The sequence below is a fragment of the Pseudothioclava arenosa genome (genome assembly GCF_002358085.1).
Classification (GTDB): domain Bacteria; phylum Pseudomonadota; class Alphaproteobacteria; order Rhodobacterales; family Rhodobacteraceae; genus Pseudothioclava; species Pseudothioclava arenosa.
In genome coordinates this window covers 110,738-166,349 of the sequence record NZ_NTJD01000002.1, presented here as the reverse complement: position 1 = coordinate 166,349, position 55,612 = coordinate 110,738, and the positions used below count along the sequence as shown (strand labels likewise).

Genomic DNA, 55,612 nt, shown 5'->3' with positions numbered 1-55,612 from the left:
GATCTCCGGCCGCGATGGCCGCTCGTCGGCAGGCGATCTGAAGCTGCTCTGAGCCTCGCTCATTCCGGGGCCCTGCCCCGGCTGCGGCCCGCCGGTGGCGGGCCGTTTGCGTTAGAGCCAGACCGCCTGTGCGTCCGGCTTCCAGCCCAGCGTGCGGGTCTCGCCCTCTTCGATCACGGGGCGCTTCATCAGCGTCGGATGTGCGGTGAGCAGAGCGGCAATGGGGGCCGCGCGGTCATCTTCGGACAGCCCGCGCCAGGTCGTCGAGGAACGGTTGATCAGCGCATCGCCGAACGCCGCCTCGAAGCGCGCGATCTCATCCGGCGTCAGGGGCTCGGCCCGGACATCGCGCAGCACGGGCGCGCGCCCCGCAGCGTCCAACGCCTTAAGCGCCTTTTTCACGGTGTCGCAGGTCTTGATGCCATAAACGATCATCGCCTACTCCGTCAGATGCCCGCCGTCGAGCCGCACGACGCGGTCCATCTTGGCGGCAAGCTCAAGGTTATGCGTCGCGATCAGCGCCGAGAGCCCGGTCTCACGCACCAGCCCCATCAGCGTGGCAAAGACCGTCTCGGATGTGCCCGGATCAAGGTTGCCGGTGGGCTCGTCCGCCAGCAAAAGCTTGGGCGCATTGGCCAGCGCCCGACAGAAAGCCACGCGCTGCTGCTCCCCGCCCGACAGCGCCGAGGGGCGGTGATCGTGGCGCGCCGAGAGCCCGACCTGATCCAGAAGCGCCCGCGCCCTCGTTTCCGCCGCCGCGCGCCCCGTGCCATTTGCCAGTTGCGGCAGCACGATGTTTTCGAGCGCGGTGAATTCCGGCAGCAGGTGGTGGAACTGATAGACAAAGCCCAGCTCGGCCCGCCGCGCCTCGGTCCGGCGGCGATCCGAGGCGCCACTAAGGTCAACCCCGTTCACCACGACACGGCCGGAATCGGGCGTATCCAGAAGCCCCGCGATATGCAGAAGCGTCGATTTCCCGGCTCCCGAGGGCGCCACCAGCGCCACGACCTGCCCGCGCGGAATTGACAAATTCACGCCTTTCAGAACAGAAATCGCGTTGGGCTTGCCCCAATTGTAGGACTTTTCCAACTTCTCCAAGAGCAAAACGTCACTCATAACGCAGCGCCTCCACCGGGTTGAGCCGCGCCGCCCGCCGGGCCGGGAAAATGGTGACCACGAAGGACAGCCCCAGCGACAGGATCACCGCCTTGGCCACATCCGCGCCCTGCAGCTTGGCGGGCAGCTCATAGATGCCGCGGATCGAAGGATCCCAAACGCCACCTCCGTTGAGCCAGTTCACGAAGCTCATCACCTGGTCGATATAGATCGCAAACAGGCAGCCCAGCGTCACCCCCGCGATCGTGCCGATCACCCCGGTGAACGCGCCGCACAGGAAGAACACACGCATCACCGAGCCTTCGGTCAGGCCCATCGTGCGCAGGATGCCAATGTCGCGCCCCTTGTTCTTGACCAGCATGATCAGCCCCGAGGTGATGTTCATCGCCGCGATCAGCACGAGGATCGAGAGGATCACGAACATCACGTTATCCTCAATGTCGAGCGCGCGCAGGAAGGAGGACGAGCTATCCTGCCAGCTCCACAACAGCGTGCCGTCGCCGCCCGCGCGCATCAGCGGCACGGCCAGCGGTTCGAGATGCTCAGGGTCCTCGACCATCACCTCGATCTCATCGGCGCCCGCCTCGCGGTTGAAATAGCTCTGCGCCTCGGCGAAGGGCATATAGATGCGGGTGCGGTCGATATCCCAGCGCCCGGCGGTAAAGATATAGGTGACCGTGTAGGCCGAAACCCGCGGGCTGGTGCCGAAGGCGGTCTTGGCACCCTCGGGGGAGATGAGCTTCAGCTTGTCGCCCAGCCCCACGCCCAGCTCGCGCGCAAGCCCCGAGCCGATGGCGATGCCCTCGCCGAACTGCTCAATGCTGCCCAACGCCGTCTCGGGGTTGGCGACGCGCGGGATCGTCTGCAGATCGGCCGCCGAAATCCCATACACCTCGGCCACGTTCGAGCGCCCGTCCTTGGTCGCCATCACCTGCCCCCGGATCAGGGGCGCGGCGCGGGTCACACCGGGGATTGCGGCGACCCGCTCGGCGCGGACCTGATAGTCGCGCATCAGGCTCGAATAGACGCCCGACCCCTCGACCACTTCCATCGGCGCCGAATAGACGGTGACATGGGCGTTGGAGCCGAGGATCGTATCGACGAATTCGGCGCGGAACCCGGCGCGCACGGCAAGCGTCGCGATCAGCGCGGCGACGCCCAGCGTAATGCCGATCAGCGAGATCCAGGTCATCACGCTGACGCCCCCTTCGGCGCGACGCGCGCGCAGGTAACGCCAGGCGATCAGGAACTCGAAAGGGGAAAACGGGGCGGTGCGGCTGGCCATTCGGGATCGTCCAAAATTTCGGCGAACGCTGGACGTTGCCGCCCGAAAGGTCAAGCCCGCAGGGCTTCACCTTCGCGTTGGATCACTCTTCGAGCAGGTGTTCGTAACGCGCATCCGTGAGCGTCCTGAGGAACGCCACAAGCGCGTCGATACGCTTGTCATCCAGCGCCGGTCCGGTTTCGAGCTCTTCGATCGAGATATTCTCGGCAACCTCGGGCGCGGCAAAGGGCGCGCCGGTTTCGGGGTTGATCTGACGCTCAGGGCGGGTCGAGTTGAACTTGTTGTAGAACAGGATCACCGTGCGCAGGTCCTTGAACACGCCATTATGCATGTAAGGGCCGGTAACGGCGACATTGCGCAGCGTCGGCACCTTGAACTTGCCCGCCTGCGCGGGGTCGTCAATCGCCGGATGATCGAGCAGGCCACGGTCGATATGGCCGGGCTTCGTTCCGTTTACGGCGCGCGCCACCGGGTTCGCCGGGGTTCCGACGTTATGATACTCGTAGTTCGAAAATGTCTCTTCTTCCGCCGTGGGACTGGCCTGCAACTGGTGGCAAATGTTGCAATTTGTAAATTGCGGCGAGAAGAACAGGAGCCGCCCCAGCTCCTCCTGATCGCTCAGCTGCGCCTCGCCGCGCAGGAAGCGGTCGTATTTGGAATCGAAGGGCGCAAAGACCTTGGTGCGCTCAAACGCGGCGATGGCGCGGGTGATCGCGTCATAGCTGGCCTGTGGATCGGCCATCGGATCGTCGATGCTGGCAAAGTGGCGAAGCGCGGCGCGATGCGAGGCCGAAGCGTTCAGCCGCTCAACCACCGCCTCGACCGAAGGCATGCCCATCTCGACCGGGTTCAGGGGCGGACCGCCCGCCTGCTCGGCCAGATCAGCGGCGCGACCATCATGAAACTGACCACCATGCCATTTGCCCTTGGCGTTGCGCCCGAAGGCCGGGGCGAAACGCGCATAGGCCGCCGTGGGCGTGTTGCGATCGCCCAGCGACTCGCCATCATCGCCAAGCGACACGGCCTGCCCGGCCTCGGTCTCGCGCGGGTCGGTGAAAGCGTGGTTTGGATCGTGGCAGGTGGCGCAGCTTTGCGTGCGATTGCGCGACAGGTTCGCATCCATGAACAGGAGCGCACCCCAGTCTTCGAGCCGGCCCGGAGGCGGCGCGTCGGCGGCTGTCCGGCCCGGCGCATCGCCATGAATTTGCTTGTGCATTTCGGCATGAACCGAGCCCGGCTCATGCGGCAATCCAGCGAAATCGGGGGCGTCATGCGGCGCCACGAAAGCCAAAGCGGCCACGCCCAGCGCATAAATGCCCAGACCGGTCAGGAAGGGTTTTGCCGGCATCGCAGGCTCCTCTCAAAGCATCAGCGTGGCGATAACCCGCCACGCCGAGGTGCTTCCTTGACTTGCCTCAATTTCCCGAGTGTTTCAATCGGGAAATTATCTCAGCGATGCGGCGCGTAGATCTCGACAATCCGGGCCACGGCGGCCTCGGGCGACATTTCTTCGCTTTCACCGGTGCGGCGGCTGGTCAGCTCGACCACGCCATTGCCCAGCCCGCGCGGGCCGACGGTGATGCGCCAGGGCAGGCCGATCAGGTCCATGGTGGCGAATTTCGCGCCCGCGCGCTCTTCGCGGTCGTCGTAAAGCGGATCGAGCCCGGCTGCGGTCAGCGCCTTGTAGAGCCCGTCACCGGCCGCATCGGTGCCCGCGTCGCCCTGCTTGAGGTTGACGATGCCGCAATGGAAGGGCGTCACGCCCTCGGGCCAGATGATACCCTTGTCGTCGTGGCTGGCCTCGATGATCGCGCCCAGAAGCCGCGAGACGCCAATGCCGTGCGAGCCCATCTCGACCGGCACGCGCTTGCCATCCGGCGTGGTGACGGTGGCGCCCATGGCCTCGGAATATTTGGTACCGAAATAGAAGATCTGGCCCACTTCGATGCCGCGGCCGACGCAGCGGCGCTCTTCGGGGATCTGGTTGAAGACCGCCTCGTCATGGGTTTCGTCGGTGCGCGCGTAAAGCGTGGTGAATTCCTCGCAGATCGCGGCCACCTCGTCGCGGTTATCGAAATCGACAGCGCGGTCGCCCAGCTTCAGCGCAGGCACCTGCGCGTCATAGAACACCTCGGACTCGCCGGTATCGGCCAGCACCAGGAATTCATGCGTGTTGTCGCCCCCGATCGGGCCCGAGGCCGCGCGCATCGGGATCGCCGTCAGGCCCATGCGCTCATAGGTGCGCAGATAGCTGACCATGTGGCGGTTATAGGCATGCAGCGCGTCTTCGCGGGTCAGATCGAAGTTGTAGCCGTCCTTCATCAGGAATTCGCGGCCGCGCATCACGCCGAAGCGCGGGCGGATCTCGTCGCGGAATTTCCACTGGATGTGGTAGAGCGTCAGCGGCAGCGACTTGTAGCTTTCGACATGGGCGCGGAAGATGTCGGTGATCATCTCCTCGTTGGTGGGCCCATAGAGCATGTCGCGGTCGTGGCGATCCTTGATGCGCAGCATCTCCTGGCCGTAATCGTCGTAGCGGCCGGATTCGCGCCACAGGTCCGCCGGTTGCAACGTCGGCATCAAGAGCGGGATGTGACCGGCGCGGATCTGCTCCTCATGCACGATCTGCTCGATGCGCTTGAGCACCTTGTAGCCCATCGGCAGCCACGAATAGATGCCCGCCGCCTGCTGCTTGATCATGCCCGCGCGCAGCATCAGGCGATGCGAGACGATCTGCGCCTCGGCGGGGTTTTCCTTGAGGACGGGGAGGAAGTAGCGGGAAAGGCGCATGGGGCTGGTCCGAAGGCTGATGTCAGAGGTCGCACCTTCGCTAGCCCAAACCCATGCGCGAGGCAAGCGGGCTTGGCCCGCGCGGGCGCCGGGTGCGTCCGTTTCCGCCCTGCCCCTTGAAACCGCGCGGTTTTCCCCCGATCTTGGGCCAAAGCGGTGACAGGAGTAGCGAATGGCTTTGCCGGTGCGGCAACAGGTGACCTATTGGGGCGTTGCAACCGGCATGACGGGGCTTGCGCTCTGGGGTCTGGGCGACGTGATCCTGCCCTTCATCGTGGGCGGCGCCGTCGCCTATTTCCTCGACCCGCTCGCCGACCGGCTCGAACGCATGGGGCTGAGCCGGATCGCTGCCACCATCACCATTGCCGCGATCGGCACCTTCGCCTTTGTCGTGCTGTCGCTGGCGGTGCTGCCGATGCTGGTGCGCCAGCTCACGCAGCTGGTGGCCACCGCGCCCGAGATCTTCGCGCGGCTGCGCGATTTCCTGACCACGACCTTCCCCTCGATCATGGAGCCCGGCTCGGTCGTCAACGAGACCCTTACCACCGTCGGTGAAACCATCCGCGCGCGCGGCGGAGAGCTGGCGCAGACCGTGCTGAGTTCCGCGATGAGCGTGGTGAACGCCGTGATCTTCGTCGTCGTGGTGCCGGTGGTGACGTTTTACATGCTCCTCGACTGGGACAGGATGGTCGCCAAGGTCGATGGCTGGCTGCCGCGCGATCATGCGGGCACGGTGCGTGCGATCGCGCGCGATATCGACAAGGTGCTGTCGGGCTTTGTGCGCGGGCAGGTCTCGGTCTGCCTGATCCTCGGCGCCTTCTATTCCGTCGCGCTGATGCTGGCGGGGCTGAAATTCGGCCTGATCGCGGGGGCGATCGCGGGCGCGCTGACCTTCATTCCCTATGTCGGCGCGATCATCGGCGGGGCGCTGGCGATCGGACTGGCGCTGTTCCAGTTCTGGGGCGACTGGCTCTCGATCGGGATCGTCGCGGCGATCTTTGCCGCCGGGCAATTCCTTGAGGGCAACATCATCACGCCCAAGCTGGTGGGCACATCGGTCGGGCTGCATCCGCTGTGGCTGCTGTTCGCGCTCTCGGCTTTTGGCACGCTGTTTGGCTTCCTCGGCATGCTGGTCGCGGTGCCGGTGGCGGCGATGATCGGCGTGCTTGCACGTTTCTTCCTCGATCAATATCTGAACGGCAGGCTCTACAAGGGCCTCGAGGGGCTCGAAGACCCCGGAACGACCGAGCAGACGCAAGACCAAGAGGCCTGAGATGAGCCGCCAACTGGCATTCGACCTGCCGCTGAAACAGGCGCAGGGGCGCGAGGATTTCTTTGTCGCGCCCGCGAATGCGTTGGCGCTGGCGACGCTGGATGCGCCGCAGGGCTGGCCGGGGCGGCGGATGCTGCTGATCGGGCCCGAGGGCGCGGGCAAGTCGCATCTGGCGCAGATCTGGGCCGATGCCGAGGGCGCGCTCTTGCTGGCAGCGACCGATCTGGCCGAAGCCGATATTCCGACGCTGGCCACGCGCGCGGTGGTGCTTGAGGATGCCGAGGCGCTTGCGGGCAACCCCGACGCGGAAGAGGCGCTGTTTCACCTCTATAACCTTGCGCAGGCCGAGGGGGGGACGCTCCTGCTGACCGCGCGGATGCCGCCGCGCGATTGGGGCATCGTGCTGCCCGATCTGGCCTCGCGGATGCAGGCGCTGGCGAGCGTCAAGATCTCCCCGCCCGATGACGCGCTGCTGGCGGCGGTTCTGGTCAAGCTGTTCAACGACCGGCAGCTGACCGTCGCGCCGCAGCTGATCGACTGGCTGGTCACGCGGATGGATCGCTCGCTGGCGACGGCGCGGCGGCTGGTCGCGGCGCTCGATGCGCGCGCTTTGGCCGAGGGGCGCAAGATTTCCCGCCAACTCGCCGGTGAGGTTCTGGACAGTCTGGACTGAGCGGCGCAGAATATCGTCACAGCGCCATTACAATTCCAAACCATAAGCGCCCCATGACTCAGGCAGATTTCCTCAAGACCCCGTTCCCCACCCCCGTCGAGATGCCCCGCGAGGTCACCGCCGGGACGCATCGCTTTTTCAACCGCGAACTGAGCTGGCTCGCCTTCAACTGGCGTGTGCTGGAAGAGGCGACGAACCCGCGTGTGCCGCTGCTGGAACGGGTGCGTTTTGTCTCGATCTCGGCGACCAACCTCGACGAGTTTTATACCGTGCGCGTCGCGGGCCTGCGCGAGCTGGTGCGCGAGGGCAATGCCACGCATTCGCATGACGGGCTGAGCCCCTCCGAACAGCTCGTGCTGATCAATGCCGATGCGCGCCGGCTGATGGCCGCGCAGCAATCGGCCTGGAACAAGCTCAAGCGCGAGATGGAGGCCGAGGGCATTCAGCTCGTGCCGCGCTCCAAGCTGACCAAGCGCGACCGCAGCTTCCTCGAAGAGCATTTCCTCAACAAGGTGTTCCCGGTGCTCTCGCCGCTGGCGATCGACCCAGCGCACCCTTTCCCGTTCATCCCGAACACCGGCTTCTGCCTCGCGCTGGAACTGGAGCGCGACGGCGACAAGCGCCGGTTGCAGGCGCTCTTGCCGATCCCGCAACAGATCGACCGCTTCGTGCGTCTGCCCGGCGGCGCGCGCTTCCTGCCGATGGAAGACCTGCTGCTGCTGCATCTGAGCATGCTGTTCCCGGGCTATCGCGACGCGGGCCATTGCGCCTTCCGCGTGCTGCGCGACAGCGACCTTGAGGTTGAGGATGAGGCCGAAGACCTCGTGCGCGAATTCGAGACCGCGCTGAAGCGCCGCCGTCGCGGGCAGGTCATCCGCATGAAGATCACGCAAGGCGCGCCCGAGTCGCTGAAGTCGCTGATCATGGACGAGCTGCACGTAACCGAAGACGAGGTGGTCGAGGTGCGCGGGCTCCTTGGCATCGCCGACATCAAGGAGCTGGTGCTGAACGAGCGCGCGGAACTGCTTTGGCCGAGCTTCACGCCCCGCGTGCCCGAGCGCGTGCAGGACCACGAAGGCGACATGTTCGCGGCGATCCGCCAGAAGGACATGCTGCTGCATCACCCCTACGAGACCTTCGACATGGTGATCCGCTTCCTCAATCAGGCGGCGGCCGATCCGAACGTGCTGGCGATCAAGCAGACGCTTTACCGGACCTCGAAGGACAGCCCGATCGTCGATGCGCTCTGCGAGGCGGCGGAAAGCGGCAAGTCGGTGACCGCCTTGGTCGAACTCAAGGCGCGCTTCGACGAGGCCGCCAACATCCGCCAGTCGCGCCGGCTGGAACGCGCGGGCGCGCATGTCGTCTATGGCTTCATGCAATACAAGACCCATGCCAAGATCTCGACCGTGGTCCGGCGCGAGGGCGACCAGCTCGTGACCTATACCCACTACGGCACAGGCAACTACCACCCGATCACCGCCAAGATCTATACCGACCTCAGCTTCTTCACCTGCGATGCGGCACTGGGGCGCGATGCGACCAAGGTGTTCAACTACCTCTCGGGCTATGTGCAGCCGGAAGGGCTTGAAAACCTTTCGATTTCGCCGATCTCGCTCAAGCCGCGGCTCCTCGAGCTGATCGAGAAGGAATCGCAATATGCCCGCGCCGGGCGGCCGGCCGAGATCTGGGCCAAGATGAACTCGCTGATCGACGCCGAGGTGATCGACGCGCTTTACGCCGCAAGCCAGGCGGGCGTGAAAATCACGCTGATCATTCGCGGTATCTGCGGCGTGCGCCCGGGCATCAAGGGCTTGTCGGAAAACATCCGGGTGAAATCCATCGTCGGGCGCTTCCTCGAACATTCGCGGATCGTGTGTTTCGGCAATGGCCACGGGCTGCCCTCGAAAAAGGCGCGGGTGTTCTTTTCCTCGGCCGACTGGATGGGGCGCAACCTGAACCGGCGCGTGGAAACGCTGGTCGAGGCGATGAACGACACGGTGAAGGCACAGATCGTCAACCAGATCATGGCCGCCAACCTCGCCGACGAGGCGCAAAGCTGGATCCTGCAGCCCGACGGGCGCTATCTGCGCGACCTGCCGCAGGATCGGGGCGACCTGTTCTCGTGCCACCGGTTCTTCATGGAATACCCGTCGCTGTCGGGTCGCGGATCGGCAGGCGCGAAGGACGTTCCCAAGCTTGCCCATAGCTTCGACTGACAGTAGCCTGACGCGGGGCCAGGCGCCCCCGGACCAAGACGCGGACCAGCACAGGGCCCCAGATGACGAACAAGTTCAGATCGAACCGCCCCGTGTCGTTTGGCGAGGAATGGGACCCATTCGGGGTACCCTTGTTCGACGATCCCTCGGCGCGCGCGCTCAGCCGCGTCGGCGTAGTAGATATCGGCTCGAACTCGGTGCGGATGGTGGTGTTCGACGGCGCGGCGCGCTCCCCGGCCTATTTCTACAATGAAAAGGTGATGGCGGGGCTGGGTCAGGGCCTGGCCGAAACCGGGCGTCTCAACCCCGAGGGCCGGGTGCGCGCGCTTTCCGCGCTGAAACGCTTCGCACTTCTGGCCAAGGGCATGGATATCGGCCCGCTGACCTGCGTCGCCACCGCCGCGATGCGCGATGCCGAGGACGGCCCCGAGCTGAAGCGCCAGATCGAGCGCGAGACCGGGCTGACGATCCATGTGATAGACGGGCTCGAAGAGGCCCGATTCTCGGCGCAAGGGGTGCTTTTGGGCTGGCCCGATGCGCAGGGGCTGATCTGCGACATCGGCGGCAACTCGATGGAACTGGCCGAAGTGACGGGTGGCAAGGTCGGGCGGCGCGTGACCTCGCAGCTTGGGCCCTTCCGGCTGATGCAAGTACCGAAAAAGGACCTCGGCGCGCATATCAAGGCCACCGTCAAGGAGCTGGCGCGCCAGGTCGGCACCGAGCATGAGCGGATCTATCTGGTCGGCGGCTCGTGGCGGGCGATCGCGCGGCTCGACATGGAGCGGCGTGCCTATCCGCTGCATGTGCTGCACGAATATCGCATGACGCCGGACGCCATCGCCGAGACGATCGACTGGATCGGCCAGAACGATCTGGACGAGCTGCGCGGGCGCACCGGCACCTCGGCGGCGCGGATGTCACTCGTGCCCTGGGCCATGCAGGTTCTGGGCGAGTTGGTGCGCGTGTTCCAACCCAAGGAAATCGACGTTTCGGCCTATGGCATCCGCGAGGGGCTACTTTACGAACAGATGCCCGAGCGGCTGCGCCGGCGCGATCCGCTGATCGAGGCCTGCCGCCACTCGGAAAGCACACAATCGCGGATGCCCGGTTTCGGCAAACGCCTGCACTCTTTCATCGCGCCGATCTTCGCCGAGGCCGCGCCCGAGAAATACCGCCTGATCCGCGCCGCCTGCCTGCTGCATGACACGACGTGGCGCACCCATCCCGACTGGCGCGCTGAAGCCTGTTTCGACAATGTGACCCGCGCCAACATGGCCGCGCTCAGCCACCCCGAGCGCGTCTATCTGGGCGTCGCGCTCTTGCATCGCTACAAGAATTCGCGCGCCAACAGCCCCTTCGCCCATCTCTTCGACCTGATCTCGCCCGAGGACATGAACGAGGCCGAGGTGCTGGGCAAGGCGATGCGGTTCGGCTCGATGTTCGCGCTGCATTCGCCGCAGGAGGCCGCCGAGATCGACTATATGCCGCGCAAGCAGCTTCTGACGCTCAAGCTGACCACGAAGGGCGAAGACCTGTTCGGCGAGGTGGCCGAGGCGCGCTTCGCCTCGCTCGCGGCGGCGCTTGGCGCGAAACCGCGGGTGAAACGGCCCTGAGGCGCTAAAGCTCGGTCACGCCATCGCCATCCGGCAAGGGCGCGGGCGGCGGCGCATCGGGGCGGCGGCGGATGATGATATCGCCATTCGGCAGCCGCTCGGGCGCCTCGTAATTGCGGAAATCGTCGAACAAGGTCAGCAGCTTGTCGAGCGCGGGGCCAAGGTCTTTCGCGGCATCGCCAAGGCCGCGCTGGATCTCGTCCATCTTCGGCTCGATCTCGTCGAGAAAGCCGCGCAGAACCATCTGCGCGCCCCGCTCCAGAAGCCCCATCCCCTCGGCCATATCGCCCTCGGGCGCAGGCTCGGCGGGGGCCTCGGGCGGCTCGAGGGTTTCGGGCGCGGGCTCATCGGCCCGCAGCGCCTGCGCAAGCGGAACAGCCGCAAACGCGGCGACAAGAACGATCGGGGCAATCACGAAAAACGGTTTCATGCGCGGACTATAGCAGCCCCCGCCCGCCCCTCAGAGCGAAATATCCACGCTCACGGGGAAGTGGTCGGAAGCCTGCAACAGCGCCTCGCGCAGCTCCGGCGTGCGGTAGCAGACCGGGTCGTCGAACGGATGCCAGATCCGCCAGTTCGGCCCCGTCACGCACAGGTCGGGCGAAAGCATGATGTAATCGAGCATGGCAGAGAAATACTGATGCTCCTCGGGCGAATAGAAGCGCGCCGAAGACGGGCAGGCGGCGGTGGCATGGCCGCGCACCGTGCGCGCATGCGGGTCGCGCAGGCGGCGATCGCGCGGACCGCCCTCGCCCGAGACGATCTCCAGCCCCGAGCGCCCGAACAGCTTTTCATATTCATCAAGACCAGGGCCATCGTTGAAATCTCCCAAGACAATCAGGCTTTCGCCCGCGTCCAGATGTTGATCGACGCGGCGGCGCAGCCAGATGCATTGCGCCAGCTGCTTGCGGCGGTTTTCGATCGCGATGCGGGTCGCGGCCTCGGGGCTGGTCGCGCCATGCGGGGCCTTCGACTTGATATGCACCCCGATCAGCCGCAGGCTTTTGCCCTCGGGCGTCTCGATCCGCACTTCGAGCGGCGGTTTCGAGAATTTCACCACATCCATCGTCGCGTCGATATCGAGGTCGATCCGCAGCGAATCGTCGAAGCGCGGTGCCTCGGGCGTGCCCTCGTCGGGCTCGTGGCGCGCGCTGACCACATCGGGGTCATAGAGCAGCGCAATCTCCTGCTGGGTCTCGTTTTCAAAGCCGATCAGCGCCTTGCGCTGACGCAGCCCATACCGTTCAGCAAAGCTTTCGAGCATCGGCACGGTCTGGCGGCGGCGGTTGTTGTCGGGCGCCTCAATCACCATGATCACATCGGCATTCAGCGCCGTCAGCACGATCGCGATAGCGCCCAGCTGCTCGGCCCGCGTCACCTGATAGCGCGCCGACCATTCGTCATCCTCGAGGATCCGGCCATTCCGGTCGAAGAGATTGGTAAACCATTCGATATTGTAGGTCGCGATCCGCATCATGCGGCCCTTTCCTGCAACTCCTCCCAGGCGCGGTTGAGCGCACGCACGCGGTCTTCGGCCAGTTTCACCGCCTCGGGCGGCAGGCCGCGCGCGATGGCGCGGTCGGGATGCGCGTCACGCACCAGCATCCGCCAGCGCTTGCGCGCCTCGGTCAGCGAAGCGCCCGGCTCCAGCTCCAGCACCGTCCAGGGGTCGGGGTCGGCCTCGGGCACGAAACTCGCCCGGATCGCCCGGAAACAGCACTCCTCCAGCCCGAAAATCGTGGCCACCTCGTGCAGGAAGGCATCCTCGCCCGCGTGATATTCGCCATCCGCCATGGCGATCACGAACAGCCCCTCCAACAGGTCTTTCAGCACATCGGCGCCAGGACCGAACATCGCGGCGATCTTGCGGGCATAGGCATCGAACCCCGCCACATCCTGACGCGCCATATTGAAGACCCGCGCGGCATTGGCCTCTTCGCCGGGCGGGATCTGAAACACGCTGCGAAAGGCGGTGACCTCGTCGCGGGTAACCCGCCCGTCGGCCTTGGCCATCTTGGCGCCAAGCGCGATCACCGCGATGGTGAAGGCGACCGAGCGCTCGGGCGGCGTGCGCAGCTGGTCAAAGACCGCCGACAGCCCCTCGCCGCGGCCAAGGGCCGAAAGCGCCTGCGCGATGCGCGACCAAAGGGAAACCGGCTTGTCCATGGGGCCAGTCTAACGCCTCACAAGATCTTTTGCATCAGCACGAGGTCGATCCAGCGGTCGAATTTGCGACCGGCCTCGCGCACGCGGCCCGCCTCGGCGAAACCCACCGCCGCATGAAAGGCGATCCCGGCGGCATTCTCGGCCGAGATCCCGCCCACCATCAGATGCGTGCCGCCCGCGCGCGCGTGCTCTTCGAGCGCGCTCATCAAGCCCCGCCCGACCCCGCGCCCGCGTGCCTCGGGCGCAAGGATGATCGTGTGCTCCATCGCATGCAGGTATCCATTGCCGCCCCGAAACTGGCCGTAAGTGACAAAACCCAGCACCGAGCCCGCCTCTTCAGCCACGAAAAACTCCTGCCCCGCCACCCGGCGCGCGGCGATCATCGCCTCAAGGCTCTCGGGCGTCTTTTCCTCGCTGGAAAAGGTGACAGTCGTGTCGCGGATCACCGGATTCCAGAACGCAAGGATCGCGGGATAGTCGAGGGGAGTCGCGGGGCGGATCATGGCAAGCTCCTGAAATCGCGCCGCGATCCTGCGCGCGGAATGAAAAAAGGGCAAGGTCTCCCCTGCCCCTTTCATCAAGCTTTGAATACTCGGGCGGGGGCAGAGCCCCCTCCCCGTTCAGGCGCGTGCCGCGCGCACGATGTCGAGGATCTCGCGCGCCGCCGCCGGGATGTTGGTGCCTGGCCCGAAGATCGCCTTGACGCCGGCGGCCTTCAGGAAATCGTAGTCCTGCTGCGGGATCACACCGCCGCAGATCACGATGATATCCTCGGCGCCCTTTTCCTTCAGCGCCTCGATCAGCTTCGGCGCGAGCGTCTTGTGACCGGCCGCCTGCGAGGAAATCCCCACCACGTGCACGTCATTGTCGATCGCGTCCTGCGCGGCTTCCTCGGGGGTCTGGAACAGCGGGCCCACATCGACGTCAAAGCCGATGTCGGCAAAGGCCGTCGCGATCACCTTGGCGCCGCGATCGTGCCCATCCTGACCCATCTTGACCACGAGCATGCGCGGACGACGGCCCTCAGCCTCGGCGAAGGCCTCGACGTCTTTCTGGATCTGCTCGAAGCCCGCATCGCCTTCGTAAGCGGCGCCATAGACGCCCGCGAGGGTCTTCACCTCGGCGCGGTGACGGCCGAACACTTCTTCCATCGCCATCGAAATCTCCCCGACAGAGGCCCGGGCGCGCGCGGCTTCCACCGCCGCCTCGAGCAGGTTGCCACCCTCTTTCGCGCGGCGCGTCAGTTCCGCCAGAGCGGCCTGGCATTTCGCCTCGTCGCGGGTCGCGCGCATCTTGTCGAGACGTGCGATCTGCGCCTCGCGCACCTTGACGTTGTCGATATCGAGAATGTCGATCGGGTCTTCTTTCGCGAGGCGATACTTGTTCACGCCGACGATGACCTCTTCGCCACGGTCGATCATGGCCTGGCGACGCGCGGCCGATTCCTCGATGCGCAGCTTCGGCATGCCCGAGGCCACGGCCTTGGTCATCCCCCCCATTTCTTCGACTTCCTCGATCAGCTTCCAGGCCTCTTCGGCCAGTTTCGCCGTCAGGCTTTCGACGTAGTAGCTGCCCGCGAGCGGATCGACGACATGGGTGATGCCGGTTTCTTCCTGCAGGATCAGCTGGGTGTTGCGCGCGATCCGGGCCGAGAAATCGGTGGGCAGCGCGATCGCCTCGTCGAGCGCGTTGGTGTGCAGCGACTGGGTGCCGCCCAGCGCCGCCGCCATCGCCTCATAGGCGGTGCGCACGACGTTGTTGTAGGGGTCTTGTTCCTGCAGCGACACGCCCGAGGTCTGGCAGTGGGTGCGCAGCATCAGCGAGCCGGGTTTCTTCGGCTCGAATTCCTTCATGATGCGGGTCCAGAGCAGGCGCGCGGCGCGCAGCTTGGCGACTTCCATGAAGAAGTTCATGCCGATCGCGAAGAAGAACGAAAGACGCCCGGCGAATTTGTCCACATCCATGCCCGCCGCGATCGCGGTGCGCACATATTCGCGCCCGTCGGCCAGCGTGTAGGCCAGCTCTTGCACGAGGTTCGCGCCGGCTTCCTGCATGTGGTAGCCCGAGATCGAGATCGAGTTGAACTTCGGCATCTCGTTCGAGGTGTATTCGATGATATCCGCGATGATCCGGATCGAGGGCTCCGGCGGATAGATATAGGTGTTGCGGACCATGAATTCCTTCAGAATGTCGTTCTGAATGGTCCCCGAGAGCACCGAGCGGTCATGGCCCTGCTCTTCGCCGGTGACGATGAAGTTCGCGAGAACCGGGATCACCGCGCCGTTCATCGTCATCGAGACCGAGACCTTGTCGAGCGGGATGCCGTCGAACAGGATCTTCATGTCCTCGACGCTGTCGATGGCCACGCCGGCCTTGCCGACATCGCCCACCACACGCGGGTGATCCGAGTCATAGCCGCGGTGCGTCGCGAGGTCGAAGGCGACCGAGACGCCCTGCTGGCCGGCGGCCAGCGCCTTGCGGTAGAAGGCGTTCGATTCCTCGGCGGTCGAGAAACCGGCATATTGGCGGATCGTCCAGGGGCGACCGGCATACATGGTCGCGCGCGGGCCGCGGGTGAAGGGCTCAATGCCCGGGAGCGAGCCGAGGTGATCAAGACCCTCGATGTCGTCCTCGGTATAGAGCGGTTTCACCTCGATCCCCTCGAGCGTGTCCCAGTTCAGGCTGTCAACCGGCTTGCCCTTGAGTTCCTTCTCGGCAAGGGCGCGCCATTCCTCTTTCTTGTTGGTCATGGACCGATCCTTCCTTCGACTGACCCATCCGGGCCCCGCCCGCGATGGCATCTGTTTCGAAACCGACTGCCGGCCCCACGGGTGCGGGGCCGGCGGCTGGAGTTACTCGAACTCCATGATGATGTCGTCCACCTTCAGCGAGGCGCCCGCGGCGGCGTTGATCTTCTTGACCACGCCTTTCTTCTCGGCGCGCAGGATGTTTTCCATCTTCATCGCCTCGACGGTGGCCAGCGCCTGGCCTTCCTGGACTTCCTGGCCTTCCTCGACCGAGATCTTCACCACCAGGCCCGGCATCGGGCAGAGCAGGAATTTTGATGTATCCGGCGGCAGCTTGATCGGCATCAGCAGCGCAAGCTCATGGGCGCGCGGGGTGCGTACGTTGACCTTGAGATCGGCGCCACGGACGCGCAGGCGGAAGCCCATCGGGATCTTGCCGACCTTGAGCACCAGCGGCTCGCCCGAAACATCGAGCGTGGCCAGCGATTGACCCGGCGTCCAGTCGCTCTCGACGCGCAGCTCGGTGCCATCCTCGAAACGGACCGTCGAGCCCGACTTGTCGGCCGAGACCTGCACGCGGAACTCTTCGTCCTGCAGGCTGACGACCCAGTCCTCACCGACGTGACGCTCGTGGTTGCCCAGAGTGCCCGAGATGCGGGTGCGGCGAATCTCGGCGACGCGGTTCATCGCGGCGGCAGCGGCGGCCACGCGCTTGAGCGTGTATTCGCCCAGCGTCACGCCTTCGAAGCCCTCGGGGTATTCCTCGGCGATGAAGGCCGTGGTCATGTCGCCCGAGCAGAACTTCGGATGGTCCATCACTGCCGAGCAGAACGGCAGGTTGTGGCCGATGCCTTCGACTTCGAACGTATCCAGCGCGAGGCGCATCTCTTCGATGGCATGCGCGCGATCCTCGCCCCAGGTGCAGAGCTTGGCGATCATCGGGTCGTAATACATCGAGATCTCGCCGCCCTCATAGACGCCGGTATCGTTACGCACGATGCCGCCACCCTTGGTCTGGCCTTCCACCGGCGGGCGGTATTTGGTCAGGCGGCCGATCGAAGGCAGGAAGTTGCGATAGGGATCTTCGGCGTAAAGACGCGATTCCATCGCCCAGCCGTTGATCTTGAGGTCGCTCTGCGCGAAGGGCAGCTTTTCACCGGCCGCGACGCGGATCATCTGCTCGACGAGGTCGACGCCGGTGATCAGTTCGGTGACGGGGTGTTCCACCTGCAGGCGGGTGTTCATCTCGAGGAAGTAGAAGTTCTTCTGCCCGTCGACGATGAATTCCACCGTGCCCGCCGAGCTGTAGCCCACGGCTTTCGCCAGCGCCACGGCCTGTTCGCCCATCGCCTTGCGGGTTTCCGGGTCGAGGAAGGGCGACGGCGCCTCTTCGATGACCTTCTGGTTGCGGCGCTGGATCGAGCATTCCCGCTCGTGCAGGTAGACGGCATTGCCGTGCTTGTCGGCCAGCACCTGGATCTCGATGTGGCGCGGCTGGGTCACGAATTTCTCGATGAAGATACGGTCGTCGCCAAACGAGTTCGCCGCCTCGTTCTTGGACGACTGGAAGCCTTCGCGCGCCTCCTCATCGTTCCATGCGATACGCATACCCTTGCCGCCGCCGCCGGCGGAGGCCTTGATCATCACCGGGTAGCCGATCTCGTTCGAGATTTTCACCGCCTCGTCGGCGTCCTCGATCAGGCCCATATAGCCCGGGACGGTCGAGACTTTGGCTTCCTGCGCGATCTTCTTCGAGGTGATCTTGTCACCCATCGCCTCGATCGAGGGCGACGGCGGGCCGATGAAGACGACGCCTTCTTTTTCCAGCGCCTCGGCGAATTTCATGTTCTCCGACAGGAACCCGTAGCCCGGGTGCACCGCTTCGGCGCCGGTCTGACGGATCGCGTCCATGATCTTGTCGATCACGATATAGGACTGGTTGGCCGGCGGCGGGCCGATATGCACCGCCTCGTCGGCCATCTGCACATGCAGCGCCTGCGCGTCGGCATCCGAATAGACGGCCACCGTCTTGATGCCCATCTTGCGCGCCGTCTTGATCACGCGGCAGGCGATTTCGCCGCGGTTAGCGATCAGGATTTTCTTGAACATGTCAGTCCCTTCCCCTCCGTCGCGGCAGCCATTCGTGCTCCGCGTCCTTGATCCGTGAGTTCGTTGTGATCGGTGAAAATGAAAACACCACCGGGGCAAGACGCCCCGATGGTGCTGGTCAAACTATTCCCGCCGCGACGCGCGTCGCGGATCAGGTCATGGCTGGACGGACGCTTACTGGCAGACGCCAGCGTCGTCGCAATAGGTGCCCGCGAGCGCGCCGACAGCGGCCCCGGCAACGATGTTTGCATCGAGCGCATCGGCCACGAGCGCACCGCCCGCCGCACCGGCAAGCGCACGCTCGCCGTCGGTTTCCAGGCAGCCCGAGAGGGCCGTCGCGGCGACAAGGGCGAGAATGAGGTAGGGTTTACGCATGAGTTACTGCCTCCGGTAAGGGTTGTTGTTGCGGAGAATCCTACTCCAACCCCTGCGGAAGCCAAGCGAATTCGCGCCGATTTGATCACGGTCGCGGGAGCATTGGCGAAGCCTTGCCGATGCGCGCGGCGATCCGCCCAGACCCCGGCCTCGGAGGCCGAAGGCGATCCGGCCCGAAGGCCGGATCGAGACGTCAGGGAAGGGATGGAGCGCGATACACCCCGCAGGCCCCTGCGGTTCAAGCGGTGCGTCGCAATCTCATCATGCGCGGGCAAACCCTTCGAAGCAAAGCCAAACTCGGCGTTCTGGCGAGCATCGGCAGGAACATGCCGATGCGTCAACTTGCGAGCAAGGATCATTCCCAATCCTCCTCGTCTTCGTCGCCCCAATCGTCTTCGTCTTCCCAGAGATATTCCTCGGGCTTGGCGAAAACATCGGGGAACGACGCCTGCGCGCGTTTCACGTCGATTTTCAGCATCGCCTCGTAGGAGCAGGGGTCAAAAGGCTTTTTCGGATCGGCCGGAACCACTTCGCGGCCAAAGAGGAAGCTCAGCCGCGCGGCATCGAGATTGCCCCGCTCGAACGGCTCTTCGCCGAAATAGTTCCAAAGCGCGGCCAAGAACCCCGCATCAGCCCGCCGGTCAGCAGGCGAGCGATCGGCATAGCGCTCGCGCTTGAAAATCTTGGTCGGGCCCTTCTTGTTGGCCCGGCGGATGGTGAAATGATAATCGGAACTCGGCAGACGGCCGGGAAATCCACGATGTTTCAGCATGTTGCGCCCTCCTGTCCCGCACGGACCGAAGGGCGCGCAGTGTTAGCGACCGGTCGTCTGGCCGCGGTCGGGTTCACGCCCATCGGTGCTGGTCGGCACGCAGATCGGGGCGCCAGCGGCGTTGGTGCCGGCATAAGACGTGCCGGGCGCGCAGGACTCGTCGCAAAGCGGCAGCGAGCTCGGGTATTGGGCCGTGATCGCTTGCCCCGGCGCACGGCAGGTGCCGACGACGACATCGCCATATTTTCCGGTGTAAACGGGCTCGGGCATAATGGGCTCAGGCTTCGGGGCGCAAGCGGCCACGAGCGCGAGAGCAGCGGCGGAAGCGACGAGGGTAAAACGCATGAGCAATATCTCCAATGATCCATGAGTCGGACCGGAAAACGGTAGCACATCACGCCAGAAAAACCTACGCGCGAGACGTCGCAGAAGCGGAGCGGGCGCGCGGGCGCCCACCCCGAAATTGCCCGAAGCTGGCGGCCCGGGCGACGCGCGCCCCGGCCGGAGAACGGATTACTTGTATTTGCCGGTGTAGACCGGTTCGACCGACACGGGCTCGGCGACCGGCTCGGGCTTCGGGGCGCAAGCGGCCGCGAAAGCGACGAGAGCGAGGGCGATGAGAGCTTTCTTCGACATTCTGTTCTCCTGTCCGGGCTGAACTCGGCCCCGACGGGCATCAGACGCTCAGCATTGATTACGGGCACAAATATTTGCCCGCGCAGCAGAATATCGCGGAATCGCGGCAGAGCGAAGAGGAAGTTTTTGCACATGCGAAGGCCCGTCGGCGCAAACGCGCCGACAGCTTCGTCCCTGCGATCCTGATCTTGCGCGCGGCGCATCAGAACAACTCCCAAGTGCAAGCCCCATCCTCGACGGAGAAGGCCTCGAAATACTGGACCGCCTCGGGGGCGGCCTCGCCGAAGGGCACGATCCGGTCAGAGAGGCTGATCACAACCTGCTCCACCTGCGGCCCCAGATTGGCCAGACGCGGCGCGACGAATGAGCCGCACAGCGCCTCGATGTCCAACAGCGCCACATCCACCGACAGCGCGCCCTGACCACCGATCTGCGGCGCGAGAAAGCGGAACCGATAGGTCAGACCCTCAGATCCGGGCGCCGTGTGCTGCACATCAATCCACCACAGCTTCTGGCCGGAGGGCACCTCGATAGCATCGCCGAAAGTGCCCTCGGGCCCGTCGCCCCGCTCACCCAGATCAGCGAAAAACGCCGAGTAGTCAGGCATTTGCGGGACTTCGCGCAACTCTTGCGCCCCACCCGGCCAGGCAAGCCCCGAGAGGGCCAGCAAAGCGCTGGCCAGCCCGATCCCCGCTTGGCCCGGCGCGACGCGCATTCCGCACTCCTCAGAGCGGAATGTTGTCGTGCTTCTTCCACGGGTTCGACAGCTTCTTCGAGCGCAGCGAGGCGAAGGCGCGCGCCACACGGCGACGCGTCGAACGCGGCTGGATCACTTCGTCGATGAAGCCTTTTTCCGCGGCCACGAAGGGGTTCGCAAAGCGATCTTCGTAGTTCTTGGTGCGCGCCGCGATCTTGTCGGCATCGCCCAGTTCCGAGCGATACAGGATCTCGACCGCGCCCTTGGCGCCCATCACCGCGATCTCGGCCGAGGGCCAGGCGTAGTTGAAGTCGCCGCGCAGGTGCTTCGACGCCATAACGTCATAGGCGCCGCCATAAGCCTTGCGGGTAATCACCGTGACCTTCGGCACGGTCGCCTCGCCATAGGCGAACAGCAGTTTCGCGCCGTGCTTGATGACGCCGCCATATTCCTGCGAGGTACCGGGCAGGAAGCCAGGCACGTCGACCAGCGTCAGGATCGGGATTTCGAACGCATCGCAGAAGCGCACGAAACGCGCCGCCTTGCGCGAGCTGTCGATGTCGAGGCAGCCCGCCAGCACCATCGGCTGGTTCGCCACCACGCCGACCGTCTGGCCTTCGATGCGCAGGAAGCCGGTGATGATGTTGCCCGCGTAATCCTTCTGGATCTCGAAGAAATCGCCCTCATCGGCGATCTTCGCGATCAGTTCCTTCATGTCATAGGGCATGTTGGGGTTCGCCGGCACCAGCGTGTCGAGGCTGTCCTCGATGCGGTTCACGTCGTCGAAGAAGGGGCGCACCGGCGCTTTTTCGCGGTTCGACAGCGGCAGGAAGTCGATCAGGCGGCGGGTTTCGAAAATCGCCTCCACATCGTTCTCATAGGCGCCATCCGCGACCGAGGATTTCTTGGTGTGAGTCGAGGCACCGCCCAGTTCTTCGGCGGTGACGACCTCGTTGGTGACGGTCTTCACAACGTCGGGGCCGGTCACGAACATGTAGGAGGTGTCTTTGACCATGAAGATGAAGTCGGTCATCGCCGGCGAATAGACCGCGCCACCCGCGCAGGGGCCCATGATAAGGCTGATCTGCGGCACCACGCCCGAGGCCATGATGTTGCGCTGGAACACCTCGGCGTAACCGGCAAGCGAGGCCACGCCTTCCTGAATGCGCGCGCCGCCCGAGTCGTTCATGCCGATCACCGGGGCACCGTTCTGCATCGCCATGTCCATGATCTTGCAGATCTTTTCGGCGTGAGTTTCCGACAGCGAGCCGCCGAACACGGTGAAGTCCTGCGAGAATACATAGACCATGCGGCCGTTCACGGTGCCCCAGCCGGTGATCACGCCATCGCCCGGGATATGCTCTTCTTCCATGCCGAAATCGGTGCAGCGGTGCGATTTGAACATGTCGAATTCTTCGAACGAGCCCTCGTCGAGCAGCAGCTCGATACGCTCGCGCGCGGTCAGCTTGCCCTTCTTGTGCTGCGACTCGATACGGCGCTCACCGCCGCCAAGACGCGCTTTCGCGCGACGGGTTTCCAGCTCTTGCAGGATATCTCTCATGGGCTCCCCTCCGAAGGTTTGGGGCACCCTATCGAAACCGACGGATATTACAAAGCGGATTCGGGTAAATTTGCAAAAACTTGACAGGCCCATTTCTGCAAATTGCGAAGCCGCAAACACACACCCCAAGACCGCGGATCTTCACGGGTCGGTGGCGAAGGTTTTCAAAGGGAAATCTGCGTTCCCGTTGCGCGGATAAACGCCCCTCTGCGCCCCCGCTGCAATTCCGGATTTGACGCAAGGCTTTTGCAAAGCTAACAATCGCTTTGCAAATGCGGCCGTCCCGCCGCCTTGCAAGGTGAGGAGAGGGGCAGATGGCGACCCAAAAACTCTATGCCGGGGTGAAGCTGCGCGAGACGCGGGCGCGACTCGGGCTGACGCAGAAGGCATTCGCCGAGCGACTCGGCGTCTCGCTGCCCTACCTGAACCAGATGGAGAACAACCATCGGCCGGTTTCGGCGGCGGTGGTTCTGGCGCTGGCGGGCGAATTTGGGCTGGACGTGACCGAGCTGTCGGCGGGCGATGCGGAACGGCTCGTTTCGGACATGCGCGAGGCATTGGCCGACCCGATCTTTGCCGATGCCGCCCCGCCCTTGGCCGATCTGCGGCTCGCCGCCTCGAACGCCCCGGCGCTGGCGCGGGCCTTCCTTGAAATGCACCGCGCCTATCGGCAGGCCCATGAACGACTCGCCTCGCTGGACGAGGCGATCGGGCGCGAAGGCACGCAAACAGTGGTTTCGCCTTGGGAAGAGGTGCGTGACTTCTTTCACTATTGCGACAATTACATTGATGCCGTCGATCGCGCGGCCGAACACTTTATCTGCCCGAATGGTAAGGTTCTTGATGCGATCCAGCGGGCCACAGAAGCGCTGCGGCTACGCGGGATAGAAGTTCAATTTTCGAACATCTCCGAGCTGCGCCGCCGCGAAGGCAATACGCTGGTGATTGCCGCCCATGTCGGACGCCCGACGCAGGCCTTCCAGCTCCTGCATCAGGTCGCGCTGATCACTCAGGACGACCTGCTGGAGGCGACGCTCGACCTCGCGCGGTTCCAGTCCGAGACCGCCCGCGCCATCGCCAAGATCGGGTTGGCGAATTATTTTGCGGGGGCCGCACTCCTGCCCTACCGGGCCTTCCTCGAGGCCGCGCAGGAGACCCGTCACGACCTTGAACGCCTCGCCGACATCTTCGGCGCCTCGATCGAGCAGGTCGCACACCGGCTTTCGACGCTGCAACGCCCCGGCGCCAAGGGCATCCCGTTTTTCTTCGTGCGCGTCGACCAGGCCGGCACGATCACCAAGCGCCACTCGGCCACGCGACTGCAATTTGCCCGCTTCGGCGGCGCCTGCCCACTCTGGAACGTTCACCAAGCCTTTGAAACGCCTACAAAATTCCTGCGGCAGCTGGCCGAGACCCCGGACGGAATGCGCTATCTCTGCCTCGCGCGCGACGTCTCGAAACCGGGCGGCAGCTTTACCGCCCCGGTGCGCCGGTACGCGATCTGTCTTGGCTGCGAGATCAGCCATGCGCGCGGGTTGGTCTATGCGGACGACATGGAACTGAACAACCCCAAGGCCTATCAGCCGATCGGGATTTCCTGCCGGATCTGTGAGCGCAAGGATTGCCACCAGCGTTCCGTTCCGCCGCTGGAGCGGCGCCTGTCGGTCAATGCCAACCGGCGCGGGCTGCTGCCCTACGACATCGAGTAGACATGACAAAGCCCCGGAGTCGCCTCCGGGGCCTGTTCAAGCGGCACGCCGTCAGACGGTGGGTCAGACGGTGGCCAGCATCTGTGCGATCTCATCCTTGATCGCCGCGCGCTCCTTGCGGAGCTGCGTTTCCGCGAACTGCTCCATCGGCTCGACCAGAGTCTCGGCGCGGTGAACCTTGTCGTTAACCACGTCATATTGCTCAAGCAGCTTGGCAAAATGCGCGTTCGACAGCTTCAGTTCATGCAGCTTTTCGAGCTGGCTGGGGAACTCTTCCTGCAGCGTGTGCGGGGTGTTGGACATTCGGTATCTCTCCCTCTTCCTGTTTCACCTGAATCTTAGCTCAGCCTGCTAAACAGCGCCTTGACGCGTGTCAAATCGGATTGCCGTCAGTTCGCCGCGCGCCGCCAGCCCGCCGCGCGCGCCTCCGATTCCGAGCAAAACCAACGCTCGCCCTTACTCTCGGAAATCCGGGTCTGTTCGTAGAATTTTTGTCCGGGAAGATGATAGATGCGCCCGCGCTCCGAGATATTCCCTTTGATGACGCAGCCGCCGCTCCGCGACACGGGCTGCGCGCTCGCCTGCGATTCGCGCTTGCGGAAGGTTTCGGCGCGCTCCGCCTCTCCGGACCACAGGCCCCTGCCCGCGGCCTCGGCGCGGGCCTCTTGGCGCACATAATCAAGCGAATACTTGCGATAGGCCCAGGCCGCGCCTTGCTCGACCATCGCGCCACCGACGTCTCGCCCTTCTGCGCGACACACCGCCACCATGCGCCCGTAACGATCCGTATCACGCCGCTCGCAGATCACCTGCCCCTTGGCCAGTTGGGCAAGCGTCTTGGTGGCGTAATCGCCGCAGTCCCACTTGCGCCCCCGCGCATCGCGGCAACGCTGATTGCTTTCGGGCGCGTCAATGCCAAACAGGCGCACCCGCGTGCCGGCAAGATCCAGCGTATCGCCATCGACGATCCGGGCCACACCGCGCAATTGCTCGGCCTCGGCCGACCGGGCGCCCGGCAGACCGACAACCAGAGCGATAGCAACAAAAAGCGAACAAATTCTTAACATACCCCCGATATCGGGGCGGAGCACGCCTGATGCAAGGGCATTCGCGGCGCAGGCTTAACGTTGCGCCGCCTGCCAGTCGGGTGCGATCCACGCGGGCCTGTCTTCGGGCGGCAGGCGACGACCCAGAATATGGTCGGCCACCTTCTCGCCCACCATGATCGAGGGCGCGTTCAGGTTGCCATTGGTGATGCGCGGGAACACCGAGCTGTCGGCCACGCGCAGGCCCTCGACGCCGATCACCCGACCCTCGGGGTCGACCACCGCGCCCGGATCATCCGCCGCGCCCATCCGCGCCGTACCGCAGGGGTGATAGGCGCTTTCGGCATGATCGCGGATGAAGGCGTCGATCTCGGCGTCGCTCTGCACCCCCGCGCCGGGCTGGATTTCATGCTTCACATGCGCGGCCATCGGGACCTGCGCGAAAATCTCGCGCGTGAGCCGCACGGCCTTGCGGAACTCCTCCCAGTCGTCGGGATGCGACATGTAGTTGAAGCGGATCTCGGGCACGGCAGCCGGATCGGCCGAGCGCAAACTGACCCGCCCGCGCGATTTCGAGCGCATCGGCCCGGTATGCACCTGAAACCCGTGCCCCTCGGCGGCGGCCTTGCCATCGTAGCGCACCGCGATCGGCAAAAAGTGATACTGGATGTCGGGGTAATCCACGCCCTTGTCCGAGCGGATGAAGCCGCAGGCCTCGAACTGATTGGACGCCCCCAGCCCGGTCTTGGTAAACAGCCATTGCGCCCCGATCAGTGCCTTGCCCCAGAGGTTCCAGTATTTGAACAGGGTAATCGGCTGCTGCGCGGCGAATTGCATATAGATTTCAAGGTGATCTTGCAGGTTCGCGCCGACGCCCGGCCGGTCGGCCAGCACCTCGATACCGTGGCTGTGAAGATGCGCGCCCGGCCCCACCCCCGACAGCATCAAAAGCTTGGGCGTGTTGATCGCCGAGGCCGCCAGCACCACCTCGGCGCGCGCGCGGATCACCTCGATCTGCCCACCGCGCGCGATTTCCACGCCGACCGCCCGCTTGCCCTCAAACACCACGCGCCGCGCGAGCCCGCGCACGATCCGCAGCCGCCCGCCCTTCAATGCAGGGCGCAGATAGGCATTCGCCGTCGACCAGCGCCGCCCCTTCCAGATCGTCGCCTCCATCGGGCCGAAACCCTCCTGGCGCGCGCCATTGTAATCGGCGGTCTGGCCGTAGCCCGCCGCCGCGCCCGCCTCGATGAAGGCCTTGAACAGCGGATTGCGGCGCGGCCCGCGGGTGATATGCATCGGCCCCGAGGTGCCGCGATAGGCCGCGTCCCCGCCATCCGCGCCGCCATGCCAGCTTTCCATCCGCTTGAAATAGGGCAGCACATCGGCATAGCCCCAACCCGCCGCGCCCGTCTCGGCCCAATGGTCGAAATCCTTTGCATGGCCGCGCACGAAAACCATGCCATTGATGCTTGACGAGCCGCCGATCACCTTGCCGCGCGGCGTCACCAGCCGGCGCCCGCCCAGATGCGGCTCGGGCTCGGAGGCAAAGCCCCAGTCGTAAATCCCCATGTTCATCGGATAGCTCAGCGCCGCCGGCATCTGGATGAACGGGCCCATATCGGTGCCGCCATGCTCGATCATCAGCACCTGATGGCCCGCCTCGGCCAGCCGATAGCCCAGCGCCGAGCCGCCCGAGCCCGCCCCCACGATCACGAAATCCGCTTCCATCTTCGTCTCTTTCATCGAGCCGCAAATACTCTCGGGGGGCCGAGGCACCGCCTCGGCGGGGGCGGAAGCCCCCTCCCCACGGCCCTCAATAGGGGCAGTCGACCGGCCCCATCCCCACGTAAACAGCCTTCAGTTGGGTGTAATGCTCGATCGCCGCGCGCGAGTTTTCGCGCCCCAGCCCCGAGGTCTTGACCGCGCCAAAGGGCATCTCGACCGGCGTCAGGTTATAGGCGTTGATCCAGCAGGTACCCGCCTGAAGCTGCGCAATCACCCGGTGCCCGCGCGCGAGATCGGCGGTGAACACCCCCGCCGCCAGCCCGAATTGCGTGGCATTCGCCCGCGCGATCACCTCGTCCTCGGTCTCGAAATCCAGCACCGCCATGACCGGCCCGAACACCTCTTCGCGCGCCAAGGTCATCTCGTCGGTGACATCGGCAAAGACCGTGGGCTGCACGAAAAGCGCGCCTTCGTTGCCCGCCGCCCCGCCGCAGATCAGCCGCGCGCCCTCGGCCTTGGCCGTCTCGATATAGCCCAGCACCTTGGCATGCTGCGCCGCATTCACCAGCGGGCCGAATTGGGTCGCGGGGTCTTCCGGGTCGCCCGCCACGATCGCGCCCGTGCGCTCGGCCAGACGGGTCAGGAACCGCTCTTTCAGGCTCTTTTGCACGAAGACCCGCGTGCCGTTCGAGCAGATCTGCCCCGAGGAATAGAAATTCCCCAGCATCGCCGCGCCCACCGCGTCTTCAAGGCTCGCGTCGTCAAAGACGATCATCGGCGACTTGCCGCCCAGCTCCATCGTGACATGCTTCATCCCCGCCGCCGCCGCCGGATAGACCCGCGCGCCCGTCGGCACCGAGCCGGTCAGCGACACCTTGGCCACGCGCGGATCGGTGGCCAGCGCCGCCCCCACCGCACCAAGCCCCTGCACCACGTTGAAGACGCCCGCGGGCATGCCAGCTTCGATGAAAATCTGCGCCAGTTGCAGCGCGCCCAGCGGCGTGACCTCGGAGGGTTTGAACACCATCGCGTTGCCCGTCGACAGCGCGGGGGCCGCCTTCCAGCAGGCGATCTGGCTGGGGTAATTCCAGGCACCAATGCCGACGCAAACGCCCAGCGGCTCGCGGATCGTATAGGCGAAATCACCGCCCAGCGGGATCGTCTCGCCGGTCAGCGTCGGCGCCAGCCCCGCGAAATATTCCAGCGCATCCGCGCCCGAGGGCCAGTCGGCCACTTCGGTTTCCTGAACGGGCTTGCCGGTATCGAGGGTTTCCAGCGCCGCCAGTTCCGCCGCGCGCTCACGGATGAGCGCCACCGCGCGGTGCAGGACGCGCGCGCGCTCGACCGGCTTTCGCGCGGCCCAATCGGCCTGCGCGGCCTGCGCACCCCCAATCGCCGCCTCAACCACCGCGGGCGTCGCCGCATGGAGCCGCGCGATCACCTCGCCGGTGTAGGGATAGGTGACCTCGATCACCTCGCCCGCCTCATCTTCCATCCAGTCGCCATTGACGAAATGGCTTGCCTTCGGCTGTGCCCTCATGGCTGCCCCTCCAATTCGCGTTCCAGATATTCCAGCACGATGCGCTTGGCGTAGCCCGCGTCGGGCGCGCCCTCGGCCAGCGCGGCGCGGATATAGACCCCGTCGATCATCGCGCCCAAGCCACGCGCCACCTGATCGGCGCGCGCGCCCACCAGCGGGCGCAATTCATGCATCAGGTTCGACTTCAGCCGCCGCTGATAGATTCGCAGCAGGCGCCGCGCCTCGGGCAGGCGCTGCGCGAGCACGTAGAAATTCAGCCAAGCCGAGATCGCCTCGCGGCGGAACGAGCCCGGCGCGAATGACCCCAGCAGGATCGCGCGCAGCCTCGCTTCGGGGCCTTGGGCGGCGGCCAGCGCGCCGCGCACCTCCGCGCCATAGATCGACAGGATCGACCGCATCGCGGCCAGAAAGATCTGTTCCTTAGAGCCGAAATAGTGATGCGCCAGCGCCGAAGACATGCCCGCGCGGCGCGCGATCTGGGCGACCGTCACCTCAAGCGAGCCCGCCTCGCCCACCGTCTCAATCGTCGCTTTCACCAGAGCCGCGCGTCTTATAGGCTCTGCGCCAAGCTTCGGCATGATCTTGGCCCCGTTTTGTAAAAAAGCCTTGCCTTTCCGAGCTACAAGGAAGTTTATTGACTCGTCAATCAATAAAAACCTGAACAACGTAACGACTGGGAGAAAACCATGGCAATCCGTTCCATCCTGCTTGTTGGCACCGCCTCGCTCGCCCTTGCCTCGGGCGCGCTGGCCGAGGGCTGCGACAAGGTCACCTTCTCGGATGTCGGCTGGACCGACATCACCGCCACCACCGCCGTCACCTCGACCGTGCTGGAGGCGCTGGGCTATGACACCGACATCAAGGTGCTCTCGGTTCCGGTGACCTATCAGGCGCTGGCGGGCGGCGATATCGACATTTTCCTCGGCAACTGGATGCCGACGATGGAGGCCGACATTGCCCCCTACCGCGACGCCGGCACCGTCGAAACCGTCCGCGTGAACCTCGTGGGCGCCAAATACACGCTGGCCACCAACAAGGCCGGCGCCGATCTGGGGATCAAGGATTTCGCCGACATCGCGGCGCAGAAGGACGCGCTTGATGGCAAGATCTATGGCATCGAGCCGGGCAATGACGGCAACCGCCTGATCATGGACATGATCGGCGCGAATGCCTTCGGTCTGGACGGCTTCGAGGTCGTGGAAAGCTCGGAGCAAGGGATGCTCGCGCAGGTCGAGCGCGCCGATAAGGCGGGCAAGCCGGTGATCTTCCTCGGCTGGGAACCGCACCCGATGAACGCCAATTTCGCGATGACCTATCTGGCGGGCGGCGACGATTACTTTGGCCCGAACTTCGGCGGCGCCGAGGTCGCAACCAACGTGCGCGCGGGCTATGTGGCCGAATGCCCGAATGTCGGCAAGCTTCTGGAAAACCTCGAATTCTCGCTCGCGATGGAAAACGAGATCATGGGCGCGATCCTGAATGACGGCGAAGATCCGATGGATGCGGCCAAGGCCTGGCTGGCCGCCCACCCCGCGGCCGCGACGCCCTGGCTCGACGGTGTGACCACGAAGGACGGTGGTGATGCGGCGGCGGCTCTGACCGCGGCGCTGAACTGATCTGAACCACTGGCCGCGCGCGGGCGCGCCCGCGCGTGGTCCACGATAGGGAGCGTGACGTGGACTGGCTCACCGAGCACAAGATCCCGGTCGGCAAGACCGCGAAAAAGATCTTCGACTGGTTCAAGGAAAATGCCGGGGGCTTCTTTGATGCGCTCTCGTCGGCGATGCAGGGATTGATCGACGCGATCCTGTGGCTGTTGCAAACGCCGCATCCGCTGGTGATCGTCGGGCTGTTCACCGCGCTCACCTTCGGGCTGCAACGCAACTGGAAGACCGCCGCGATGGTGCTGGCCGGATTCCTGTTCATCCTCAATCAGGGCTATTGGGAGGAAACGACCGAAAGCCTGACGCTGGTGCTGTCGTCCTGCGTCGTGTGCATGGTGATCGGGGTGCCGATCGGCATCGCCGCCGCGCACCGGCCGCGCCTTTACACCGCGATGCAGCCGATCCTGGACCTGATGCAGACGCTGCCGACCTTTGTCTACCTGATCCCGGCGATCGTGTTTTTCGGCATCGGCATGGTGCCGGGGCTGATCGCGACGGTGATCTTCGTGCTGCCCGCCCCGATCCGCCTGACGCATCTGGGGGTAAGCTCGACGCCGCAAGCTCTGCTGGAAGCCGCGAAATCCTTTGGCGCGACGGGGCGGCAGGTGCTGTGGAAGGTCGAGCTGCCCTATGCCACGCCGCAGATCATGGCGGGGCTCAATCAGACGATCATGCTGTCCCTGTCGATGGTGGTGATCGCGGCGCTGGTGGGCGCCGACGGGCTGGGCGTGCCGGTGGTGCGGGCGCTCAACTCCGTCAACACCGCGCTCGGCTTTGAATCGGGCTTCGTGATCGTGGTCGTCGCGATCATCCTTGACCGCATGTTGCGCCGGGGGGGCGAGAAATGAGCCATCTCACCGATCCGAAAGCGACCGCGGGCATCGCGGTGCGTTTCGACAATGTCTCGATCGTCTTCGGAGGCGACCCCGAGACCGCCCTGCCCCTGATGGACGAAGGCCGCTCGCGCGCCGAGATCCAGGAACAGACCGGCCAGGTGCTGGGCGTGCATGATTGCGCGCTGGAGGTGGCCGAGGGCGAAATCCTCGTGCTGATGGGCCTGTCGGGTTCGGGCAAATCCACGCTCTTGCGCGCGGTGAACGGGCTCAACCCCGTCTGCCGCGGCGCGGTCGAGGTCTGCGATGGCAACACGCTGGTCGATGTGACCCATGCCGATGCCGCGACCCTGCGCCGGATCCGGCTGCACCGGGTGGCGATGGTGTTCCAGCAATTCGGGCTCCTGCCCTGGCGCTCGGTGCGCGAAAACGTGGGCCTCGGGCTGGAACTGGCGGGCCTGCCCAAGCCCGAGCGCCGCGCCCGCGTCGATCAGCAGCTTGAGTTGGTGGGGCTCTCTGACTGGGCGGAACGCAAGGTGGGTGAGCTGTCCGGCGGCATGCAGCAGCGCGTGGGGCTTGCGCGCGCCTTTGCCACCGAGGCGCCGATCCTGTTGATGGACGAGCCGTTTTCCGCGCTCGACCCGCTCATTCGCGCGCATCTGCAAGACGAGTTGCTGGAGCTGCAAAAGACGCTCAAGCGCACGATCATCTTCGTCAGCCACGACCTTGATGAAGCCTTCAAGCTCGGCAACCGGATCGCGCTGATGGAGGGCGGGCGGATCGTGCAGCTGGGCACGGCGCGCGACATCATCGCCAATCCGGTCAACGATTACGTGGCCGATTTCGTCGCGCACATGAACCCGCTGGGCGTGCTGACCGCGGCCGATCTGGCCGAGCCGGGCGCGGCTGAAGGCGCGGCCCTGCCGCTCGAAACCCCGGTGAAGGACGTGATGGAGCTGTTGCGGCGCCAACCGGCCGTGGCGCTCTCGGACGGGCGGCGGATCACCCGCGAGGGCGTGATCGGGCGGCTCATCGACCCGCGCGGCGGTGCGGGCTGAGCCTCCGGCGGGAGTATTTGGGGCTCGATGAAAGGCTCAGGCGCGGGCCGCGCGCGCGGCGCGGCGTTTGATCTGGGCTTCGCGCCAGGACAGGTAGGTAACGGCCGCGATGATCAGCGCGCCGCCCAGCATCACGAACGGGTCCACCGCCTCGTCAAAGATCACCCAGCCGGCGCTTGACGCCCAGACCAGTTGCAGAAACACCACCGGTTGCGTGACCGAGACCGGCGCGCATTGGAACGCCCGCGTCATGCAGTAATGCGCGAAAGTGGCGAAGGCCGCGGTGGCGCCAAGCCAGAGCACCTCGGTCAGGCCGATCGGCTGCCAGACGGCGATCGCGAAAGGCGCGAGGCAGAGCGTCACGATCAGCGTCATATTGGCGACGATCGCCGTGGCCGAGGCAAAGCCTGTGAGCCGCTTGGCCACCAGATAGGCCGCGCCGAAAAACAGCGCCGCGCCAAGCTGTGCGACATGACCGGGCAGGATTTCGCGAACACCCGGGCGCAGGATGATCAGCGCGCCCAGCAGCGCCGCCACGACCGCAAGGCCCCGGCGCCAGGCGAACCCCTCGCCCAAGAGCAGCGCGCCGCCCAGAGACACCACGATCGGGTTGAGGTAACCGATCGCGGTGACATCGGCGATCGGCGTGCGCGCCATGGCGAAGAACCACAGCAGAACCGCGATCGCCTGCAAGGCGCCACGCAGCCCGAACAGCGCCCAGACCCGGCCCGAATAGCGGGTGCGGGTGAAGCTCCAGAGCGCGGGGGCGACAAACACCACACCCCAGGCAAAACGAATGAACGAGGTCTGCGCGGCGGGCACATCGGCGCCGAGGTAATGCACGATCACGTTCACCGCCGCGAAGCAGACGGTGGTGCCGAGCATCCAGAGGATACCGAGAAGGGGTTTATCCTGCGCAGGCGGGGTCATGCATCCTTTAGGCGCGATCGCGCAGGCGGGCGCAAGGGCGCGATTGTGTCGGGCACAGGCGGGTCAGCCGCCCAGCGCCAGCCGCGCCGCAATCGCCCACATCAGCGCCGCGATAAGCGCGTCGAGCAGGCGCCAGGCGAGAGGGCGCGCGAAAACGGGTTGCAGGATGCGCGCGCCGAAGCCCAGCGCGAAGAAGAACACGAAAGACGCCAGCATCGCGCCACCGCCAAAGGCCCAGGGCGCCGGGAACTGCGCCGAGAGCGCCCCGACCAGAACGACGGTATCGAGCCAGACATGCGGATTGAGCCAGGTGAACCCCGCCAGCGTCAGAAGCGTCGGCCCCGGCCGTGTGGGCACCGCACCTGCGGCCTGCAGTCGCTCGCCGCCTTTCCAGGCGGCCAGTGCCGCGCGCAACCCATACCAGCCCAGAAACGCGACGCCACCCCAGCGCAAGATCTCCATCACGCCCGGATTGGCCGCCATCGCGCCTGCCCCCGCCACGCCCAGCGCGATCAGCGCCGCATCCGAAGCCGCGCAAAACAGAACCACCGCCAGAACATGGGCACGCAGCAACCCCTGTTTGAGCACAAACGCATTCTGCGCGCCGATCACCACGATCAGCGACAGCCCGGTGGTAAAGCCGGTCAGGGCGGCAGAAAACATGGCGCCTCCAAAGCAATGGGCGCCCCGAGGGGCGCCCGATCCGGCCTGCTCGCGCTCAGAGCTGCGCGGCCACGTCCTCGGGGACGTCGAAGTTATGCGTCACGGTCTGCACGTCGTCATCTTCTTCGAGCATGTCGATCAGCTTCATCAGCTTTTGCGCGGTCTCAAGGTCAACCTCGGTGCGGGCATGAGGTTTCCAGACGAGCTTCGATTCCGTCGACTCGCCCAGTTCCTTTTCCAGCGCATCCGATACCTCGGCCAGATCTTCCATCGCGCAATAGATGAAGTGGCCTTCATCATCGCTTTCGACATCCTCGGCGCCCGCTTCGAGCGCGGCCATCATCACCGTGTCGGCATCGGACGCCTCGGCGGCATAGCTGATCTCGCCCAGACGGTCGAAGCCGTGGCTCACGGACCCCGTCTGGCCCAGATTGCCGCCGCATTTGGTGAAATAGCTGCGCACGTTCGAGGCGGTGCGGTTGAGGTTGTCGGTCAGCGCCTCGACGATCACCGCGATGCCGTTCGGGCCGTAACCCTCATAGCGGATCTCGGTATAGTCGTCGCCCTCGCCGGCCTGCGATTTCTTGATCGCGCGGTCGATCACGTCCTTCGGCATCGACTGCGATTTCGCGGCCTTCACCGCAAGACGCAGACGCGGGTTTTTCTCGGGGTCCGGGTCGCCCATCTTGGCCGCGACCGTGATCTCTTTCGAGAGTTTCGAGAACAGCTTCGAGCGCGCCGCATCCTGCCGCCCCTTGCGGTGCTGGATGTTGGCCCATTTGGAATGGCCTGCCATGGTATCTCCGTCGGATCTTCCTTGAATTGCGGCCTCTATAAGCCAGCGGCGGGGGGCGGGGCAAGCGCCCGCGCGCGCCGCAAGGGCGCAATCGGCAGGGGATCGGGGGTTAGAGCGCCCAGATCAGCGGAATCACCAGCGAGGCGGTGATCGCGAGGATCAGGTTGAGCGGCACGCCCACGCGCAGGAAATCGCTGAACCGGTAGCCGCCCGGACCATAGACGAGCGTGTTGGTCTGATAGCCGATCGGAGTGGCAAAGGCGGCCGAGGCGGCAAACATCACCGCCACCACCAGCGGGCGCGGATCGAGCCCCAGCGTGCGCCCCAGCTCGATCGCGATCGGCGTCATGATCACCGCGATCGCGTTGTTCGAGACCATCTCGGTCATCACCGAGCCCATCAGATAAACCGCCAACACCACGACAAAGCCGGGCATCCCCTCAAGCACCGGCGCCATGTGCCCGACCAGAAGCGCCACCGCGCCCGACCGATCCAGCCCGACGCCGACAACCAGCATTGCGAAGATCAGCGCGAGCAACCGCCCCTCGACGAAGGAAAACGCCTCGTCGGGGTCGACCGCGCGGCTGAGCAGGATGATCGCCACCGCCAGCACCGCCAAGAGCAGGATCGGCGCCACGTTGAACGCCGCCAGCATTACCACGATCGCCAGCGCGCTGACCACGATCGGCGCATGACGGCGGCGGAACGGGCGCACCGTGGGCCGCGTGACATCGACAAGATCCATGTCGGCGGCAAGGCGCGCGATATCCTCGGCCGCGCCTTCCAGCAGGAGCGTGTCGCCCACGACCACCACGAGGTCATCGAGCTGGCGGCCGATGTTCTGGTTACGCCGATGCGCGGCCAGGACATAGACGCCATAGCGGCGGCGCAGGCGCAGCTCGCCCAGGCTCCGCCCGATCATCCGGCAGCCCGGCGAGATCAGCACCTCGACCGTCTCGGTCTGCACCGAGCTGAGTTTGTCCACCATCCGCAGATCGGGGTTCTGCTGCATACCGAGCAGTTCGCCCATCTCGGTGCGCAGCACCACCCGGTCGCCCGCTTGCAAGATCGCCCCGGCCAGGTCGCGCCGGAGCGAGGCATCGCCACGCAGCACGTCGACCACGCGCACGCCTTCGCGGCGGAACAGATCAACCTCAAGGACCGGCTGGCCGATCAGGCTGGAATGGTCGGGCAAAGCGACCTCGGTAAAGAATTTCTGCTTGCGCTTGTCACCCAGCAGCGCCCCCATCGAGGATCGCTCGGGCAGGAGCTTGCGCCCGACCAGCGCCATGTAGCCGAGGCCGACACAGATCTGCACGAGGCCGAAGCCGGTGATCTCGAACATCGAGAAGGGCTCAAGCCCCTTGCCGCGTGCGACACCATCGACCAGCAGGTTCGTCGAGGTGCCGATCAGCGTCAGCGTACCCCCGAGGATCGCCGCATAAGACAGCGGAATCAACAGTTTGGAAGGCGAGATGTTGAGTTTGCGCGCCACCGTCATCATCACCGGGATCATCATCACGACGACGGGCGTGTTGTTCAGGAAGGCCGAGGCAAAGGCGATCAGCGCGAAGATGCCGACAAGCACCACCACCGGGCGGTGGTCGATATGTGCTTCGGCGTGGCGCGTGACCCAATCGAGCGCGCCGGTGCGCACCATGCCGCCCATGATCAGGAACATCATCACGATCGTCCAGGGCGCGGGGTTGGCCAGCACCTCGACTGCTTCGCCATAAGGCACGATCCCGAACAGCAGCACCAGTGCCGCACCGCCGATCGCGATCACTTCGGTCGAATAAACCTCGCGCGCGAAGAGCACCAGCATGACCAGCACGATGCCGATCATCACGATGGCCTCGCCCGTCTGACTCAACCCAAGTTCAATCACTTAGTGATCCCTTCGACCGCCCAATGCGCCGATACTATCGGCCGCCCCGCCTCGCGCAAGAGCGCAGATCGCTCAGACCGGCCCCGAGGGCTGCAACCGTCCGCCGACGCGCACCGGCAAGGCCCGCGTCGCGCGCCCGGTGCGGTCGTCGGTCTCGATGTAAAACCCCGACAGCGTCGCCTCGCCATTGGCGGGCGTAAAGCGATCACGCGCCATGCCGGTGATGAAGCGGCGCATCGGCTCGCCCTTTTCCATCCCGATGATCGAGTTGTAATCGCCGCACATGCCGGCATCGGTCAGATAGGCGGTGCCGCCTTCAAGGATCTGCGCGTCGCCCGTCGGCACATGGGTATGCGTGCCCACGACCATGCTCGCGCGGCCGTCGCACCAATGGCCCATCGCGTTCTTTTCCGAGGTCGCCTCGCAATGCATATCCAGCACCACCGCCTGCGCCAGCCCGCCCAGCGGATGCGCGCGCAGCACCTGATCGACCGCCGAGAACGGGTCGTCGAAGGGACGCTTCATGAACACCTGGCCCAGAACCTGCGCCACCAGCACCTTGCGCCCGCGCCGGTCTTCAAACAGCCGCGCACCCTTGCCCGGGGCGTCTTTCGCGAAATTGAGCGGCCGGATCACGCGCGGCTCGGTCTCGATGAAGCGCAGCATGTCCTTCTGGTCGAAGGCATGATCGCCCAGCGTCACCACATCGGCCCCCGCGTCGAGCAGGAGCTTTGCATGCTCGCCGGTCAGGCCCATGCCATTCGAGGCATTCTCGCCATTGACCACCACGAAATCGAGCTTCCACGCCTCGCGCAGCCCGGGCAGACGCTCTGCCACCGCCGCGCGCCCCGCGCGCCCCATCACATCGCCAAGAAACAGGATCTTCATGGCGCTGACTTAGCCCCCTCCCCGCCGCGGGTGCAAGCCCAAAGCGGGAAAAGGGGGCGCTGCCCCCCTCGGCGCGGCCGAGGGCAGAGCCCCCTTGGCTCAGGGCTGTAGGATGCCGATTTCGGTGACGATCAGGTCGAGCTTCTGATCGGTGGGTTCGGTCGGCACATGTGGCAGTTCCTGAGCCGAAAAGGCGAAACCGATCGCGGTGACCGGGCCTTGCGCGCGCAGGGCCTCGAGCGTGCGGTCATAGAAGCCGCCGCCATAGCCCAGCCGGTAGCCGCGCCGGTCAAACGCCAGCATCGGCACGATGATCACTTCGGGGCGCATTTCCAGCGCCGAGACCGGGACCTGGATGCCAAACTCGCCCTGCACCATCGCGGCGCCGGGCTGCCAGTGGCGAAACACCAGCGGCTCGCCGGAATGGCGCACAACGGGCAGGCAGAGCGGGCCGTCATGGGTTTCGACCGCCGGGCGCGGATCAAGCTCGGTGCGGATCGGCATGTAGAAGGCAAGCCGCTGCCCGGCGTGATGGGCGAGCATCGTCGCCAGCCAGTCATTCGCGCGCGCGCTGGCCGCCGGATCGGCATGGGCCGCCTCGCGGGCTTTCAGGGCGGTCAGTCGGGCCTCTTGTTTCTTCATAGCAGGATCATCCCGGCAAGTCCGAGGAAGGCAAAGAAGCCAACCACGTCGGTCACGGTGGTCACGAAGGTGCCCGACGCCAGCGCCGGGTCCGCTCCGAGTTTCTCAAGCCCCAGCGGGATCACGATCCCGGCCAGGGCAGCCATGATCAAGTTGATGACCATCGCGATGGCAATGACAAGTCCGAGATTTGCCGCACCGAACCAGATCCAGGCGACGATGCCCATCGCCAGGGCAAAGGCCATCCCGTTCACCGCCCCCACCAGGAGTTCACGCCGGACGACCCGCCAGACGTTGCTTTCGGTCAGGTCGCGCGTGGCCAGCGCGCGCACCGCGACGGTCAGCGTCTGCGTGCCCGCGTTGCCGCCCATCGAGGCCACGATCGGCATCAGCACGGCAAGCGCCACAAGCCGTTCGATCGTGCCCTCGAACATCGCGATCACGCCCGAGGCGAGGATCGCGGTCAGCAGGTTGACGAAAAGCCATGGCAAGCGCTGGCGCACGGTTTCCAGCACGGTGTCGGTGATCGCGGATTCATCGCCCACACCGGCGAGGCGCAGGATGTCTTCTTCGTGCTCGTCATCGAGCACCGACATTGCGTCGTCGATGGTGATCACGCCGACCAGCCGGTCGTGATCATCGACGACCGGCGCCGAGATCAGGTGATACTGGTTGAAGGCATAGGCAACGTCGGCCTCTTCCTGCCAGGCCGAAATGGTGCGGAAGCTGTCTTCGGCTATCTCGGAGAGCGCGGTGGCGCGCGTGGCCGACAACAGCCGCCCGAGCGTGACATAGCCGATCGGGTGATGGCCGGGGTCGACAAGGATCACGTGGTAGAACTGATCGGGCAGCCACTCGGCGCGGCGCAGGAAATCAATGGTTTCGCCCACCGACCAATGCTCGGGCGCGGTGACGACCTCGCGCTGCATCAGACGGCCGGCCGAATATTCGGGATAGGTCAGCGATTGCTCGACCGCGGCCCGGTCGCTTTCGTCGAGCGCGTCGAGGATCGCCTCTTGCTGCGGCTCTTCGAGGTCTTCGATCAGGTCGACGACGTCATCCGAATCCAGTTCGCGCACGGCGTCGGCCAGAACGTCGGCGGGCAGTTCCGAGATGACCTTTTCGCGAATCCCCTCGTCGATCTCCGAGAGCACCTCGCCGTCGATCTCATCGCCCCAGAGCCGCAGAATCGCGCGCCGCTCGTGGCCCGAAACCTGTTCGAGCATGTCGGCGATATCGGCGGCATGGAGCGGCTCGAGCAGCGTTTTCACGCGCTCGGCTTCGTCCTGTTCGGCAGCCTCGAGAATCTCGTCGACGAGATCGGCGTCGAGGCGATAATCGTCCTCCTCGCGCTCGAACTCTTCTGCCCGCTCTTCCGCCATACGCCCCTGTCCCTGCTGCCGCCCCCGCTGCGCGCGGACCTTAACCCGGCCCGTTGCGGAAAAACAGGGGCGCGGGGGAAAAATGCCGCAAAAAGAGCCGCCTTGGGATGGCGTCGCGGCACCGGGCGGGAATTCGATTTACCTTGCCGCGCCCGCCCCCTAGCATGACCGGCAGGAGATCTGACCATGCACGACCTGCTTCTGGGCCAAGTCCTTTATTTCACAGGAGATCCGCTGATCGAAGGGCCAGCGGCGGCGCGCCATATCCGGCGCGGCGCGGTGGCGCTGGCCGACGGGCGCATCACTGCCGTCGGCGAGGCCGAGGCGCTGCGCGCGGCCCATCCGCAGGCGCGCGTGCATGACTATGGCGCGGGGCTGATTTCGGCGGGATTCATCGACGCGCATGTCCATTATCCGCAGACCGCGATCATCGCGAGCTGGGGCAAGCGGCTGATCGACTGGCTCAACCATTACACCTTCCCCGAAGAGATGCGCTTTGCCGATCCGGCCCATGCCAATGAGATCGCCGCGCGCTATTTCGACCTTGCGATCGCGCATGGCACGACCTCGATGTGCAGCTATTGCACGATCCATCCCGAGAGCGTGGACGCGTTTTTCACCGAGGCGCAGGCGCGCGGAATGCGGGCGCTGGCGGGCAAGACCTGCATGGATCGCGACACCGCCCCCGAGGGGCTGCGCGACACCGCTCAGGCCGCCTATGACCAGTCGAAGGCGCTGATCGGGCGCTGGCACGGGGTCGATCGGCTGGGCTATGTGCTGACGCCGCGCTTTGCGCCGACCTCGACGCCCGCGCAGCTTTCGGCGCTGGGGGCGCTCTGGGCCGAGCAGCCCGACTGCCTGATGCAGACCCATCTGAGCGAGCAGGTCGATGAGATCGCATGGGTGAAGTCGCTTTATCCGCAGGCGCGCGACTACCTCGACATCTACGAAACCCACGGGCTGATGGGCGAACGCGCGGTGTTTGGCCATGCGATCCATCTGGAGCCGCGCGAGCGGGCGCGGATTCTGGAGACCGGCGCCGCGCTGGCGCATTGCCCGACCTCGAACACCTTCATCGGCTCGGGGCTGTTCGACATGGCCGGGCTGGTGGCGGCGGGTGCTGTGGTGGGGCTCGCGACCGACACCGGCGGAGGGTCGAGCTTTTCGATGCTGCGCACGATGGCCGCCGCCTATGAGATCGCGCAGCTCAACCACCATCCGCTGCATCCGGCGGCGCTGTGGTGGCTGGCGACGGGCGCCTCGGCGCGCGCCCTGCGGATCGAGGACAAGGTCGGCAATCTCGCGCCGGGGATGGAGGCGGATCTGGTGGTGATCGACCTCGCCTCGACGCCCGCGATCGCCCAGCGCGCCGCCCGCGCCGAGGATATCTGGGAGGCGATTTTCCCGACGATCATGATGGGCGACGACCGCGCCGTGACCAGCGTCTGGATCGGCGGGCGCAAGGCGCGCTGATCAGCCCGCCAGTTGGCGCGCGAGCCGCGTTTGCGCCTCGATCAGGCGCGGCAGATCGAGCGTGGTGATCTGCCCGTCGCGCACGATCTGGCGGCCCTCGACGAAGAGATGTTTGACCTTCGGCGGGCCACAGAGCAGAAGCGCCGCGACCGGGTCCCAGGCCCCTGCCGCCTCAAGCCCAGAGACATCCCAGATCGCGATATCGGCGCGTTTTCCGGGCTCGAGCGTGCCGCAATCGGGCCGCCCCAGAACCTGCGCGCCCCCGAGCGTGGCAATCTCCAGCGCCTCGCGCACGGCCATCGCATCGGCGCCGTTCTGCACCCGTTGCAACAGCATCGCCATCCGCGACTCGGCAATCAGCGAGCCCGCGTCATTGCTGGCCGATCCATCGACCCCCAAGGCCACCCGAACGCCTGCATCTCGCATCTGACGGACCGGGGCGATCCCCGAGCCAAGGCGACAATTCGAACACGGGCAATGGGCAACGCCAGTCAGAGACCGGGCAAAAAGTTCAATTTCCGAACAATCGAGCTTGACGCAATGGGCATGCCAGACATCCGCGCCGGTCCAGCCGAGATCTTCGGCATATTGACCCGGGCGGCAGCCGAACTGCGCCAGCGAATAGGCGATATCCTCGTCATTCTCGGCCAGATGGGTGTGCAGCATCACGCCCTTGTCGCGCGCCAGCAATGCCGCGTCGCGCATCAGCTCTCGGCTGACCGAAAAGGGCGAGCAAGGCGCCACGCCAACCCGGCACATCGAACCTTCGTTCGGATCGTGGAAGGCGTCGATCACCCGGATGCAATCGTCGAGAATGGCGGCCTCGCGCTCGACGAGGCTGTCGGGCGGCAACCCACCCGCGCTTTCGCCGATGCTCATCGCGCCGCGCGTGGGGTGAAACCGCAGGCCCAGCTCGGCCGCGGCCTCGATCGTATCCTCAAGCCGCACGCCGTTCGGGTAGAGATACAGGTGATCCGAGCTGAGCGTGCAGCCGGTCAGCGCCAGCTCCGCCAGCCCGATCTGCGCCGAGACGCGCATCTCTTCGGGCCCCATCCGCGACCAGATCGGGTAAAGCGTCTTCAGCCAGCCGAACAGGAGCGCATCCTGCCCGCCCGGCACCGCGCGCGTAAGCGTCTGATAAAGATGGTGATGGGTGTTCACGAGACCCGGCGTCACCACGCAGCCTCTAGCCTCGACCGTTTCGCCGGTGGTTTCCAGCCCCTCGCCCAAAGCCACGATCACGCCATCTCGGATCAGCAGGTCGGCGCCGCGCAGCTCGCGCCGAGCGCCATCCATCGTGACCAGAACCTCGGCGCGACGGATCAGCGTTTCGCTCATGTTGTGCCCTCAGCCGTTCAGAAGCGCAATTGCCTCGGCGTGAATGTCCCGGTTCGCGGCGGCAATCACCTGCCCGCCGCGATGGGCCGGACCGCCTTGCCAGTCGGTCACGAGGCCACCCGCCGCCTCGATCACCGCGATCGGGGCCGCGACATCATAGGCCTGCAGCCCGGCCTCGACGACGAGGTCGATCTGACCGGCGGCAACCAGCGCGTAGGCATAGCAGTCCATGCCGTAGCGCGTCAGCCGTGCCACCTGCGAGAGCCGCGCGAAGGCCGCGCCCTCGGCGGAGGTGCCCACCTCGGGGAAGGTCGAGAATAGCGTGGCCTCCGACAATTTGCGTGCGGGGCGCGTGGCGAGGGGGCGCTCGCCCAGCGGGCCAAGCGACCCGGCCGCGCCAAAGCCGCCCCAGAACCGCTCGCCGATATAGGGTTGGTCGATCACACCCAGAAGCGGCGCGCCCGGGCCGTCGGCCTCTTCACGCGCGAGCGCAATCAGCACGCCCCAGGTCGGCGTGCCCGACATATAGCCGCGCGTGCCGTCGATCGGGTCAAGCACCCAGGTCAGCCCGCTGCTGCCGCGCTTGATGCCGAATTCCTCGCCATGGATGCCGTCCTCGGGGCGTTCGGCCTCGATCAGGGCGCGCATCGCGGCCTCGGCGGCGCGATCGGCCGCCGTTACCGGGTCGAAGCCCTCGGCCCGCTTGTTATCGGCGGAAATTCCACCCGCCGGCCGAAACGCCGCGAGGGTTTCCTTGCGCGCCAGATCGGCCAGCGCATGGGCCAGAGCCAGGAATTGCGCGGCCTGCGCCGGGGTCTCGGACATCGGTGCCTCCGAAATGAACAAGGGGAGCGGTAGCCCGCCCCCCTGCATCGGGTCAAGCCCGAGAGCCGCATCGAAGCCTCAGGCGGCGTCCGACAGAACCTTGGCAAGCTCGAACAGACGGCGGCGCTGCGCCTCGGGAATCGCGTAATACGAGCGCAGGAGCGCCAGCGCTTCCTTGTCCGAGAGAATGTCCCCCGCAACCTCACGTTGCGTTTTGGCCTCACCCGCGAGACCTTCGAAGAAGAAGGCCACCGGCACACCCAGCGCATCGGCAATGTCCCACAGACGGGAAGCGGAAACCCGGTTCATCCCGGTTTCGTATTTCTGGATCTGCTGGAATTTGATCCCGACCTTGTCAGCAAGTTGTTGCTGCGTCACGCCAATCATCCAGCGACGGTGACGGATCCGCTTGCCGACATGGACATCCACAGGGTGCTTCATGAACTCATCCTCGTTAAATCTTTCAGTCAAACTAGCAGGCTTATCCGGGATCCGAGCGCGCGATCCGCACAGACCTGTCCAAAAAGACAGGCCGGATCGGGCTCTGCGGCGGCCTCTTCACGAAGCCGTGAGATGCAAGCATGAGGAGGCCTAACCTTTTAGATAGTTCGCCTTCTGCGTGTTTTGCATTTTGCAATGCATTTTGCATCTGTCGTTGGGGCAACTTGTCGATCTCGCAACGGGCTTTCCGGACATGATTCGCCCTATGGGTGAATACGCCCGGCGCTCCACCACCCCCTTCCCCTCCGCCGTCGCAGTTCTTATCCTGCGCGCGCCGCATCGCGGCACCCACGATCCAGCAGCCCGAAAGGACGCCCGATGCGCGCTTTCCAGATCGCCGAATCCGGCACCGCCCCCCGACTGACCGATCTGCCCGCGCCGCCCGCGCCGGGCACCGGCGAGCTGAGCGTCGAGATCGCGGCCTGCGGGCTGAATTTCGCGGATCTTCTGATGATCGAGGGCAAATATCAGGACACGCCTCCTGCCCCCTTCGTGATGGGGATGGAGCTGGCCGGCACGGTAATCGCCGCCGGCCCCGGCACGACAATCGCGCCGGGCACCCGCGTTGCGGTGTTTGCCGGTCAGGGCGGGCTGGCCGAGGCGGGGAATTTCGCGGAAAGCCGCTGCACGCCGATGCCGGACGCGATGAGCTTTGCCGAGGCCGCCGCGTTCCAGATCGCCTATGGCACCTCGCATGTGGCGCTTGAGACGCGCGGGCGGCTTGCGCCGGGCGAGACGCTGGTGGTGCTGGGGGCCGCAGGCGGCGTCGGGCTGACCGCGGTCGAGATCGGCAAGCGGATGGGCGCGCGGGTGATTGCGGTGGCGCGCGGGGCCGACAAGCTGCGGATCGCGGAAGCGGCGGGCGCCGATGTCCTGATCGACGCGGAAACGCCGGACCTGAAAGCCGCGATCAAGGCCGAGGGCGGCGCGGATGTGATCTATGATGCGATCGGCGGCGCGGCGGCCGAAGCGGCCTTTGCGGCGTTGAAACGTGGCGGGCGGTTTTTGGTGATCGGCTTTGCCTCGGGCAGCCAGCCCCGGCTGAAACTGAACCACGCGCTGGTCAAGAACCTCGAAATCCACGGGCTGTACTGGGGCGGCTATCTCGATCTCGATCCGGCCGTGCTGACCGGCTCGATGCAGAGCCTCTTCGACTGGTTCACAGAGGGCGGCCTGAAGCCCCATATCTCGGGCGAATTCCCGCTTGAGGAGACGCCCGAAGCGCTCGACATGCTGCGCACGCGGCGCTCGACCGGCAAGGTCGTGGTGCTGACGCGCTGATAACCTCGTGAAGCAGGCGGAAAATCGGTCTCAGACGCTTGAAATGCGCCCCCCGCCTGCCAATATCCTTTCCCAAGGGGCGGATCAGGGACCGCCTTCAGACCAATGGAGTGAACAATGGCAGAATTTGACACGCTTCACCGCACCCAGGCCGGTGCCCGGAGCGCGGCAATCGACGAGGGCCTGCGCGCCTATATGAACAAGGTCTATGGCCTGATGTCGGTGGCGATGCTGATCACCGGCGCCGTGGCTTGGGTTCTGGCCAATATGGCCATGACCACCGACGCCGCACAGGCCGTCGCCCAGATCGGGACCGACAAATACCTGACCCAGTTCGGCGCGCTGATCTATACCTCGCCGCTGAAATGGGTGCTGATGTTCGCCCCGCTTCTGGTCGTGTTCGCCTTCGGCGCAATGATCAACCGCCTCAGCCTGCAAGCCGCGCAGGGCGTCTTCTGGCTCTATTCGGCGCTGGTCGGGGCCTCGATCTCGTCGATCTTCCTGGTGTTCACCGGCACCTCGATCGCGCAGACCTTCCTGGTGACCGCGATCGCCTTCGCCGCGCTCTCGCTTTACGGCTACACCACCAAGCGCGACCTGACGGGGATGGGTTCGTTCCTGATCATGGGCCTCGTCGGCCTGATCGTGGCCTCTCTGGTCAACATCTTCCTCGCCTCCTCGGCGCTGCAATTCGCGATCTCGGTGATCGGCGTGCTGATCTTCGCGGGCCTCACCGCCTATGACACGCAGAAGATCAAGCTGGTCTACCTGCAGCTGGCGAATTCGGACCAGGAGTTCCTTGGTAAGGCGGCGATCATGGGGGCGCTGAACCTCTATCTCGACTTCCTGAACATGTTCATGTTCCTGCTGCACTTCCTCGGCAATCGCGAGTGATCGGCTGAGATAGCAAAACAAAAAGCCCCGCCATCGTGCGGGGCTTTTTCATGCGGGGACGCGGGGTGCCTAGCGCAGCTTGCAGGCGACATCGAGCATCCGGTTCGAGAACCCCCACTCATTGTCATACCAACCAAAGACCCGCACGAGGCCGCCGCGCGCCACCCGCGTTTCGGGCAAAGCCATGATGACGCTTTCGGGGCGCTGGCGCAGGTCGGTCGAGACAAGGGGCCGCTCGGTCACGCCGACCACCCCACCCGCCGCCGCAAGCGCCGCATTGATCGTGGCCTCGTCCGCCGGGCGTTCCAGCATCACCGCCAGATCCACCGCCGAGACGCTGGCCGTCGGCACCCGCACCGCCTGCGCGATGATCCGGCCTTCCAGCTCGGGCAGTACCCGGTCCAGCAACCGCCCCGCCGAGGTCGTCGTCGGCACCATCGACAGCGCCGCCGCGCGCGAGCGGGCGAAATCGGCCGCGGGCGCGTCCACCGTGGGCTGGCTGCCCGTGTAACAATGGATCGTCGTCATCGTCCCCGAGACGATCCCGAATTCCGCATCGAGCAGCTTGGCCAGCGGCGCCAGCGCATTGGTCGTGCAGCTCGCGTTCGAAATGATCCGCTGATCGCCCAGCCGCGCGTCATTGGCGCCCAGCACCAGCGTGAATTCGGCGGCCTTCGACGGCCCGGAAATCAGCACACGCGCAGCACCCGCGCGCAGGCCCCGCCCCGCCGCTTCGGCGGTCTCGGCATGGCCCGTGCACTCCATCACCAGATCGACGCCCGTCAGATCCAGCGTCGAGATATCGGGCGTGCGATGGAGCGGCAGGCGCAGCCCGTCGATGACCAGCGCGCCGTCTTCCTGCTCGACCGAGCCCTTCCAGGGCCCGAACACGCTGTCATATTCAAAGAGATAGGCGCACATCTCGGGCGCGGCGATGTCGTTCAACCCGACGATCTCAAGGCCCGGCCAACGCGGCCCGCCAGGCGCCCGCTCGGCCAGCGCCGCACGCAGCACCGAGCGACCGATCCGCCCCAAACCGTTGATGAACACGCGCATTGCCGCCTCCTGCCCGAAATCCGGGGCCGTCCTTGCGCCCTTCTACGCGCCCGGACGCGCCGGGAAAAGCGCGCGATTGTCACCGTTACGAGAGGGGCGTGGCGATCCCGCGAGGACTCGAACCCCGAACCTGCTGATTAGAAGTCAGCTGCTCTATCCAGTTGAGCTACGGGACCGCACGGGGTTCTTTTGCGGCAAGGCGCGCGCGCGTGCAAGGCCTCCGCAATGGCGCGGGCGCTATTGCGGCGCCAATTCGATCGTCATGAAGGCCGACATCGGGTCTGGGCGGTAGCCCTCGAACGGGTCGCAATAGCTGAACCCCGCCGTTTCATAGAGCCTGCGCGCGGCAAGGAACGAGGCCTGCGCCCCGGTTTCCAAGCTGAGCCGTTCAAGCCCCAGCGCGCGGGCCTCAGAGATCAGATGATCGAGCATCACCCGCGCGAGGCCTCGCCCGCGCACCTCAAGGAGCACATGCATCGACTTGATCTCGGCATGCGGGCCCGACAGTTGCTTGAGCGCGCCCATGCCGATCGCGCGACCCTCTTCGCGCATCACATAGAACCGGATGCCGGGCGCCGCCAGCGCCGAAGCCGGCAGCATGTGGATCGACTCGGGCGGCGTATCGGCATGCATGTCGGCCGTGTGCCGCTGATGCAGCAGCGCCAAGTTTTCTTGTACGGGATGTTCAAGCGTGATCGTAATCATGCCCGCAGGCTACGCCCGCGCCCGGAAATTGAAAAGGGGGCCCGAAGGCCCCCACGTGTCGCGCCCTTGCGGTGCGAGCTCAGTGCGTCCAGTTCGCGCGGCGGCCCGAGGCGAAGTTTTCGCCATAGCCCATCGGGCGGATGTTGGCGGCGCGCTTGTGGCCCTCGGTCACGACGTAATCGAGGCCGTTTTCCTTGGCATAGGCCTCGGCAGCCTCGCGGCTTTCGAACTTGAGGCGCACCTGCGACTGCGTGTCGTCCGAGCTGGTCCAGCCCATCAGCGGGTCAATCTCGCGCGCGTCGGCCTGGACGAAATCCAGATACCAGAGCTTGGTCTTGGCCTGACCGGATTGCATCGCGTTGCGGGCCGGTTGGTAGATGCGCGCGCGCATGGGCTTCCCTCCTGAATTTCTCGCCTTTTTCTACTGGATCAGCCCAAAAGCGCAAGCCCGGATTGGCCAATTTGCCGCAGCCGGGGCCGCAAGAGCACAGCGGACCGCAGGCGACCCGCAGCGCTGGCTGCCGGCTGACTTGGGGGAGCGAGGGGTGGGGTGGGTGCGTCAGCCGGCAGCCCTATGCTGCTTGCCCGAACAGAATGCGAACAAATCCGCCAAGCCACAACCAAAACACGTCAGATCACACTGATTTAATTGATAAAATTGAGACGATAGATTCACCCGCGATTAACCTCTGCCGCAACCCCTTGAAAGAGAACGAAAAGAGATCAAGTATAGCGGCAACGAAAGGTGCGCCCGATGCCCCACAACACCACGAACCTGCCGATGCAGCGCCCCGCGGTGCTGACCCGCCCCAAGCTTGAGGGCGGGAAGCGATTCGTGATGAAGACCGAATTTTCCGCCGCCGGCGACCAGCCTGCCGCCATCGCAGAGCTTTCGGCGGGCGTGCGCGAAGGCGAACGCAACCAGGTGCTCCTGGGGGCGACCGGCACCGGCAAGACCTTCACCATGGCCAAGGTCATCGAGGAAACCCAGCGCCCGGCGATCATCCTTGCGCCCAACAAGACGCTGGCCGCGCAATTGTACGGCGAATTCAAGGGGTTCTTCCCGGATAACTCGGTCGAGTATTTCGTCAGCTACTACGATTACTACCAGCCCGAGGCCTATGTGCCGCGCACCGACACCTATATCGAGAAGGAATCGCAGATCAACGAGCAGATCGACCGCATGCGCCACTCGGCGACGCGGGCGCTGCTGGAGCGCGACGACGTGATCATCGTCGCCTCGGTCAGCTGCATCTACGGTATCGGCTCGGTCGAGACCTATTCGGCGATGACGCAGGACCTGACCGTGGGCGACCTGATCGAGCAGCGCAAGTTTCTCGCCGAGCTGGTCGCGCAGCAATACAAGCGGCTCGACGCGGCCTTCGGGCGCGGCAGCTTCCGGGTCAAGGGCGACACGGTCGACCTCTGGCCCGCGCACCTCGAAGACCGCGCCTGGCGCTTTAGCTTCTTTGGCGAAGAGCTTGAAGCGATTATCGAATTCGACCCGCTGACCGGGCAGAAAACCGATACGTTCGAGCAGATCCGCATCTATGCCAACAGCCATTACGTGACGCCGCGCCCGACGCTGCAACAGGCGATCAAGGGTATTCGCGTGGAACTGGCGCAGACCCTGAAACGGATGCAGGACGAAGGTAAACTGCTGGAGGCGCAGCGGCTCGAACAACGCACGAATTTCGACCTCGAGATGCTTGAGGCGACCGGCGTCTGCAACGGGATCGAGAATTATTCGCGCTACCTGACGGGGCGCGCGCCCGGTGAGCCGCCGCCGACCCTGTTCGAATTCATCCCCGACCATGCCATCGTTTTCGCCGACGAATCCCACGTCACCGTGCCGCAGATCGGCGGCATGTACCGGGGCGACTACCGGCGCAAATCGACGCTGGCCGAGCACGGGTTCCGCCTGCCGTCCTGCACCGACAACCGCCCGCTGAAGTTCGAGGAATGGGACGCGATGCGGCCGCAGTCGGTCTTTGTCTCGGCCACCCCCGCCGCCTGGGAGATGGAGCAGGCCGGCGGCGTCTTTGCCGAGCAGGTGATCCGCCCCACCGGGCTTCTGGACCCCGAGGTCGAGATTCGCCCGGTCGAAACCCAGGTCGATGATCTGCTCGACGAAATCCGCCAGGTGGCGGCGCGCGGGCTGCGGGTGCTGGTCACCACGCTGACCAAGCGCATGGCCGAAGACCTGACCGAATATCTGCATGAACAGGGCATCCGCGTGCGCTACATGCACTCGGATATCGACACTATCGAACGGATCGAGATCCTGCGCGATCTGCGGCTGGGCGCGTTTGACGTGCTGATCGGGATCAACCTCTTGCGCGAGGGGCTCGACATTCCCGAATGCGGGCTGGTGGCGATTCTGGATGCGGACAAGGAGGGATTCCTGCGCTCGGAAACCTCGCTGATCCAGACGATCGGGCGGGCCGCGCGCAACTCCGAGGGCCGGGTCATCATGTATGCTGACCGCATCACCGGCTCGATGGATCGCGCGATCGGCGAGACCAACCGCCGCCGCGCCAAGCAGATCGCCTATAACACCGAGCATGGGATCACCCCGCAGACCGTGAAGAAGAATGTCGAGGACGTTCTGGCCGGGCTCTGGCAGGGCGACACGGACATGGCGCGCGTGACGGCGCAGGTTGAAAATGTGAAACCCGGCGCCAATCTCGCGGCCCATCTGGAGGAGCTTCGGTTGAAAATGCGCAAGGCGGCGGAAGACCTCGAATTCGAGGAAGCCGCCCGGCTGCGCGATGAGATCAAGCGCCTGGAGGCGGTGGAACTGGCCGTGGCCGACGATCCGCTGGCGCGCCAGTCCGCCGTCGAGGCTGCGACCGAGGCGGCGGTGGCAGTGCGCGGGCGTTCAACCGCGGGGCGGCCGGGGCAGCGTGGCGGCTTCAAGAAACGGAAGAAGTGACGCCATGTCAGCGTCTTCATTCTGCCTGTTTTTTGATCTGCGTCAAAGCACCGCAGGGTGTGATCGCTAACGTCCCCCCGACATCTGGGGGAGTCGCAAAATGCAGCCGTCTTTGATCGCAGCGAATATTCAGTGCCCGATTTTATCACAAGCCAAACTTGAGACCCGCGAATTTCTCGTGGAGCGTAGCCGGATTCGCCGGATGGAGCGTGGTGAGGGGATCTTCCTGCACCAGACGCCTGCGCGCAGCTGTTTTGTCGTGATGAACGGCTGGGTGAAACTCTATCGCATTCTCGATTCGGGCGATGAGGCGGTCTTGCGCATGCATACCCGTGGCGAGGCCTTTGCCTTTGCCGACGTGCTGCGCCGGGGCGACCATCAGTATGGCGCGGACGCGGCCTCGGAATGCCTTCTGCTGGAAATCCCCGCCGACGCGCTGCGCCAGGTCCTGAACGACGACCCCGCCTTCGGGGCGATCCTGCTCAGCCACAGCTTCGAGCAGATCGACGCGCTATCGGACCAGATCGAAGCCCTGAAATGCCAGTCGGGCATTCAGCGCGTGGCGGCCTTCCTGCGCTATCATGCGCGCCCGAAAGGGAACCACCTGTTCGTGACCCTGCCCTATGAAAAGGTGCTGATGGCGGCTTATCTGGGCATCAAGCCCGAAAGCCTGTCGCGCGCGCTGGCCAAGCTGCGCCAGCATGGCGTGGTGGCGGTCGATGGCGGGCTGGAAATCACCGATCAGGGCGCGCTCGATGAGTTGATCGCCTCGCGCGCAGTCGAACGGCGCATGGCGGCCCGGTAAGCCGCCACGCTTTTTCGATCAGCTTTTCGGATCGCTGACGCTCAGGCCGAGCATGCGCCAGACCTGCATCCCCCCGCGATAGTAGTAAATCCGGTCCGCCGGAAAGCCGGCCTCGATGATGCGGCGGATCGCGGTGGGCGACTGCCCGCACCACGGGCCGTTGCAGAACAGCGCGACCGGCTTGACGTCGGCGGGGCATTCATAGCCCTCGAAATCGGGTTCGCAGCCCAGCTCATGCAGGCGGTCGGCCATTTCGGTATAGGGCATCGAGATCGCGCCGGGGATCGTGCCGCCCTCGTAATCGGGCACGACGCGGCTGTCGATCACGGTTCCCGAGCCGGTCGAGAGGAACTCAAGCAGTTCCAGCTCACCGATGGTGGTGACGCCGGGTGCCGGGTTCATCGGCTGGATGCAGAAATTCGGGCAGGGCCGCGAAGTGCGCGCCCATTCGCCGCTCAGTTCGTTGGCGGTATCCTGAATGCGCGAAATCTCGGCCGGGCCATCGGCGGTCTGCACGGTGACCGAGGCGATATCGGGTCGGATATTGACGCTTTCGGCAAAGGCGGGCGCCGCGAGCCCGGCGCCAAGCGCCATCAGAAATGCTAGGTTTTTCATAAAGGTCTCCTCTCTCTGGGCGAAGTCTAGCGCGCCCATCCGGCGGGTTCGATCACATTGCGGTGTGCGGGGCGCTTGCCCCGCGCGCAAGCCCCGCCTAGCCTCGCGCCATGACAACCGCGCTTATCCTCGGGGCCGCCGTCTGGCCGGGCGGCCAGCCCTCTCCGGCCCTGCGACGGCGCAGCGAACAGGCCGCGCGCGCCTTTCACGCCGGGCGCGCCGACCGGATCATCTGTTGCGGAGGCGTCGGGCGCCACGGGCCCAGCGAGGCCGAAGTGATGCGCGATCTGCTTGTGGCGGCGGGGGTGCCCGAAGGCGCGATCTTGCTGGAGACCCGATCCTCAACAACCTGGGAAAACATTGCCGAGGCCCGCGCGCTCTGCCCCGAACTGCAAGAGGTTCTGCTGGTGAGCGATGGCTATCACCTGCCGCGCGCGCGGCTGATTGCACGGGCGCAGGGGCTTGTGGCGCGGGGCGAAGCGGCCAGCACCGAGGGGCTCAGTCCCCGGCAAAAGCGCCGCGCCGTGCTGCGCGAGGCGGCGGCCTTTCTCAAGACCGGCTGGCAGATCCTGCGGCGCGGCTGAGGCGGCTCAGAAGTCCGCCATCACCTCATACATCACCGGCTCGAAGCCGCGGCAGAGCGTGGCGATATGGCGGTTGCGCTGGATCATCTCGGGGGTGCGCAGCATCGCCTTGTAATTGTCGCGATGCTCCCATTTCGAGTAATTCGCGATCCGGGTCTGCGCGTCGTTCATATGCAGACCCGCGCCGATGAAGCCCGGCTGGTGGCGGATGCAGTTGTCGTAGGCATCCTTCAGCGCATCCATCAGTTCATTGGCGGTGGCAGGGGTCATCTCGAACGTGCAGATCACGGTCTGTCCGTTGAAATCCTTGCTAATTTCGGTCATGGCAGATCCTCCTTTGCCCCATGCTCGCACAGGCGGGCGGAAAATCAACCCCGCTCAGAGTCCCACCAGCGCGATCGCGGGCAGCGTCAAGATCAGCGCGATGCGCAGAAGGTCCGCGCCGACGAACCAGATCACCGCGCGCCAGGTCGCCGAAGCCGGGGTGCGCCCGTCAAGCGCGCCGATCACGAAGAGGTTCAGCCCGACCGGCGGCGTGATCAGCCCGACCTCGACGGTAATCAGCACGAGGATGCCGAACCAGATCCCGGCCTGGTCGGGCGGCAGGCCGAAGTCGAGGCCCTGAAAGATCGGCCAGAAGGTCGGGATCGTCAGCAGGATCATCGAGAGCGAATCCATGAAGCAGCCGAGGATCAGGTAGATGACGAGGATCAGCGCCAGCACCGCCCAGGGGCCGACGCCAAAGCCGGTGACCAGTTCGGCGATTTCCTGCGGCAGCCGGGTGAAGCCCAGAAAACCGTTGTAGACCGCCGCGCCGAGGATGATCAGGAACACCATTCCGGTGGTCTCGGCCGTGGCGATCAACGCGCGCCAGAGCCCGCCGCCCCGCAGCCCGCCCTGCAGTGCCGCGACCAGCCCCGTCGCGCCCGCGCCGAGCGCCGCGCCTTCGGTCGGCGAGACCACGCCGCCATAGACCCCCCCCACCACCGTCGCAAAGATCGCCAGCACCGGCCAGACGCCGACCAGCGCGCGCAGCCGCGCGCCATAGGGCAAGGGCGCATGGGCCGTGGCGGCCTCGGGGTTGCGGATCAGGTAAAGCCGCACGGCCAGCATGTAGCCCGCCACCGCCAAGAGCCCCGGCAGCACCGCGGCGGCAAAGAGGCGCGCGATATTCTGCTCGGTCAGCATGGCAAAGATCACCAGCACCACGGAAGGCGGGATCAGGATGCCAAGCGTCCCCCCCGCCGCCAGCGCCGCCGTCGACAGCCCGCCCGCATAGCCCGCGCGGCGCATCTCGGGCAGGGCCACGCGGCCCATCGTGGCGGCCGTGGCCAGAGACGAGCCGCAGATCGCACCAAACCCCGCGCATGCCCCGATCGCCGCCATCGCCAGCCCGCCTTTGCGATGCCCGATCCAGGCTTCGGCGGCGCGAAACAGCGCCCGGCTCAGCCCGCCCTGCGTCGCGAACTGCCCCATCAGCAGGAACAGCGGCACCACGGCGAGGTCGTAATTGGCGAAGGTCGAGAAAGACTCGTTCTTCATCTTGGCGAGCCACATGTTAGGGCTGCCGGTCACGAGCCACAGCCCCCCGGCGCCCACCGCCAGCATCGCGAAGCCGATCGGCGCGCGCAGCGCGATCAGCACCAGCAGCAGAGGGAAAGACCAGAGCCCGAGCGCCAGATCAGACATCCCTGCCCTCCAGCACCGCGCGCAACCCGAGCGTGGCCGCCGTCAGCGCGCCAAGCGCCGCGCCCGGCAGGCAGGCGGCATAGGCCCACCAGACCGGCAGATGCAGCAGAAAGGTCGTATCACCCGCGCGCATCTTGGATTGCATCCCCGCCTCCAGCCGCCAGGCGATAACCGCCAGCAGAAGCGCCGCCAGCGCCTGCCAGAGCAGCTCAAGCACGCGGCGCGCGGGGGATGGCAGGCGTTGCACGAATATATCGACCTGCGCATGGGCGCGGCGCAGCTGCACCAGCGGCAGAAAGGCGAAAACGATCGGCGGAAGGGCGTGCTCGACGATCTCGAAGCTGGCCTTGAACGGGCCGATGCCGCTGTCGAGAATGGCCTGCGCCAGCCCCGCCGCATGCGCCCCGGCCCAGGCCGAGGTCGCGAATTTCAGCGCCAGCGCCCCCAGCGCGCTGAGACAGACCATTGCCACCAGCGCCAAAAGACCAACGCCGCCCAGGAGTGCAAAGGCACGCACGGGCGGCGCGATCAGTTTATGGGTGGCGCGCGGGTTCACTCGGCCGAATGCTGGGCGATCAGGGCGCGCGCGCGCGCGATCAGCGCGGCGCCGTCGATGCCCTGCTCCGACATCTCGGTCGCCCAGGCCTCGATCACCGGCTGCGAGGCGGCTTCCCATTCGGGCGTAGTCTCGGCGGGAATGGTGACGATCGTGTTGCCCAGACCCTCGGCGAAAGCACGCGACGGCACGTCTTCGCCCTGCTGCACCTTGCCTGCATTGGCCGAGAAGGCCGCGCCCGAGACGCTGTCGATCGCGGCGCGCAGGTCTTCGGGCAGGCCCTCGTAGCGGCCCTTGTTCATCGCGAGGATGAAGGTCGCGGTATAGATCGAGGGGCCGGCGAATTCGGTGTGGTTATGCACGATCTCGCCCACCTTGAGCGAGGCCGAAACCTCCCACGGCAGGAGCGCGCCGTCGATCACCCCGCGCGCGAGGCTTTCGGGCACCGCCGGCACCGGCATGCCGACCGCGGTCGCACCCAGATGCTCCAGCAGCTTCGTGGTCACCCGCGACGGGCCGCGCAGCGTCATGCCCTTGAAGTCATCAAGCCTCGAAATCGGCCGGTTCGCATGGATCACGCCCGGCCCGTGCACCCAGGCGCCCAACAGGTGCAGATCCTTGAAATCATTGGAGACCATTTCCTCTTGCGCAAGGTCCCAATAGGCGGCTGAGGCGGCCTCGGCGTCAGCAACCATGAACGGCAGCTCGAACACTTCGGTGCGCGGGAAGCGGCCCGGCGTGTAGCCCGGCAGCGTCCAGATGATGTCGACGACGCCATCGGTCGCCTGATCGGCCAGATCGGTGGGTTTGCCGCCCAGCTGCATCGAGGGGTAATGCTCGATCTTGATGCGACCCTGCGAGGCCTCTTCGACCGCGGCAATCCAGGGCGTCAGGATCTGGGCCGGAACAAAGCTGTTCTCCGGCAGAAACTGATGCAGCCGAAGCGTGACCTCTTCGGCCCGTGCGGGGCTCGCGAGCCCAAGGGCCAGCATGGCAGTGGCAAGAATGCGTTTCATGGATCCTCCTGTCCTGTCAGGCGCTTTATCAATGCACGAACCCTCTCTGTCCAGAGAGCGCCCGACAGATTGCAGCCCATGAGCGACGTGCGCGAGGGGAAATTTTGCGCGCCCTGCCCCCTTGTAATCGCGCCCGCCCGTACGGGCTCTACGCGCAACAGGTTCCGCGAAATCGCGCCTGAGCCCGCTTGCCTCTCGCACGCGCGCGCGATCCGCGTTAAAGAGGGGGAAATCGAAGGGGGACAGGCTCGTGACGGTTCGGAAATACGGTGGATTCGGCAAGGCTGCGATGATCGCGGCGCTCGGGATGACGACGGCTTTGGCGGGTGGCGCCGGGGCGGAACCGACGACGGGGTTTTCGTTCAACAGCTTCGGCCTGCCCGGCCTGATCGACATGCCCTCGGCCGAGGTGCGCCCCGATGGCGAGTTTTCCTCGACGGTGGCGCTGCGCGATGGCGACATGCGCGGCTCGTTCAGCTTTCAGATCCTGCCCTCGCTGACCGGCACGCTGCGGTTTTCGCGCTCGGACGAGCTGGGCGG

General features: G+C 65.5%; 56 protein-coding genes and 1 tRNA gene (2 of these 57 cut by a window edge). 16 read left to right on the top strand and 41 right to left on the bottom strand.

Annotated features, from left to right (window positions below):
• Positions 1–52, top strand: the end of a protein-coding gene (locus tag CLN94_RS03120; RefSeq protein ID WP_096431032.1) for a cold-shock protein. Its footprint begins 155 nt before the window's first position; only the last 52 of its 207 coding nucleotides appear in the window; its start codon lies beyond the left edge, outside the window; its stop codon occupies positions 50–52.
• A gap of 59 nt (positions 53–111) precedes the next feature.
• Here CLN94_RS03120 and CLN94_RS03115 read toward each other — a convergent pair whose 3' ends face one another.
• The 5 genes from CLN94_RS03115 to proS form a co-directional block, all read right to left on the bottom strand.
• Positions 112–435, bottom strand: coding sequence for an arsenate reductase family protein (locus CLN94_RS03115; RefSeq protein WP_096431030.1), 324 nt, complete (start codon positions 433–435; stop codon positions 112–114).
• Positions 436–438: 3 nt separating this feature from the next.
• Complete coding sequence (locus CLN94_RS03110) at positions 439–1,116, bottom strand: ABC transporter ATP-binding protein (RefSeq protein ID WP_096431028.1); 678 nt, start codon at positions 1,114–1,116, stop codon at positions 439–441.
• Positions 1,109–2,401 (bottom strand): lipoprotein-releasing ABC transporter permease subunit, encoded by a 1,293-nt coding sequence (locus tag CLN94_RS03105; RefSeq protein WP_096431026.1) that lies wholly within the window; start codon positions 2,399–2,401, stop codon positions 1,109–1,111. Before CLN94_RS03105 ends, CLN94_RS03110 begins: the two co-directional genes overlap by 8 nt.
• 82 nt (positions 2,402–2,483) lie before the next feature.
• The gene (locus CLN94_RS03100) at positions 2,484–3,617 is read right to left on the bottom strand and encodes a cytochrome-c peroxidase (protein WP_096431458.1); all 1,134 of its coding nucleotides are present in this window, start codon (positions 3,615–3,617) and stop codon (positions 2,484–2,486) included.
• 233 nt (positions 3,618–3,850) lie between these two features.
• On the bottom strand, positions 3,851–5,191 hold the full coding sequence (proS, locus tag CLN94_RS03095) for a proline--tRNA ligase (protein WP_096431024.1): 1,341 nt from the start codon (positions 5,189–5,191) through the stop codon (positions 3,851–3,853).
• Positions 5,192–5,363: 172 nt separating this feature from the next.
• Here proS and CLN94_RS03090 point away from each other — a divergent pair, with 172 nt between their 5' ends.
• The 4 genes from CLN94_RS03090 (at position 5,364) to CLN94_RS03075 (ending at position 10,969) form a co-directional block, all read left to right on the top strand.
• A complete protein-coding gene (locus CLN94_RS03090) occupies positions 5,364–6,464 on the top strand; it encodes an AI-2E family transporter (RefSeq protein ID WP_096431022.1) in 1,101 nt (366 codons plus the stop codon).
• Position 6,465: 1 nt separating this feature from the next.
• Positions 6,466–7,137, top strand: a complete 672-nt coding sequence (locus CLN94_RS03085) for a P-loop NTPase family protein (RefSeq protein WP_096431020.1) — start codon at positions 6,466–6,468, stop codon at positions 7,135–7,137.
• A gap of 53 nt (positions 7,138–7,190) precedes the next feature.
• Positions 7,191–9,356 (top strand): RNA degradosome polyphosphate kinase, encoded by a 2,166-nt coding sequence (locus tag CLN94_RS03080; protein WP_096431018.1) that lies wholly within the window; start codon positions 7,191–7,193, stop codon positions 9,354–9,356.
• A gap of 62 nt (positions 9,357–9,418) precedes the next feature.
• Positions 9,419–10,969 carry a Ppx/GppA family phosphatase gene (locus CLN94_RS03075; protein ID WP_096431016.1) on the top strand — a complete coding sequence of 517 codons (1,551 nt, stop codon included), beginning with the start codon at positions 9,419–9,421 and terminating at the stop codon, positions 10,967–10,969.
• 4 nt (positions 10,970–10,973) lie between these two features.
• Here the strand turns inward: CLN94_RS03075 and CLN94_RS03070 are convergent, their stop codons facing one another.
• From CLN94_RS03070 to CLN94_RS03015, 12 genes are all read right to left on the bottom strand, one after another.
• Positions 10,974–11,399 (bottom strand): AAA+ family ATPase, encoded by a 426-nt coding sequence (locus tag CLN94_RS03070; protein WP_096431014.1) that lies wholly within the window; start codon positions 11,397–11,399, stop codon positions 10,974–10,976.
• 30 nt (positions 11,400–11,429) lie between these two features.
• Positions 11,430–12,443 carry an endonuclease/exonuclease/phosphatase family protein gene (locus CLN94_RS03065; RefSeq protein WP_096431456.1) on the bottom strand — a complete coding sequence of 338 codons (1,014 nt, stop codon included), beginning with the start codon at positions 12,441–12,443 and terminating at the stop codon, positions 11,430–11,432.
• Positions 12,443–13,135 carry a tellurite resistance TerB family protein gene (locus CLN94_RS03060; RefSeq protein ID WP_096431012.1) on the bottom strand — a complete coding sequence of 231 codons (693 nt, stop codon included), beginning with the start codon at positions 13,133–13,135 and terminating at the stop codon, positions 12,443–12,445. The genes CLN94_RS03065 and CLN94_RS03060 overlap by 1 nt, the downstream gene beginning before the upstream one ends.
• Before the next feature lie 17 nt (positions 13,136–13,152).
• On the bottom strand, positions 13,153–13,638 hold the full coding sequence (locus CLN94_RS03055) for a GNAT family N-acetyltransferase (protein WP_096431454.1): 486 nt from the start codon (positions 13,636–13,638) through the stop codon (positions 13,153–13,155).
• Positions 13,639–13,755: 117 nt separating this feature from the next.
• Positions 13,756–15,885: a methylmalonyl-CoA mutase gene (scpA, locus tag CLN94_RS03050; protein ID WP_096431010.1), complete on the bottom strand. Its 2,130-nt coding sequence runs from the start codon at positions 15,883–15,885 to the stop codon at positions 13,756–13,758.
• A gap of 102 nt (positions 15,886–15,987) precedes the next feature.
• Positions 15,988–17,991, bottom strand: a complete 2,004-nt coding sequence (locus CLN94_RS03045) for an acetyl-CoA carboxylase biotin carboxylase subunit (RefSeq protein ID WP_096431008.1) — start codon at positions 17,989–17,991, stop codon at positions 15,988–15,990.
• A gap of 174 nt (positions 17,992–18,165) precedes the next feature.
• Positions 18,166–18,366 (bottom strand): lipoprotein, encoded by a 201-nt coding sequence (locus tag CLN94_RS03040; RefSeq protein WP_096431006.1) that lies wholly within the window; start codon positions 18,364–18,366, stop codon positions 18,166–18,168.
• A gap of 355 nt (positions 18,367–18,721) precedes the next feature.
• Positions 18,722–19,138, bottom strand: a complete 417-nt coding sequence (locus CLN94_RS03035; RefSeq protein ID WP_096431004.1) for a hypothetical protein — start codon at positions 19,136–19,138, stop codon at positions 18,722–18,724.
• Positions 19,139–19,180: 42 nt separating this feature from the next.
• Positions 19,181–19,408, bottom strand: a complete 228-nt coding sequence (locus tag CLN94_RS03030) for a hypothetical protein (protein WP_096431002.1) — start codon at positions 19,406–19,408, stop codon at positions 19,181–19,183.
• Positions 19,409–19,651: 243 nt separating this feature from the next.
• Entirely contained in the window at positions 19,652–19,774 is a 123-nt protein-coding gene (locus tag CLN94_RS14190; protein WP_096431000.1) for a hypothetical protein, read from the bottom strand.
• Between the two features lie 202 nt (positions 19,775–19,976).
• A complete protein-coding gene (locus CLN94_RS03020; protein WP_245845055.1) occupies positions 19,977–20,489 on the bottom strand; it encodes a DUF6497 family protein in 513 nt (170 codons plus the stop codon).
• Positions 20,490–20,499: 10 nt separating this feature from the next.
• Entirely contained in the window at positions 20,500–22,032 is a 1,533-nt protein-coding gene (locus CLN94_RS03015; protein ID WP_096430998.1) for an acyl-CoA carboxylase subunit beta, read from the bottom strand.
• A gap of 314 nt (positions 22,033–22,346) precedes the next feature.
• Between CLN94_RS03015 and CLN94_RS03010 the strand changes: the two genes are divergently transcribed.
• On the top strand, positions 22,347–23,741 hold the full coding sequence (locus tag CLN94_RS03010) for a helix-turn-helix domain-containing protein (RefSeq protein ID WP_096430996.1): 1,395 nt from the start codon (positions 22,347–22,349) through the stop codon (positions 23,739–23,741).
• 63 nt (positions 23,742–23,804) lie between these two features.
• On the opposite strand, the gene CLN94_RS03005 is transcribed toward CLN94_RS03010, so the two are convergent.
• The 5 genes from CLN94_RS03005 to betI all read right to left on the bottom strand — a co-directional run bounded on the left by CLN94_RS03005 (position 23,805) and on the right by betI (position 28,633).
• Positions 23,805–24,044: an HP1242/YdcH family protein gene (locus CLN94_RS03005; protein ID WP_096430994.1), complete on the bottom strand. Its 240-nt coding sequence runs from the start codon at positions 24,042–24,044 to the stop codon at positions 23,805–23,807.
• Between the two features lie 86 nt (positions 24,045–24,130).
• Positions 24,131–24,808, bottom strand: coding sequence for a thermonuclease family protein (locus CLN94_RS03000; RefSeq protein WP_096430992.1), 678 nt, complete (start codon positions 24,806–24,808; stop codon positions 24,131–24,133).
• A 54-nt stretch (positions 24,809–24,862) separates the two neighbouring features.
• A complete protein-coding gene (gene betA, locus CLN94_RS02995) occupies positions 24,863–26,518 on the bottom strand; it encodes a choline dehydrogenase (RefSeq protein ID WP_096431450.1) in 1,656 nt (551 codons plus the stop codon).
• Positions 26,519–26,603: 85 nt separating this feature from the next.
• Positions 26,604–28,055 (bottom strand): betaine-aldehyde dehydrogenase, encoded by a 1,452-nt coding sequence (gene betB / locus CLN94_RS02990; protein ID WP_096430990.1) that lies wholly within the window; start codon positions 28,053–28,055, stop codon positions 26,604–26,606.
• Positions 28,052–28,633 carry a choline-binding transcriptional repressor BetI gene (betI, locus tag CLN94_RS02985; protein ID WP_096430988.1) on the bottom strand — a complete coding sequence of 194 codons (582 nt, stop codon included), beginning with the start codon at positions 28,631–28,633 and terminating at the stop codon, positions 28,052–28,054. Before betI ends, betB begins: the two co-directional genes overlap by 4 nt.
• Positions 28,634–28,741: 108 nt before the next feature.
• Here betI and choX point away from each other — a divergent pair, with 108 nt between their 5' ends.
• The 3 genes from choX to choV are packed head-to-tail and all read left to right on the top strand — an operon-like array spanning position 28,742 to position 31,610.
• Positions 28,742–29,671: a choline ABC transporter substrate-binding protein gene (gene choX, locus CLN94_RS02980; RefSeq protein ID WP_096430986.1), complete on the top strand. Its 930-nt coding sequence runs from the start codon at positions 28,742–28,744 to the stop codon at positions 29,669–29,671.
• 59 nt (positions 29,672–29,730) lie between these two features.
• Positions 29,731–30,567 (top strand): choline ABC transporter permease subunit, encoded by an 837-nt coding sequence (gene choW, locus CLN94_RS02975; protein WP_096430984.1) that lies wholly within the window; start codon positions 29,731–29,733, stop codon positions 30,565–30,567.
• Positions 30,564–31,610, top strand: coding sequence for a choline ABC transporter ATP-binding protein (choV, locus tag CLN94_RS02970; RefSeq protein WP_096430982.1), 1,047 nt, complete (start codon positions 30,564–30,566; stop codon positions 31,608–31,610). The genes choW and choV overlap by 4 nt, the downstream gene beginning before the upstream one ends.
• A 36-nt stretch (positions 31,611–31,646) precedes the next feature.
• Here choV and CLN94_RS02965 read toward each other — a convergent pair whose 3' ends face one another.
• From CLN94_RS02965 to mgtE, 7 genes are all read right to left on the bottom strand, one after another.
• Positions 31,647–32,540, bottom strand: a complete 894-nt coding sequence (locus CLN94_RS02965) for a DMT family transporter (protein WP_245845053.1) — start codon at positions 32,538–32,540, stop codon at positions 31,647–31,649.
• 63 nt (positions 32,541–32,603) lie between these two features.
• Positions 32,604–33,203, bottom strand: a complete 600-nt coding sequence (locus CLN94_RS02960; protein WP_096430980.1) for a LysE/ArgO family amino acid transporter — start codon at positions 33,201–33,203, stop codon at positions 32,604–32,606.
• Positions 33,204–33,258: 55 nt separating this feature from the next.
• Positions 33,259–33,999 carry a YebC/PmpR family DNA-binding transcriptional regulator gene (locus CLN94_RS02955; protein WP_096430978.1) on the bottom strand — a complete coding sequence of 247 codons (741 nt, stop codon included), beginning with the start codon at positions 33,997–33,999 and terminating at the stop codon, positions 33,259–33,261.
• Between the two features lie 109 nt (positions 34,000–34,108).
• Positions 34,109–35,887, bottom strand: coding sequence for an SLC13 family permease (locus CLN94_RS02950; RefSeq protein ID WP_245845051.1), 1,779 nt, complete (start codon positions 35,885–35,887; stop codon positions 34,109–34,111).
• A 72-nt stretch (positions 35,888–35,959) separates the two neighbouring features.
• Positions 35,960–36,775, bottom strand: coding sequence for a TIGR00282 family metallophosphoesterase (locus tag CLN94_RS02945; RefSeq protein WP_096430976.1), 816 nt, complete (start codon positions 36,773–36,775; stop codon positions 35,960–35,962).
• Between the two features lie 99 nt (positions 36,776–36,874).
• Positions 36,875–37,417: a 5-formyltetrahydrofolate cyclo-ligase gene (locus CLN94_RS02940; protein ID WP_096430974.1), complete on the bottom strand. Its 543-nt coding sequence runs from the start codon at positions 37,415–37,417 to the stop codon at positions 36,875–36,877.
• On the bottom strand, positions 37,414–38,799 hold the full coding sequence (gene mgtE, locus CLN94_RS02935) for a magnesium transporter (protein ID WP_096430972.1): 1,386 nt from the start codon (positions 38,797–38,799) through the stop codon (positions 37,414–37,416). Before mgtE ends, CLN94_RS02940 begins: the two co-directional genes overlap by 4 nt.
• Before the next feature lie 186 nt (positions 38,800–38,985).
• Here mgtE and guaD point away from each other — a divergent pair, with 186 nt between their 5' ends.
• Positions 38,986–40,272 (top strand): guanine deaminase, encoded by a 1,287-nt coding sequence (gene guaD / locus CLN94_RS02930; RefSeq protein WP_096430970.1) that lies wholly within the window; start codon positions 38,986–38,988, stop codon positions 40,270–40,272.
• Here guaD and CLN94_RS02925 read toward each other — a convergent pair whose 3' ends face one another.
• The 3 genes from CLN94_RS02925 to CLN94_RS02915 form a co-directional block, all read right to left on the bottom strand.
• The gene (locus CLN94_RS02925; RefSeq protein WP_096430968.1) at positions 40,273–41,610 is read right to left on the bottom strand and encodes an 8-oxoguanine deaminase; all 1,338 of its coding nucleotides are present in this window, start codon (positions 41,608–41,610) and stop codon (positions 40,273–40,275) included. It lies immediately after the preceding gene.
• Positions 41,611–41,619: 9 nt separating this feature from the next.
• Positions 41,620–42,435, bottom strand: coding sequence for a histidinol-phosphatase (gene hisN, locus CLN94_RS02920; RefSeq protein ID WP_096430966.1), 816 nt, complete (start codon positions 42,433–42,435; stop codon positions 41,620–41,622).
• Positions 42,436–42,513: 78 nt separating this feature from the next.
• Positions 42,514–42,876 carry a helix-turn-helix domain-containing protein gene (locus CLN94_RS02915; protein ID WP_096430964.1) on the bottom strand — a complete coding sequence of 121 codons (363 nt, stop codon included), beginning with the start codon at positions 42,874–42,876 and terminating at the stop codon, positions 42,514–42,516.
• Between the two features lie 378 nt (positions 42,877–43,254).
• On the opposite strand from CLN94_RS02915, the gene CLN94_RS02910 reads away from it, so the two are divergent.
• Positions 43,255–44,217, top strand: coding sequence for an NADPH:quinone oxidoreductase family protein (locus CLN94_RS02910; RefSeq protein WP_096430962.1), 963 nt, complete (start codon positions 43,255–43,257; stop codon positions 44,215–44,217).
• A gap of 117 nt (positions 44,218–44,334) precedes the next feature.
• On the top strand, positions 44,335–45,111 hold the full coding sequence (locus CLN94_RS02905) for a Bax inhibitor-1/YccA family protein (RefSeq protein WP_096430960.1): 777 nt from the start codon (positions 44,335–44,337) through the stop codon (positions 45,109–45,111).
• Between the two features lie 69 nt (positions 45,112–45,180).
• Here CLN94_RS02905 and CLN94_RS02900 read toward each other — a convergent pair whose 3' ends face one another.
• The 4 genes from CLN94_RS02900 to CLN94_RS02885 form a co-directional block, all read right to left on the bottom strand.
• Complete coding sequence (locus CLN94_RS02900; protein ID WP_096430958.1) at positions 45,181–46,167, bottom strand: type I glyceraldehyde-3-phosphate dehydrogenase; 987 nt, start codon at positions 46,165–46,167, stop codon at positions 45,181–45,183.
• Between the two features lie 99 nt (positions 46,168–46,266).
• A tRNA-Arg gene (locus CLN94_RS02895) sits at positions 46,267–46,343 on the bottom strand.
• A 61-nt stretch (positions 46,344–46,404) separates the two neighbouring features.
• Complete coding sequence (locus CLN94_RS02890) at positions 46,405–46,872, bottom strand: GNAT family N-acetyltransferase (protein ID WP_096430956.1); 468 nt, start codon at positions 46,870–46,872, stop codon at positions 46,405–46,407.
• Positions 46,873–46,951: 79 nt separating this feature from the next.
• Positions 46,952–47,263 carry an ETC complex I subunit gene (locus CLN94_RS02885; protein ID WP_096430954.1) on the bottom strand — a complete coding sequence of 104 codons (312 nt, stop codon included), beginning with the start codon at positions 47,261–47,263 and terminating at the stop codon, positions 46,952–46,954.
• Positions 47,264–47,626: 363 nt separating this feature from the next.
• Here CLN94_RS02885 and uvrB point away from each other — a divergent pair, with 363 nt between their 5' ends.
• A complete protein-coding gene (gene uvrB / locus CLN94_RS02880; RefSeq protein WP_096430952.1) occupies positions 47,627–49,807 on the top strand; it encodes an excinuclease ABC subunit UvrB in 2,181 nt (726 codons plus the stop codon).
• A gap of 202 nt (positions 49,808–50,009) precedes the next feature.
• Complete coding sequence (locus CLN94_RS02875) at positions 50,010–50,612, top strand: Crp/Fnr family transcriptional regulator (RefSeq protein WP_179300214.1); 603 nt, start codon at positions 50,010–50,012, stop codon at positions 50,610–50,612.
• An 18-nt stretch (positions 50,613–50,630) separates the two neighbouring features.
• Here the strand turns inward: CLN94_RS02875 and CLN94_RS02870 are convergent, their stop codons facing one another.
• Positions 50,631–51,227 (bottom strand): rhodanese-like domain-containing protein, encoded by a 597-nt coding sequence (locus tag CLN94_RS02870; RefSeq protein WP_096430948.1) that lies wholly within the window; start codon positions 51,225–51,227, stop codon positions 50,631–50,633.
• Between the two features lie 110 nt (positions 51,228–51,337).
• Here CLN94_RS02870 and CLN94_RS02865 point away from each other — a divergent pair, with 110 nt between their 5' ends.
• Complete coding sequence (locus CLN94_RS02865) at positions 51,338–51,811, top strand: YdcF family protein (protein ID WP_096430946.1); 474 nt, start codon at positions 51,338–51,340, stop codon at positions 51,809–51,811.
• 6 nt (positions 51,812–51,817) lie between these two features.
• Here CLN94_RS02865 and CLN94_RS02860 read toward each other — a convergent pair whose 3' ends face one another.
• The 4 genes from CLN94_RS02860 to CLN94_RS02845 are packed head-to-tail and all read right to left on the bottom strand — an operon-like array spanning position 51,818 to position 55,072.
• Complete coding sequence (locus CLN94_RS02860) at positions 51,818–52,135, bottom strand: antibiotic biosynthesis monooxygenase family protein (RefSeq protein ID WP_096430944.1); 318 nt, start codon at positions 52,133–52,135, stop codon at positions 51,818–51,820.
• 54 nt (positions 52,136–52,189) lie between these two features.
• Entirely contained in the window at positions 52,190–53,500 is a 1,311-nt protein-coding gene (locus CLN94_RS02855; protein WP_096430942.1) for a TRAP transporter large permease, read from the bottom strand.
• Positions 53,493–54,056: a TRAP transporter small permease gene (locus tag CLN94_RS02850; protein ID WP_096430940.1), complete on the bottom strand. Its 564-nt coding sequence runs from the start codon at positions 54,054–54,056 to the stop codon at positions 53,493–53,495. The genes CLN94_RS02855 and CLN94_RS02850 overlap by 8 nt, the downstream gene beginning before the upstream one ends.
• Positions 54,053–55,072 carry a TRAP transporter substrate-binding protein gene (locus CLN94_RS02845; protein WP_096430938.1) on the bottom strand — a complete coding sequence of 340 codons (1,020 nt, stop codon included), beginning with the start codon at positions 55,070–55,072 and terminating at the stop codon, positions 54,053–54,055. Before CLN94_RS02845 ends, CLN94_RS02850 begins: the two co-directional genes overlap by 4 nt.
• A 250-nt stretch (positions 55,073–55,322) precedes the next feature.
• Between CLN94_RS02845 and CLN94_RS02840 the strand changes: the two genes are divergently transcribed.
• On the top strand, positions 55,323–55,612 hold the beginning of the coding sequence (locus CLN94_RS02840; RefSeq protein ID WP_096430936.1) for a YjbH domain-containing protein. 1,819 nt of this gene lie beyond the right edge of the window; the window shows 290 of its 2,109 coding nt (coding positions 1–290); it begins with the start codon at positions 55,323–55,325; its stop codon lies beyond the right edge, outside the window.

Coding starts and splice junctions, on each gene's coding strand:
- CLN94_RS03115 (WP_096431030.1), bottom strand. CDS start 435: ATGATCGTTTATGGCATCAAGACCTGCGACACCGTGAAAAAGGCGCTT.
- CLN94_RS03110 (WP_096431028.1), bottom strand. CDS start 1,116: ATGAGTGACGTTTTGCTCTTGGAGAAGTTGGAAAAGTCCTACAATTGG.
- CLN94_RS03105 (WP_096431026.1), bottom strand. CDS start 2,401: ATGGCCAGCCGCACCGCCCCGTTTTCCCCTTTCGAGTTCCTGATCGCC.
- CLN94_RS03100 (WP_096431458.1), bottom strand. CDS start 3,617: ATGCACAAGCAAATTCATGGCGATGCGCCGGGCCGGACAGCCGCCGAC.
- proS (WP_096431024.1), bottom strand. CDS start 5,191: ATGCGCCTTTCCCGCTACTTCCTCCCCGTCCTCAAGGAAAACCCCGCC.
- CLN94_RS03090 (WP_096431022.1), top strand. CDS start 5,364: ATGGCTTTGCCGGTGCGGCAACAGGTGACCTATTGGGGCGTTGCAACC.
- CLN94_RS03085 (WP_096431020.1), top strand. CDS start 6,466: ATGAGCCGCCAACTGGCATTCGACCTGCCGCTGAAACAGGCGCAGGGG.
- CLN94_RS03080 (WP_096431018.1), top strand. CDS start 7,191: ATGACTCAGGCAGATTTCCTCAAGACCCCGTTCCCCACCCCCGTCGAG.
- CLN94_RS03075 (WP_096431016.1), top strand. CDS start 9,419: ATGACGAACAAGTTCAGATCGAACCGCCCCGTGTCGTTTGGCGAGGAA.
- CLN94_RS03070 (WP_096431014.1), bottom strand. CDS start 11,399: ATGAAACCGTTTTTCGTGATTGCCCCGATCGTTCTTGTCGCCGCGTTT.
- CLN94_RS03065 (WP_096431456.1), bottom strand. CDS start 12,443: ATGCGGATCGCGACCTACAATATCGAATGGTTTACCAATCTCTTCGAC.
- CLN94_RS03060 (WP_096431012.1), bottom strand. CDS start 13,135: ATGGACAAGCCGGTTTCCCTTTGGTCGCGCATCGCGCAGGCGCTTTCG.
- CLN94_RS03055 (WP_096431454.1), bottom strand. CDS start 13,638: ATGATCCGCCCCGCGACTCCCCTCGACTATCCCGCGATCCTTGCGTTC.
- scpA (WP_096431010.1), bottom strand. CDS start 15,885: ATGACCAACAAGAAAGAGGAATGGCGCGCCCTTGCCGAGAAGGAACTC.
- CLN94_RS03045 (WP_096431008.1), bottom strand. CDS start 17,991: ATGTTCAAGAAAATCCTGATCGCTAACCGCGGCGAAATCGCCTGCCGC.
- CLN94_RS03040 (WP_096431006.1), bottom strand. CDS start 18,366: ATGCGTAAACCCTACCTCATTCTCGCCCTTGTCGCCGCGACGGCCCTC.
- CLN94_RS03035 (WP_096431004.1), bottom strand. CDS start 19,138: ATGCTGAAACATCGTGGATTTCCCGGCCGTCTGCCGAGTTCCGATTAT.
- CLN94_RS03030 (WP_096431002.1), bottom strand. CDS start 19,408: ATGCCCGAGCCCGTTTACACCGGAAAATATGGCGATGTCGTCGTCGGC.
- CLN94_RS14190 (WP_096431000.1), bottom strand. CDS start 19,774: ATGTCGAAGAAAGCTCTCATCGCCCTCGCTCTCGTCGCTTTCGCGGCC.
- CLN94_RS03020 (WP_245845055.1), bottom strand. CDS start 20,489: ATGCGCGTCGCGCCGGGCCAAGCGGGGATCGGGCTGGCCAGCGCTTTG.
- CLN94_RS03015 (WP_096430998.1), bottom strand. CDS start 22,032: ATGAGAGATATCCTGCAAGAGCTGGAAACCCGTCGCGCGAAAGCGCGT.
- CLN94_RS03010 (WP_096430996.1), top strand. CDS start 22,347: ATGGCGACCCAAAAACTCTATGCCGGGGTGAAGCTGCGCGAGACGCGG.
- CLN94_RS03005 (WP_096430994.1), bottom strand. CDS start 24,044: ATGTCCAACACCCCGCACACGCTGCAGGAAGAGTTCCCCAGCCAGCTC.
- CLN94_RS03000 (WP_096430992.1), bottom strand. CDS start 24,808: ATGTTAAGAATTTGTTCGCTTTTTGTTGCTATCGCTCTGGTTGTCGGT.
- betA (WP_096431450.1), bottom strand. CDS start 26,518: ATGGAAGCGGATTTCGTGATCGTGGGGGCGGGCTCGGGCGGCTCGGCG.
- betB (WP_096430990.1), bottom strand. CDS start 28,055: ATGAGGGCACAGCCGAAGGCAAGCCATTTCGTCAATGGCGACTGGATG.
- betI (WP_096430988.1), bottom strand. CDS start 28,633: ATGCCGAAGCTTGGCGCAGAGCCTATAAGACGCGCGGCTCTGGTGAAA.
- choX (WP_096430986.1), top strand. CDS start 28,742: ATGGCAATCCGTTCCATCCTGCTTGTTGGCACCGCCTCGCTCGCCCTT.
- choV (WP_096430982.1), top strand. CDS start 30,564: ATGAGCCATCTCACCGATCCGAAAGCGACCGCGGGCATCGCGGTGCGT.
- CLN94_RS02965 (WP_245845053.1), bottom strand. CDS start 32,540: ATGACCCCGCCTGCGCAGGATAAACCCCTTCTCGGTATCCTCTGGATG.
- CLN94_RS02960 (WP_096430980.1), bottom strand. CDS start 33,203: ATGTTTTCTGCCGCCCTGACCGGCTTTACCACCGGGCTGTCGCTGATC.
- CLN94_RS02955 (WP_096430978.1), bottom strand. CDS start 33,999: ATGGCAGGCCATTCCAAATGGGCCAACATCCAGCACCGCAAGGGGCGG.
- CLN94_RS02945 (WP_096430976.1), bottom strand. CDS start 36,775: ATGAAGATCCTGTTTCTTGGCGATGTGATGGGGCGCGCGGGGCGCGCG.
- CLN94_RS02940 (WP_096430974.1), bottom strand. CDS start 37,417: ATGAAGAAACAAGAGGCCCGACTGACCGCCCTGAAAGCCCGCGAGGCG.
- mgtE (WP_096430972.1), bottom strand. CDS start 38,799: ATGGCGGAAGAGCGGGCAGAAGAGTTCGAGCGCGAGGAGGACGATTAT.
- guaD (WP_096430970.1), top strand. CDS start 38,986: ATGCACGACCTGCTTCTGGGCCAAGTCCTTTATTTCACAGGAGATCCG.
- CLN94_RS02925 (WP_096430968.1), bottom strand. CDS start 41,610: ATGAGCGAAACGCTGATCCGTCGCGCCGAGGTTCTGGTCACGATGGAT.
- hisN (WP_096430966.1), bottom strand. CDS start 42,435: ATGTCCGAGACCCCGGCGCAGGCCGCGCAATTCCTGGCTCTGGCCCAT.
- CLN94_RS02915 (WP_096430964.1), bottom strand. CDS start 42,876: ATGAAGCACCCTGTGGATGTCCATGTCGGCAAGCGGATCCGTCACCGT.
- CLN94_RS02910 (WP_096430962.1), top strand. CDS start 43,255: ATGCGCGCTTTCCAGATCGCCGAATCCGGCACCGCCCCCCGACTGACC.
- CLN94_RS02905 (WP_096430960.1), top strand. CDS start 44,335: ATGGCAGAATTTGACACGCTTCACCGCACCCAGGCCGGTGCCCGGAGC.
- CLN94_RS02900 (WP_096430958.1), bottom strand. CDS start 46,167: ATGCGCGTGTTCATCAACGGTTTGGGGCGGATCGGTCGCTCGGTGCTG.
- CLN94_RS02890 (WP_096430956.1), bottom strand. CDS start 46,872: ATGATTACGATCACGCTTGAACATCCCGTACAAGAAAACTTGGCGCTG.
- CLN94_RS02885 (WP_096430954.1), bottom strand. CDS start 47,263: ATGCGCGCGCGCATCTACCAACCGGCCCGCAACGCGATGCAATCCGGT.
- uvrB (WP_096430952.1), top strand. CDS start 47,627: ATGCCCCACAACACCACGAACCTGCCGATGCAGCGCCCCGCGGTGCTG.
- CLN94_RS02875 (WP_179300214.1), top strand. CDS start 50,010: ATGGAGCGTGGTGAGGGGATCTTCCTGCACCAGACGCCTGCGCGCAGC.
- CLN94_RS02870 (WP_096430948.1), bottom strand. CDS start 51,227: ATGAAAAACCTAGCATTTCTGATGGCGCTTGGCGCCGGGCTCGCGGCG.
- CLN94_RS02865 (WP_096430946.1), top strand. CDS start 51,338: ATGACAACCGCGCTTATCCTCGGGGCCGCCGTCTGGCCGGGCGGCCAG.
- CLN94_RS02860 (WP_096430944.1), bottom strand. CDS start 52,135: ATGACCGAAATTAGCAAGGATTTCAACGGACAGACCGTGATCTGCACG.
- CLN94_RS02855 (WP_096430942.1), bottom strand. CDS start 53,500: ATGTCTGATCTGGCGCTCGGGCTCTGGTCTTTCCCTCTGCTGCTGGTG.
- CLN94_RS02845 (WP_096430938.1), bottom strand. CDS start 55,072: ATGAAACGCATTCTTGCCACTGCCATGCTGGCCCTTGGGCTCGCGAGC.